The sequence below is a fragment of the Streptomyces sp. NPDC051315 genome (assembly GCF_044455165.1).
In the GTDB taxonomy this organism is placed as follows: Bacteria; Actinomycetota; Actinomycetes; order Streptomycetales; family Streptomycetaceae; genus Streptomyces.
Genome location: NZ_JBITEN010000010.1, coordinates 1 through 56,907 on the forward strand (window position 1 = coordinate 1; position 56,907 = coordinate 56,907).

General features: G+C 72.5%; 51 protein-coding genes, 2 rRNA genes and 2 pseudogenes (1 of these 55 only partly in view). 40 read left to right on the forward strand and 15 right to left on the reverse strand.

Annotated elements, in window-relative coordinates:
* The 4 genes from ACIBBD_RS19880 to ACIBBD_RS19895 all read left to right on the forward strand — a co-directional run.
* Positions 1-73 (forward strand): 23S ribosomal RNA (locus ACIBBD_RS19880); the annotation flags it as partial.
* Positions 74-174: 101 nt separating this feature from the next.
* Positions 175-291, forward strand: a 5S ribosomal RNA gene (rrf, locus tag ACIBBD_RS19885).
* A 75-nt stretch (positions 292-366) separates the two neighbouring features.
* A complete protein-coding gene (locus tag ACIBBD_RS19890) occupies positions 367-1,641 on the forward strand; it encodes a hypothetical protein (RefSeq protein WP_399421037.1) in 1,275 nt (424 codons plus the stop codon).
* On the forward strand, positions 1,533-2,276 hold the full coding sequence (locus ACIBBD_RS19895) for a tetratricopeptide repeat protein (protein ID WP_399421021.1): 744 nt from the start codon (positions 1,533-1,535) through the stop codon (positions 2,274-2,276). The genes ACIBBD_RS19890 and ACIBBD_RS19895 overlap by 109 nt, the downstream gene beginning before the upstream one ends.
* 68 nt (positions 2,277-2,344) lie before the next feature.
* Here ACIBBD_RS19895 and ACIBBD_RS19900 read toward each other — a convergent pair whose 3' ends face one another.
* Entirely contained in the window at positions 2,345-3,631 is a 1,287-nt protein-coding gene (locus ACIBBD_RS19900) for a DUF1015 domain-containing protein (protein ID WP_399420756.1), read from the reverse strand.
* Between the two features lie 72 nt (positions 3,632-3,703).
* Here ACIBBD_RS19900 and ACIBBD_RS19905 point away from each other — a divergent pair, with 72 nt between their 5' ends.
* From ACIBBD_RS19905 to ACIBBD_RS19920, 4 genes are all read left to right on the forward strand, one after another.
* Complete coding sequence (locus ACIBBD_RS19905; protein WP_399420757.1) at positions 3,704-4,732, forward strand: HAD hydrolase-like protein; 1,029 nt, start codon at positions 3,704-3,706, stop codon at positions 4,730-4,732.
* Between the two features lie 122 nt (positions 4,733-4,854).
* Complete coding sequence (locus ACIBBD_RS19910; protein WP_399420758.1) at positions 4,855-5,898, forward strand: FecCD family ABC transporter permease; 1,044 nt, start codon at positions 4,855-4,857, stop codon at positions 5,896-5,898.
* A gap of 89 nt (positions 5,899-5,987) precedes the next feature.
* Positions 5,988-7,007, forward strand: coding sequence for a FecCD family ABC transporter permease (locus ACIBBD_RS19915; protein WP_399421022.1), 1,020 nt, complete (start codon positions 5,988-5,990; stop codon positions 7,005-7,007).
* A gap of 37 nt (positions 7,008-7,044) precedes the next feature.
* A complete protein-coding gene (locus ACIBBD_RS19920; protein WP_399420759.1) occupies positions 7,045-7,932 on the forward strand; it encodes an ABC transporter ATP-binding protein in 888 nt (295 codons plus the stop codon).
* On the opposite strand, the gene ACIBBD_RS19925 is transcribed toward ACIBBD_RS19920, so the two are convergent.
* The gene (locus ACIBBD_RS19925) at positions 7,916-8,263 is read right to left on the reverse strand and encodes an SCP2 sterol-binding domain-containing protein (RefSeq protein WP_399420760.1); all 348 of its coding nucleotides are present in this window, start codon (positions 8,261-8,263) and stop codon (positions 7,916-7,918) included. The genes ACIBBD_RS19920 and ACIBBD_RS19925 overlap by 17 nt on opposite strands.
* 42 nt (positions 8,264-8,305) lie before the next feature.
* On the opposite strand from ACIBBD_RS19925, the gene ACIBBD_RS19930 reads away from it, so the two are divergent.
* The 5 genes from ACIBBD_RS19930 (at position 8,306) to ACIBBD_RS19950 (ending at position 14,193) form a co-directional block, all read left to right on the forward strand.
* Positions 8,306-8,581, forward strand: coding sequence for a hypothetical protein (locus ACIBBD_RS19930; RefSeq protein WP_399420762.1), 276 nt, complete (start codon positions 8,306-8,308; stop codon positions 8,579-8,581).
* Positions 8,582-8,588: 7 nt separating this feature from the next.
* Positions 8,589-9,404, forward strand: coding sequence for a TlyA family RNA methyltransferase (locus ACIBBD_RS19935; protein ID WP_399420763.1), 816 nt, complete (start codon positions 8,589-8,591; stop codon positions 9,402-9,404).
* Positions 9,401-10,306, forward strand: coding sequence for an NAD kinase (locus tag ACIBBD_RS19940; RefSeq protein ID WP_399420764.1), 906 nt, complete (start codon positions 9,401-9,403; stop codon positions 10,304-10,306). The genes ACIBBD_RS19935 and ACIBBD_RS19940 overlap by 4 nt, the downstream gene beginning before the upstream one ends.
* A 328-nt stretch (positions 10,307-10,634) precedes the next feature.
* The gene (gene recN / locus ACIBBD_RS19945; protein WP_399421023.1) at positions 10,635-12,353 is read left to right on the forward strand and encodes a DNA repair protein RecN; all 1,719 of its coding nucleotides are present in this window, start codon (positions 10,635-10,637) and stop codon (positions 12,351-12,353) included.
* Positions 12,354-13,071: 718 nt separating this feature from the next.
* Positions 13,072-14,193 carry a glycosyltransferase family 4 protein gene (locus tag ACIBBD_RS19950; RefSeq protein ID WP_399420765.1) on the forward strand — a complete coding sequence of 374 codons (1,122 nt, stop codon included), beginning with the start codon at positions 13,072-13,074 and terminating at the stop codon, positions 14,191-14,193.
* A gap of 111 nt (positions 14,194-14,304) precedes the next feature.
* Here ACIBBD_RS19950 and ACIBBD_RS19955 read toward each other — a convergent pair whose 3' ends face one another.
* Complete coding sequence (locus ACIBBD_RS19955) at positions 14,305-14,505, reverse strand: hypothetical protein (RefSeq protein WP_399420766.1); 201 nt, start codon at positions 14,503-14,505, stop codon at positions 14,305-14,307.
* A 99-nt stretch (positions 14,506-14,604) separates the two neighbouring features.
* Between ACIBBD_RS19955 and ACIBBD_RS19960 the strand changes: the two genes are divergently transcribed.
* Positions 14,605-15,000: an alcohol dehydrogenase catalytic domain-containing protein gene (locus ACIBBD_RS19960; protein WP_399420767.1), complete on the forward strand. Its 396-nt coding sequence runs from the start codon at positions 14,605-14,607 to the stop codon at positions 14,998-15,000.
* A gap of 329 nt (positions 15,001-15,329) precedes the next feature.
* Positions 15,330-15,692: a hypothetical protein gene (locus ACIBBD_RS19965; protein WP_399420768.1), complete on the forward strand. Its 363-nt coding sequence runs from the start codon at positions 15,330-15,332 to the stop codon at positions 15,690-15,692.
* A gap of 63 nt (positions 15,693-15,755) precedes the next feature.
* Here ACIBBD_RS19965 and ACIBBD_RS19970 read toward each other — a convergent pair whose 3' ends face one another.
* A complete protein-coding gene (locus ACIBBD_RS19970; RefSeq protein ID WP_399420769.1) occupies positions 15,756-17,399 on the reverse strand; it encodes a PucR family transcriptional regulator in 1,644 nt (547 codons plus the stop codon).
* A gap of 155 nt (positions 17,400-17,554) precedes the next feature.
* Between ACIBBD_RS19970 and ACIBBD_RS19975 the strand changes: the two genes are divergently transcribed.
* Both ACIBBD_RS19975 and ACIBBD_RS19980 read left to right on the forward strand, forming a co-directional pair.
* Complete coding sequence (locus ACIBBD_RS19975) at positions 17,555-18,184, forward strand: LLM class flavin-dependent oxidoreductase (RefSeq protein ID WP_399420770.1); 630 nt, start codon at positions 17,555-17,557, stop codon at positions 18,182-18,184.
* Between the two features lie 42 nt (positions 18,185-18,226).
* Positions 18,227-18,490: a hypothetical protein gene (locus ACIBBD_RS19980; protein WP_399420772.1), complete on the forward strand. Its 264-nt coding sequence runs from the start codon at positions 18,227-18,229 to the stop codon at positions 18,488-18,490.
* 105 nt (positions 18,491-18,595) lie between these two features.
* Here ACIBBD_RS19980 and ACIBBD_RS19985 read toward each other — a convergent pair whose 3' ends face one another.
* Complete coding sequence (locus tag ACIBBD_RS19985; RefSeq protein ID WP_399420773.1) at positions 18,596-19,978, reverse strand: FAD-binding protein; 1,383 nt, start codon at positions 19,976-19,978, stop codon at positions 18,596-18,598.
* 102 nt (positions 19,979-20,080) lie between these two features.
* Positions 20,081-21,883 carry a glycoside hydrolase family 15 protein gene (locus ACIBBD_RS19990; RefSeq protein ID WP_399421024.1) on the reverse strand — a complete coding sequence of 601 codons (1,803 nt, stop codon included), beginning with the start codon at positions 21,881-21,883 and terminating at the stop codon, positions 20,081-20,083.
* A gap of 528 nt (positions 21,884-22,411) precedes the next feature.
* On the opposite strand from ACIBBD_RS19990, the gene ACIBBD_RS19995 reads away from it, so the two are divergent.
* From ACIBBD_RS19995 to ACIBBD_RS20045, 11 genes are all read left to right on the forward strand, one after another.
* Positions 22,412-24,100 carry a CTP synthase gene (locus ACIBBD_RS19995; RefSeq protein ID WP_399420774.1) on the forward strand — a complete coding sequence of 563 codons (1,689 nt, stop codon included), beginning with the start codon at positions 22,412-22,414 and terminating at the stop codon, positions 24,098-24,100.
* A gap of 117 nt (positions 24,101-24,217) precedes the next feature.
* A complete protein-coding gene (locus ACIBBD_RS20000) occupies positions 24,218-24,844 on the forward strand; it encodes an NUDIX domain-containing protein (protein WP_399420775.1) in 627 nt (208 codons plus the stop codon).
* A 386-nt stretch (positions 24,845-25,230) separates the two neighbouring features.
* On the forward strand, positions 25,231-27,297 hold the full coding sequence (locus tag ACIBBD_RS20005; RefSeq protein ID WP_399420776.1) for a tetratricopeptide repeat protein: 2,067 nt from the start codon (positions 25,231-25,233) through the stop codon (positions 27,295-27,297).
* Positions 27,298-27,431: 134 nt separating this feature from the next.
* On the forward strand, positions 27,432-28,556 hold the full coding sequence (gene ald / locus ACIBBD_RS20010) for an alanine dehydrogenase (RefSeq protein WP_399420777.1): 1,125 nt from the start codon (positions 27,432-27,434) through the stop codon (positions 28,554-28,556).
* A gap of 425 nt (positions 28,557-28,981) precedes the next feature.
* Positions 28,982-30,118 (forward strand): ParA family protein, encoded by a 1,137-nt coding sequence (locus ACIBBD_RS20015; protein ID WP_399420778.1) that lies wholly within the window; start codon positions 28,982-28,984, stop codon positions 30,116-30,118.
* Positions 30,103-30,687, forward strand: coding sequence for a hypothetical protein (locus ACIBBD_RS20020; protein ID WP_399420779.1), 585 nt, complete (start codon positions 30,103-30,105; stop codon positions 30,685-30,687). Before ACIBBD_RS20015 ends, ACIBBD_RS20020 begins: the two co-directional genes overlap by 16 nt.
* 18 nt (positions 30,688-30,705) lie before the next feature.
* Positions 30,706-31,893 carry a segregation and condensation protein A gene (locus tag ACIBBD_RS20025; protein WP_399420780.1) on the forward strand — a complete coding sequence of 396 codons (1,188 nt, stop codon included), beginning with the start codon at positions 30,706-30,708 and terminating at the stop codon, positions 31,891-31,893.
* Positions 31,890-32,579 (forward strand): SMC-Scp complex subunit ScpB, encoded by a 690-nt coding sequence (gene scpB, locus ACIBBD_RS20030; RefSeq protein WP_399420781.1) that lies wholly within the window; start codon positions 31,890-31,892, stop codon positions 32,577-32,579. Before ACIBBD_RS20025 ends, scpB begins: the two co-directional genes overlap by 4 nt.
* Positions 32,579-33,646: a pseudouridine synthase gene (locus ACIBBD_RS20035; RefSeq protein WP_399420782.1), complete on the forward strand. Its 1,068-nt coding sequence runs from the start codon at positions 32,579-32,581 to the stop codon at positions 33,644-33,646. Before scpB ends, ACIBBD_RS20035 begins: the two co-directional genes overlap by 1 nt.
* A 62-nt stretch (positions 33,647-33,708) precedes the next feature.
* Positions 33,709-34,428: an NUDIX hydrolase gene (locus tag ACIBBD_RS20040; RefSeq protein WP_399420783.1), complete on the forward strand. Its 720-nt coding sequence runs from the start codon at positions 33,709-33,711 to the stop codon at positions 34,426-34,428.
* Positions 34,425-35,447: an ADP-ribosylglycohydrolase family protein gene (locus tag ACIBBD_RS20045; protein ID WP_399420784.1), complete on the forward strand. Its 1,023-nt coding sequence runs from the start codon at positions 34,425-34,427 to the stop codon at positions 35,445-35,447. The genes ACIBBD_RS20040 and ACIBBD_RS20045 overlap by 4 nt, the downstream gene beginning before the upstream one ends.
* On the opposite strand, the gene ACIBBD_RS20050 is transcribed toward ACIBBD_RS20045, so the two are convergent.
* Positions 35,448-35,864, reverse strand: coding sequence for a Rieske (2Fe-2S) protein (locus tag ACIBBD_RS20050; RefSeq protein WP_399421025.1), 417 nt, complete (start codon positions 35,862-35,864; stop codon positions 35,448-35,450).
* Positions 35,865-35,954: 90 nt separating this feature from the next.
* Positions 35,955-36,092 (reverse strand): annotated as a pseudogene (locus ACIBBD_RS20055) (DUF6529 family protein); the annotation flags it as partial.
* A gap of 138 nt (positions 36,093-36,230) precedes the next feature.
* On the opposite strand from ACIBBD_RS20055, the gene aroH reads away from it, so the two are divergent.
* From aroH to der, 5 genes are all read left to right on the forward strand, one after another.
* A complete protein-coding gene (gene aroH / locus ACIBBD_RS20060; RefSeq protein WP_399420785.1) occupies positions 36,231-36,593 on the forward strand; it encodes a chorismate mutase in 363 nt (120 codons plus the stop codon).
* Positions 36,590-37,675, forward strand: a complete 1,086-nt coding sequence (locus tag ACIBBD_RS20065) for a prephenate dehydrogenase (RefSeq protein ID WP_399420786.1) — start codon at positions 36,590-36,592, stop codon at positions 37,673-37,675. Before aroH ends, ACIBBD_RS20065 begins: the two co-directional genes overlap by 4 nt.
* 126 nt (positions 37,676-37,801) lie before the next feature.
* Entirely contained in the window at positions 37,802-38,488 is a 687-nt protein-coding gene (cmk, locus tag ACIBBD_RS20070) for a (d)CMP kinase (protein WP_399420787.1), read from the forward strand.
* Positions 38,485-39,198 carry a lysophospholipid acyltransferase family protein gene (locus tag ACIBBD_RS20075; RefSeq protein ID WP_399420788.1) on the forward strand — a complete coding sequence of 238 codons (714 nt, stop codon included), beginning with the start codon at positions 38,485-38,487 and terminating at the stop codon, positions 39,196-39,198. Before cmk ends, ACIBBD_RS20075 begins: the two co-directional genes overlap by 4 nt.
* 66 nt (positions 39,199-39,264) lie before the next feature.
* On the forward strand, positions 39,265-40,743 hold the full coding sequence (gene der, locus ACIBBD_RS20080; protein ID WP_399420789.1) for a ribosome biogenesis GTPase Der: 1,479 nt from the start codon (positions 39,265-39,267) through the stop codon (positions 40,741-40,743).
* A 68-nt stretch (positions 40,744-40,811) separates the two neighbouring features.
* On the opposite strand, the gene ACIBBD_RS20085 is transcribed toward der, so the two are convergent.
* On the reverse strand, positions 40,812-41,216 hold the full coding sequence (locus ACIBBD_RS20085) for a hypothetical protein (RefSeq protein ID WP_399420790.1): 405 nt from the start codon (positions 41,214-41,216) through the stop codon (positions 40,812-40,814).
* 134 nt (positions 41,217-41,350) lie between these two features.
* Positions 41,351-42,133, reverse strand: a complete 783-nt coding sequence (locus ACIBBD_RS20090) for a hypothetical protein (RefSeq protein ID WP_399420791.1) — start codon at positions 42,131-42,133, stop codon at positions 41,351-41,353.
* A gap of 519 nt (positions 42,134-42,652) precedes the next feature.
* Here ACIBBD_RS20090 and ACIBBD_RS20095 point away from each other — a divergent pair.
* Both ACIBBD_RS20095 and ACIBBD_RS20100 read left to right on the forward strand, forming a co-directional pair.
* Complete coding sequence (locus ACIBBD_RS20095) at positions 42,653-43,315, forward strand: transglycosylase family protein (protein WP_399420792.1); 663 nt, start codon at positions 42,653-42,655, stop codon at positions 43,313-43,315.
* Between the two features lie 235 nt (positions 43,316-43,550).
* Complete coding sequence (locus ACIBBD_RS20100; protein WP_399420793.1) at positions 43,551-44,594, forward strand: helix-turn-helix transcriptional regulator; 1,044 nt, start codon at positions 43,551-43,553, stop codon at positions 44,592-44,594.
* Here the strand turns inward: ACIBBD_RS20100 and ctaD are convergent.
* Positions 44,485-46,164: pseudogene (ctaD, locus tag ACIBBD_RS20105) on the reverse strand (cytochrome c oxidase subunit I); the annotation flags it as partial. The gene ACIBBD_RS20100 and the pseudogene ctaD overlap by 110 nt on opposite strands.
* 439 nt (positions 46,165-46,603) lie before the next feature.
* Between ctaD and ACIBBD_RS20110 the strand changes: the two are divergent.
* Positions 46,604-46,819, forward strand: a complete 216-nt coding sequence (locus ACIBBD_RS20110) for an I78 family peptidase inhibitor (RefSeq protein WP_399420794.1) — start codon at positions 46,604-46,606, stop codon at positions 46,817-46,819.
* 94 nt (positions 46,820-46,913) lie between these two features.
* On the opposite strand, the gene ACIBBD_RS20115 is transcribed toward ACIBBD_RS20110, so the two are convergent.
* Together ACIBBD_RS20115 and ACIBBD_RS20120 are read right to left on the reverse strand one after the other, a co-directional pair.
* Entirely contained in the window at positions 46,914-47,915 is a 1,002-nt protein-coding gene (locus ACIBBD_RS20115) for a phosphatase PAP2 family protein (protein WP_399420795.1), read from the reverse strand.
* A gap of 238 nt (positions 47,916-48,153) precedes the next feature.
* The gene (locus ACIBBD_RS20120; RefSeq protein WP_399420796.1) at positions 48,154-49,410 is read right to left on the reverse strand and encodes a mannosyltransferase family protein; all 1,257 of its coding nucleotides are present in this window, start codon (positions 49,408-49,410) and stop codon (positions 48,154-48,156) included.
* A 261-nt stretch (positions 49,411-49,671) separates the two neighbouring features.
* On the opposite strand from ACIBBD_RS20120, the gene ACIBBD_RS20125 reads away from it, so the two are divergent.
* Both ACIBBD_RS20125 and ACIBBD_RS20130 read left to right on the forward strand, forming a co-directional pair.
* Positions 49,672-51,273, forward strand: a complete 1,602-nt coding sequence (locus ACIBBD_RS20125) for an MFS transporter (protein ID WP_399420797.1) — start codon at positions 49,672-49,674, stop codon at positions 51,271-51,273.
* A gap of 141 nt (positions 51,274-51,414) precedes the next feature.
* Positions 51,415-52,587, forward strand: a complete 1,173-nt coding sequence (locus ACIBBD_RS20130; RefSeq protein ID WP_399420798.1) for an acyl-CoA dehydrogenase family protein — start codon at positions 51,415-51,417, stop codon at positions 52,585-52,587.
* Positions 52,588-52,635: 48 nt separating this feature from the next.
* Here the strand turns inward: ACIBBD_RS20130 and sepF are convergent, their stop codons facing one another.
* The gene (sepF, locus tag ACIBBD_RS20135; protein ID WP_391646511.1) at positions 52,636-53,073 is read right to left on the reverse strand and encodes a cell division protein SepF; all 438 of its coding nucleotides are present in this window, start codon (positions 53,071-53,073) and stop codon (positions 52,636-52,638) included.
* Between the two features lie 314 nt (positions 53,074-53,387).
* Here sepF and ACIBBD_RS20140 point away from each other — a divergent pair, with 314 nt between their 5' ends.
* A complete protein-coding gene (locus ACIBBD_RS20140) occupies positions 53,388-54,563 on the forward strand; it encodes a DUF5685 family protein (RefSeq protein ID WP_399420799.1) in 1,176 nt (391 codons plus the stop codon).
* Positions 54,564-54,789: 226 nt separating this feature from the next.
* Here the strand turns inward: ACIBBD_RS20140 and ACIBBD_RS20145 are convergent, their stop codons facing one another.
* A complete protein-coding gene (locus ACIBBD_RS20145) occupies positions 54,790-55,746 on the reverse strand; it encodes an ABC transporter substrate-binding protein (protein ID WP_399420800.1) in 957 nt (318 codons plus the stop codon).
* A gap of 423 nt (positions 55,747-56,169) precedes the next feature.
* On the opposite strand from ACIBBD_RS20145, the gene ACIBBD_RS20150 reads away from it, so the two are divergent.
* Positions 56,170-56,907: the 5' portion of an amino acid ABC transporter permease gene (locus ACIBBD_RS20150; RefSeq protein WP_399420801.1), read on the forward strand. Its footprint extends 120 nt past the window's final position; only the first 738 of its 858 coding nucleotides appear in the window; the start codon lies at positions 56,170-56,172; its stop codon lies beyond the right edge, outside the window.

Below are 56,907 nucleotides of genomic sequence, written 5' to 3' on the forward strand. Positions count from 1 at the left end.
GTTGATAGGCCGGATCTGGAAGCACGGTAACGTGTGGAGGTGACCGGTACTAATAGGCCGAGGGCTTGTCCTCAGTTGCTCGCGTCCACTGTGTTAGTTCTGAGGCAACGACCGTTGCCGGCTAGAGCTTGAAACAAGTAAAAAGTGTGCTTGTTCGCTCGAAACCATTAGGGTTTCGGTGGTTATAGCGTGAGGGAAACGCCCGGTTACATTTCGAACCCGGAAGCTAAGCCTTACAGCGCCGATGGTACTGCAGGGGGGACCCTGTGGGAGAGTAGGACGCCGCCGAACAATCTTTGGAAGGACCCCTGGTCACCAGCGTTCAGCTGGGACCAGGGGTCCTTTTGTTTTTCCATAGCGCGCCGGGTGGGTACCCGGCTGCGCGAGAATGACTTGCGGTACCGAAGACAGGAGTCACCATGTCCACCAACTCTCCCGACGACCGACCGGAGCGCGACCAGCGGCGACGGGACAGTGGGGACCGCGGCGACCGCGGTCATTTCCGCGGGGACCGTGGCGAGCGGGGCGACCGTGGTGGGTTCCGTCGTGACAACGACCGTGGTGGCTCCGGCGGTTACGGTCGGCGTGACGACCGCCGTGATGACCGTGACCGCGGGGACCGTGGCGGTGACCGGGGCGGCTTCCGCCGGGACGACCGCCGGGACGATCGGCGGGGCGACGACCGTGGGGACCGCGGTGGCTTCCGTCGGGAGGACCGTCGGGACGACCACCGTGGGGGCTACGGTGATCGCGATCGTGGGAGCTACGGCCGGCGCGACGACCGCCGCGAAGGCGATCGGGGTTCGCGTCCGGCGTTCCAGAAGGACGACCGGGACCGCGGCTTCCGGCGTGACGACCGGGGTGACCGGCCCGGGTTCCGGCGTGACGACCGCGGTGACCGGCCCGGGTTCCGGCGTGACGACCGGGGTGACCGGCCCGGGTTCCGGCGTGACGACCGGGGTGACCGGCCCGGGTTCCGGCGTGACGAGCGCAGTGACCGGGGTGACCGGCCCGACTTCCGGCGCGACGACGACCGTGGCGGTCATGGTCGGCGCGACGACCACCGTGGTGGGTTCGCCCGGCGCGACGACCGCCGCGACGACCGTGGGGATCGCGGTGACCGGGGCGGGTTCCGTCGGGACGACCGCCGTGATGACCGGCGTGATGATCGCCGTGACGACCACCGCGGTGGCTCCGGAGGTTACGGCCGGCGTGACGACCGCCGCGACGACCGTGGGGATCGCGGTGACCGGGGCGGGTTCCGTCGGGACGAGCGGCGCGATGACCGGCGCGACGACCGTCGGGGCGACGACCGCGGGGACCGTGGAGGGTTCCGTCGGGACGACAGCCGGGGTGGTGAGCGCGGTGGGTACCGCGGGCGCGACGACCGCGGTGGGCGCGGGCCGCGTCGTGACGACCGTGGCGGTCGGCCCGGTGGTTTCCGGGGCCGGGACGGGCGGGACGACCGGCGTGGCGGCGGACGGTTCCGTGACGAGCGGGATCGTGACCGGGACCGCGAGCCGATCAAGCGGCTGCCGATCCCGGAGGACGTCACCGGCGAGGAGATCGACAAGGACGTACGGCAGGAACTGCAGAGTCTGCCGAAGACGCTCGCCGAGGACGTCGCCAAGAACCTGGTGATGGTCGCCCGGCTCATCGACGAGGACCCCGAGGGGGCCTACGGGTACTCCAGGGTGGCTCTGCGGCTGGCGTCCAGGGTCGCCGCCGTGCGGGAGGCGGCCGGGTTCGCCGCGTACGCCAACCAGAAGTACAGCGAGGCGCTGGCCGAGTTCCGGGCCGCGCGGCGGATGACGGGGAGTGCGGACCTGTGGCCCGTCATGGCCGACTGCGAGCGCGGGCTCGGGCGGCCGGAGAAGGCGCTGGACATGGCCGGGGCCCCCGAGGTGCACAAGCTCGACAAGGCCGGACAGGTGGAGATGCGGCTCGTCGCGGCCGGGGCCCGGCGTGACATGGGGCAGCTGGACGCGGCCATCGTGACGCTGCAGAGCCCCGAGCTGGCCTCCAACGCCGTACAGCCGTGGACCGCGCGGCTGCGGTACGCGTACGCCGACGCGCTGCTGGCCGCGGGGCGGGAGAGCGAGGCGCGGGAGTGGTTCGCGAAGGCCGTGGAGGCCGACCGGGACGGCAGCACGGACGCCTCGGACCGGCTGGCGGAGCTGGACGGCGTGGAGTTCACGGACGCGCTGGACGAGGACGCCGTCGAGGGCGGGCCGGCTGAGGACAAGGCCCAGGACAAGGCCGACGGGCAGGACTGACCTACGTCGGTGAAAGGGGCGGGACGACCGGTGGCACCGGTCGTCCCGCCCCTTTCGTGTGTCCGGGGTCAGATGTCCAGGGCGCGCAGGACCAGGCCCGAGGCGGGTTTCGGGCCGAAGGACGTCGACTTGCGGGGCATCGTGACGCCCTGGCGGGCGAGGTCGCGGACGACCTCCTCGCGGACCGGGTGCAGCAGGACCGCCGTACCGCCGTCGCGTTGGGCCTTCTCGACCGTGGCGGCCGTGTCGTGGATGTAGGCGATGCGGGTGGGGTCGTCCTCCGGGATGTGCCACACGTGGTCGAGGAGGGTGGCGTGCAGGACCGTCGCGTCCAGGGTGCGCCAGGCGTGCGGGCGGTCGGTGGGGACCGTGCGGGCGAGGAGGGCCGGGTCCGGGCGGTCGAGGAGGTGGAAGGCACCGTCGCCGGCCAGGAGGAAGGCGTTGCCCGCGCAGGCGGCGTCGGCCAGGGCGTCGAGTGCCTCCGGCAGCGGTGTCTCCAGGCGGCGGACGCGGAACAGGCCCTCGACGGCAGCCAGGGCCTCCGCGACCGGCAGGCCGTGCAGGAGGCGGTGGATGGCGCGGACGCGCAGCGGGTAGCGGGCGGTGTCGACGAGGAGGACCAGACCGTGGTCCCAGGGGCTGGGAGAAGGGTGCTCCGCGCGTAGACGGCGGTAGGTCGCCCAGCGGTGGTGGCCGTCGGCGATCAGGGCCTGGTGGTGGGAGAGCTCGGCCTGGACGCGGGCCACCTCGGCCGGGTCGGTGACCGACCAGAGGCGGTGGCTGAAGCCGTCCTCCGTGGTCGTGGAGAGGAGCGGGGTCCGCTCGGCGGTGCGTTCCACGACCTCGGCCGCCGTGCCGTTGCCCCGGTAGGTGAGGAGGAGGGGTTCGAGGTTGGCGTACGTGGCGCGCATCAGGGCGGCCCGGTCGGCGACGATGTGCGGCATGACGTCCTCGTGGGGCAGGACGACGCCGACCGAGGGCTCGGAGACGCGCAGGGTGCCGATGACGCCGCGCTGGAGGATGCCGTCGGCGTGGTGGTGCTGCTCGTAGACGTACAGGGCCGGTTCGGGGTCGGCGGTCAGGACGCCCTCGGAGAGCCAGTGGCGGAGGGTGGCCGCGGCCTGTTCGTTGCGGGCGCCGGGCGTGGTGGCCTGGGGGAGAATCAGGCGGACGATGTTGTGCGGGTCCGCGTCCTGGAGCTGGTGCAGGCCGTCGGGGCGGACCACGACGTCGTACGGCGGGGAGGTGACGGCCGCGAGGCTGCCGACCCGGTCGGGGTCGTAGCGCAGGCCTCGGAACGGGGTGAGTTCCAGGCCTCGGGGCGCCGTTGCTTCCGAGTGACCCGCTGTGTTCATCCCGGCATCGTACGTGTGTCGGTGGCATGCGGGATGATCGGGGGAAAGCGAGCGAACGAGGAGCGATGCGGAATGAGCCGGAGCGTCAGGAGGAGGCCCGAGAGCAGTGGGCAGGCCCTGAGCGAGGCGTACGACACGGCGCTGCTCGACCTGGACGGGGTGGTGTACGCGGGCGGGAGCGCGATCGTGCACGCCGTCGAGTCGCTGGCCACCGCGCGGGCGGGCGGGATGCATCTCGCGTACGTCACCAACAACGCGCTGCGGACCCCGGACGTGGTGGCCGCGCACCTGACGGAGCTGGGGATACCGACGGGGGCCGATGACGTCATCACCTCGGCGCAGGCGGTGGCACGGTTGATCAGTGAGCAGGTGCCGGCGGGGGCGCGGGTGCTGGTCATCGGCGGGGAGGGGCTGCGGGTCGCGCTGCGCGAGCGCGGGCTCGAGCCCGTCGAGTCGGCGGACGACGATCCGGCGGCCGTCGCGCAGGGGTACGGCGGGCCCGACCTGCCGTGGGGGCGGTTCGCGGAGGCGTCGTACGCCGTCGCGCGCGGGGTGCCGTGGTTCGCGTCCAACACGGACCTGACCATTCCCAGCGGTCGGGGGATCGCGCCGGGCAACGGGGCCGCGGTGGAGGTGGTGCGGATCGCGACCGGGGCCGAGCCGCAGGTCGCGGGCAAGCCGCTGCCTCCCATGCACCGGGAGACGATCCTGCGCACGGGTGCCGAGCGGCCGCTGGTGGTGGGGGACCGGCTGGACACCGACATCGAGGGGGCGTACCACGGGGAGGTCGACTCGCTGCTGGTCCTCACCGGGGTGACCGACGGCGCCCAACTCCTCGCCGCGCCGCCGCAGCACCGGCCGACGTACGTCGACCGGGATCTGCGGGGTCTGCTCACCGGGCAGCCCGAGGTCACGGCTGAGGGGGACGGCTTCCGGTGCGGGGGCTGGACGGTGACGGCGGGTGCCGAGCGGCTGGAGCTGGAGGGGGACGGTGACGCGCTGGACGGGCTGCGGGCGTTGTGCGCGGCCGCGTGGACGGCGGCGGGGGAGGGCTCGTGCGGGCTGGACGGGGGGAAGGCGTTGGCACGGCTGGGGTTGTGAGGGGCCGTCGCACCGAGGGGCGGGGCCGTCGCACCGAGGTGCGGCCGGTGTGATCCTGTGAACCCGGCGAAGGCCGTGACCAGGGATCGAGGGAAAATGCCAGGGTAGGCTAACCTAACTGCGTGTTGGTCGACAGTGTTCCCGAACAGCGCGCGGAGACAGCCCCCGCGCCCCCAACCCGCCGGGCGATACGTTCCGTTGGGCTGCTCGTCGCCGTAGTGCTCCTGCTGGTGGTGGCGGTGGCGAGTATCGCCATCGGTGCCAAGGAGCTGTCCCTCGCACAGGTCTGGCACGGTCTGTTCGAGGACACGGGGACCTACGGTGACGTCGTCGTGGGAGAGCGGCTGTCGCGGACCGTGCTCGGGCTGCTCGTCGGTGCCGCGCTGGGACTGGCCGGAGCCGTGCTCCAGGCCCTCACGCGCAACCCGCTGGCCGACCCCGGTCTGCTCGGCATCAACGCCGGTGCCTCGGCCGCGGTCGTCACCGCCGTCACCTACCTCGGCGTCAGCAGCCTGACCGGGTACGTGTGGTTCGCCTTCTTCGGCGCGGCCGCGGTCGGCGCGCTGGTCTGGTTCCTCGGCGGCAGCCGGGGGGCCACGCCCGTGCGGCTCGCGCTCGCCGGCACCGCGATCGCCGCCGCGCTCTTCGGCTACGTCCAGGCCGTCATGATCCTCGACCAGGCGGCGCTCGCCAAGATGCGCTTCTGGACGGTCGGTTCGCTGACCTCCGCGACCAATGACACCATCTGGCAGGTGCTGCCCTTCATGGCGGTCGGCACGCTGCTCTCGTTCGGCCTCGCCCGGCCGTTGAACGCCATGGCGATGGGTGACGACACCGCCAAGGCGCTCGGCGCGCACCTCAACCGCACCCGGGCGCTGGCCATGCTGGCCGCCACCGTGCTGTGCGGTGCCGCGACCGCCGCCTGCGGGCCGATCGTGTTCGTCGGGCTGATGGTCCCGCACGTCGTGCGCTCCTTCACCGGACCCGACCTGCGCTGGATCATGCCGTACGCGGCGATCCTGTCGCCGGTGCTGCTGCTCGGCTCCGACGTCATCGGCCGGGTCGTCGCCCGGCCCTCCGAGGTCCAGGTCGGGATCATCACCGCGATCATCGGCGGCCCGGTCTTCATCTTTCTCGTACGACGGCGGAGGACGGCCCAGCTGTGAAGACCGCATCCCACACCGCACCGGAGCAGGCCGCTCGGCAGCGGCCGGCCGCGCCGTCGGGCGCCCGTACCCCCGGCGCTCCCCGTGCCGTGCGCACGCCCGGCGGGCTCTCCCTCCGGCTGGACGTGCGTGCCCTGGTCGTCGTCGTGCTGCTGGTGGTCGCCGCGCTCGCCGCGAGCGTGGTGCTGATCGGCACCGGGGACTTCGCGATCCCGGCCGGCGACGTGCTGAAGACGCTCGCGGGCAACGGCACCGAGGGCCAGGAGTTCATCGTCAACGAGCTGCGGATGCCGCGCGTCCTCGTGGGGCTGCTCGTCGGTGCCGCGCTGGGGCTCGGCGGCGCCGTGTTCCAGGCCGTCTCCCGCAATCCGCTGGGCAGCCCGGACGTGCTCGGACTCGGGCAGGGGGCGACGGCCGGCGCGCTCGTGGTGATCGTGCTGATGTCCGGGTCCGCCAACCAGGTCGCCGTCGGGGCGCTCGTGGGCGGTCTGGTGACCGGTGCCGCCATCTACCTGCTCGCCTGGAAGCGCGGAGTGCACGGCTATCGGCTGGTGCTGGTCGGCATCGGCGTCTCGGCCATCGCGACCGCGGTCAACGGCTATCTGATCACCAAGGCCGACCTCGTCGACGCGGCCCGCGCGGTCGTGTGGATGACCGGCTCGCTCGACGGCCGGGACTGGAAGCAGGTCTGGCCGCTGCTCGTCCTGTGCTGCGTCCTCGTCCCGCTCGTCCTCGCCAACGCGCGCGGGCTGCGGATGATGGAGATGGGCGACGACGTCTCCAACGCCCTCGGGGTGCGCGTGGAGCGCGTACGGCTGCTGCTGATGGTCGCCGCCGTCCTGCTCACCGCGGCCGCCACCGCCGCCGCGGGCCCCGTCGCCTTCGTGGCGCTCACCGCGCCCCAGCTCGCCCGGCGCCTGACCCGCTCGCCCGGGCCGAACCTCGTGCCCGCCCTGTGCATGGGCGCCGCCCTCCTGGTCACCGCGGACTGGGCCGCGCAACGGCTCTTCGGCGACGGACAGCTGCCGGTGGGCGTGGTGACCGGCGTGCTCGGCGGTGTCTACCTGCTGTGGCTGCTGGTCACCGAGCGCAAGGCGGGCCGGATATGAGGCCGGGCCGCGAGCCGGGCCGACGACGGGGCCGGATATGAGCGCCACCACCCGTGTCAGCCACGGGCTGAACAACCAAAGGAGCACCGTGAACCGCCTGTCCGCCGAGAACGTCACCCTCGCCTACGACCAGCGGGTCATCGCCGAACAGCTGTCGGTGGAGATCCCCGACCACTCCTTCACCGTGATCGTCGGCCCCAACGCCTGCGGCAAGTCGACCCTGCTGCGGGCGCTGTCGCGGATGCTGAAGCCGAGCGAGGGCCGGGTGCTGCTCGACGGGCAGGTCATCCAGTCGATGCCGGCGAAGAAGGTCGCACGGACGCTCGGCCTGCTCCCGCAGTCGTCCATCGCGCCCGACGGCATCACCGTCGCCGACCTGGTGGGCCGTGGCCGGTACCCGCACCAGGGCATCCTGCGCCAGTGGTCGACGGAGGACGAGCGGGTCGTGCGGGAGTCGATGGCGCAGACCGGTGTCGCCGAACTCGCCGACCGGTACGTCGACGAGCTGTCCGGTGGTCAGCGCCAGCGCGTGTGGATCGCGATGGCGCTCGCCCAGCAGACCCCGCTGCTGCTGCTCGACGAGCCGACCACCTACCTCGACATCCAGCACCAGATCGACGTCCTCGACCTGTGCGCCGAGCTGCACGAGGAGCAGGGCCGCACCCTGGTCGCCGTGCTGCACGACCTCAACCACGCCGCCCGGTACGCCACCCACCTCATCGCGCTGAAGGCCGGCGAGGTCATCGCGCAGGGCGCGCCGAACGACGTCGTCACGGCCGGGCTGGTCGAGGAGGTCTTCGGGCTGCGCTGCCAGGTCATCGACGACCCGGAGACGGGTACGCCGCTGGTGGTGCCGGCGGCGCGGAAGGCGCGGGCGGGGGACAGGGTCGAGGACCGGAAGGTCGTGGCTACAGAAGCTTCCTGAGCCGGAACAGGTCGCGCAGGCTCGCCTCCAGCGTCACCTGGCCGGAGCCCCACGCCCTCGCGAAGTTCAGCTCGCCGTCGACCAGGGCGACCAGGTCGTCGCCGGACATGGCGAGGCGGATCTGGGCCTTCTCCGGCGGCGGTCCCTGCAGGGTGTCGTCGACCTCGAGTCGGCCGCCGGTGAGGCGGCCGACGAAGGTGACGTCCAGGTCGGTGACGCGGCAGCTCACCGAGCGGTCCATGGCCGCGGCGTCGCGGACGTCGTCCTCGGCGCCCCGCAGGGTGTCCGAGAGCTTCTCCAGTGCGGCGCGGCACTCCTCGATCGTGGCCATCGCGCTCGACGGTACCCCAGCTGTTCGCGGTAGCGTCGGGGCATGAGCGACACAGTGCCGGAGAGCGACGGCCCGCAGGAGGCCGGACCCGGGGACGACCCCGCCGCCCCCGCGCCCCTGGACGTCCCCCGCACCCCCACCGGCGACGCCGAGGTGGACGCCCGTCTGGAGCGGCTGGCCGACGCCGACCACCTCCCCACGGACGGCCACATCGAGGTGTACGAGGATGTACACCGGGGGCTGCGCGACGCGCTCACCGCGCTCGACGCCCGCCCGGGACCTCCGGCGCCCCCCTCGCCGTACGGAAGCAGGAGCTGAACCCAACGTGGCAGGAGTCGCACGTCGTCGTCTGGACGCGGAGCTGGTGCGCCGGAAGCTCGCGCGGTCGCGTGAGCACGCCAGCCAGCTGATCGCCGCGGGGCGGGTCACCGTCGGCAGGAACGTCGCGACCAAGCCGGCCACACAGGTGGAGACCGCGGCGGCCATCGTCGTCGCGGCCGACGACAGCGATCCCGAGTACGTGTCGCGGGGCGGGCACAAGCTGGCCGGCGCGCTGGAGGTGTTCGTGCCGCAGGGGCTCGTCGTCGCGGGGCGGCGGGCGCTGGACGCCGGCGCGTCCACCGGGGGCTTCACCGACGTACTGCTGCGGGCGGGGGCCGCGCACGTGGTCGCCGTGGACGTCGGATACGGACAACTCGCCTGGTCTCTGCAGAGCGATGAACGCGTCACCGTCAAGGACCGTACGAACGTACGCGAGTTGACGCTCGAAGCGATCGATGGGGAGCCAGTGGATCTTGTCGTGGGGGACTTGTCCTTCATCCCGCTCGGGCTGGTGCTGCCGGCTCTGGCGCGGTGCACCGAGCCGGACGCGGACCTGGTGATGATGGTCAAGCCGCAGTTCGAGGTGGGTAAGGAGCGGCTGGGCAGCGGGGGCGTCGTACGCAGCCCTCAGCTGCGGGCCGAGGCGGTGCGGGGCGTGGCGGAGAAGGCGTGGGACCTCGGACTCGGCGTGAAGGGTGTCACCGCCAGTCCGCTGCCCGGGCCGTCGGGCAACGTCGAGTACTTTCTGTGGCTCCGGGCCGGGGCGCCTGCTCCGGACCCGGCCGATGTCGATCGTGCAGTGGCGGAGGGGCCGCGTTGACACAGAACCGAGCTCGTACTGTTTTCCTGCTGGCCCACACGGGCCGGCCCGCCGCGATCCGCAGCGCGGAGCTGGTCGTGAAGGGGCTGCTGCGCGAGGGCATCGGCGTGCGCGTCCTGGAGTACGAGGCGGCCGACCTTCCCCTGCCGGACGAGGTGGAGCTGGTCGCCGAGGCCACCCCGCAGTGCCTGGAGGGCTGCGAGCTGCTCATCGTCCTCGGCGGTGACGGCACGCTGCTGCGCGGCGCCGAGTTCGCGCGGGCGTCCGGGGTGCCGATGCTCGGCGTCAACCTCGGCAGCGTGGGGTTCCTCGCGGAGGCCGAGCGGGACGACCTCGACAAGGTCGTCGACCGGGTGGTGACGAGGGCGTACGAGGTCGAGGAGCGGATGACCGTCGATGTCGTCGTGCACCGCAACGGGGACATCGTGCACACGGACTGGGCGCTGAACGAGGCGGCGGTGCAGAAGGCCGGCGCGGAGAAGCTGCTCGAGGTCGTGCTGGAGATCGACGGGCGGCCGGTCACGGGGTTCGGGTGCGACGGGATCGTGCTGTCCACGCCGACCGGGTCGACGGCGTACGCGTTCTCGGCGGGCGGGCCCGTGGTGTGGCCCGAGGTCGAGGCGTTGCTGATGGTGCCGATCAGTGCGCACGCGCTGTTCGCGAAGCCGTTGGTGACCTCGCCCGATTCGGTGCTCGCCGTCGAGTTGCTGCCCCACATTCCGCCCGGGGTCCTGTGGTGCGACGGGCGGCGGACCTTCGAGCTGCCCCCGGGGGCTCGGGTGGAGGTGCGGCGGGGGGCCGTGCCGGTGCGGCTCGCCCGGCTGCATCACGCGTCGTTCACGGACCGGCTGGTGGCGAAGTTCGCGTTGCCCGTCTCGGGGTGGCGGGGTACGCGGCACTGAACGGGGCGGTCGGCGCTGGGCGGGGCGGCGGGGGGCGCCCGGGGCCGGGGGGGGGGGGGGGGGCCGGGCCCCCCCCCCGGGGCGGGGGCGCCCCCCCCCCCCCCACCCCCCCCCCCGGGGGGCGGGGGGGGGGGGGGGGGGGGGGGGGGGGGGGCGCCCCGGGGGGGGGGGGGGGGGGGGGGTGTGGGGGGGGGGGGGGGGGGGGGGGGGGGGGGGGGGGGGCGCCCGGCGCCGGGCGGGGGTGAGGGGCACGTCCACCCGCGCGGGTGACAGGGCGCCTCGCACTTCCCCTCCCCGACCTCGTAAGGTCGTGTCCGTGTTGGAGGAGATGCGGATACGGTCGCTCGGAGTCATCGACGACGCGGTGGTCGAGCTGTCGCCCGGCTTCACCGCCGTCACGGGTGAGACGGGCGCGGGCAAGACCATGGTGGTCACCAGCCTCGGGCTGCTGCTGGGCGGGCGCGCCGACGCCGCGCTCGTGCGGATCGGTGCCGACAAGGCGGTCGTGGAGGGTCGGATCGCCGTGCCCGCGGACGCCTCGGTGGTCGTACGGGCCGAGGAGGCCGGGGCGGAGCTCGACGACGGGGCGTTGCTGATCAGCCGTACCGTTTCGGCCGAGGGGCGGTCGCGGGCCCACGTCGGCGGGCGCAGTGTGCCGGTGGGGCTGCTGGCCGACCTGGCCGACGAACTCGTCGCCGTGCACGGGCAGACCGACCAGCAGGGGCTGCTGAAGCTGTCCCGGCAGCGGCAGGCGCTCGACCGGTACGCGGGCGACGCGGTCGCCGTACCGCTCGCCAAGTACACGGAGGCCTACCGGCGGCTGAGGGCCGTGTCCGTGGAGCTCGACGAGATCACCACGCGCGCGCGTGAGCGGGCCCAGGAGGCCGACATGCTGCGCTACGGCCTCGACGAGATCGCGGCCGTGGAGCCGCGCGCCGGGGAGGACGTGGAGCTGGCGGAGGAGGCGGAGCGGCTCGGGCACGCGGAGGCCCTGTCCTCGGCCGCCACGGCCGCCCACGCGGCCCTCGCGGGCAATCCGGAGGACCCCGAGGGCATCGACGCCGCCACGCTCGTCGCGGGCGCCCAGCGGGCCCTGGAGGCCGTGCGGTCGCACGATCCGGCGCTGGCCGCGCTCGCGGACCGGATCGGGGAGATCGCGATCCTGCTGGGCGACGCCGCGGGGGAGCTGGCGGGGTACGCCGACGACCTGGACGCCGATCCGCTGCGGCTGGCGGCCGTGGAGGAGCGGCGGGCCGCGCTCACCGCGCTGACCCGGAAGTACGGGGAGGACGTCGGCGCCGTCCTGGCCTGGGCCGAGCGGGGCGCCGCGCGGCTCACCGAGCTGGACGGTGACGACGAGCGGATCGACGAGCTGACCGCCGAGCGGGACGCGCTGCGGACCGAACTGGGCGGGCTGGCGCAGGCCCTGACCGACGCGCGGACGGAGGCCGCCGACCGGTTCGCCGCCGCCGTGACCGCCGAGCTGGCCTCGCTGGCCATGCCGCACGCGCGCGTGTCGTTCGAGATCCGGCAGACGGAGGACCCGGAGGGCGTGGAGGTCGGCGGGCGCACGGTCGCCTACGGGCCGTCCGGCGTCGACGAGGTCGAACTGTTGCTCGCCCCGCACCCGGGGGCGCCGCCGCGGCCCATCGCCAAGGGCGCGTCCGGCGGTGAGCTCTCGCGCGTGATGCTCGCGGTCGAGGTGGTGTTCGCGGGGACGGATCCCGTGCCGACGTACCTGTTCGACGAGGTCGACGCGGGTGTGGGCGGCAAGGCCGCGGTCGAGATCGGGCGGCGGCTGGCGCGGCTCGCGAAGACCGCGCAGGTCGTCGTCGTCACGCACCTTCCGCAGGTCGCCGCCTTCGCCGACCGGCAGCTGCTGGTCGAGAAGACGAACGACGGGTCGGTGACCCGTTCCGGCGTGAAGGTCCTCGAGGGCGAGGAGCGCATTCGGGAGCTGTCCCGGATGCTCGCCGGGCAGGAGGACTCGGAGACCGCCCGGGCGCACGCGGAGGAGCTGCTGGCGACGGCGCGGGCGGACGCCTAGGGCCTTCCGGCGGATCGAAAGGTCGCGGGAGACCGGCGGGAACCCGTCGGCGCGGCTTCCTTCCGGGGCGGTGCCGGTTCCCTTCCCGGGAGGCGGTGCCGGTTTCCCTCCGGGGATCCGTCGCGGTCGGTCTCCTTCCGCGGGTTCCGCCGGTGCCGGTGAGCGGTGTGTCCGGCTGCTCGGGAGGTGTGGGGGAGGGGCGGTGGCCCGCGTGTGGCCTGTCCCCCCTCGGGGCGTGGGCGCGGGGCGCCTGCTCGCCCGTGCGGCTTCCCGCTTCCCGGAGGTCGACGGTCGCCGGGGCCGTCCCGCCGGACGATCTCGGTGGGCGCGCGCCGGTCGGAGACACGGGGGCGCACGCGCTGGGCGCGCTGCTCGGTGTGGCGATCGTGGTGGGCGACCGGCGGGCGGGACCGCTCGCGCTTGCCGCCGCCGTGGTGCGCCCGGCGGTGTACGCGGAGAGGGTGAGCGCGTGCCTCGATGGCCGGCGGTCCGGCCGGTCTGACCGCAATCGAACGGATCCCTGCCTTCCTTCACTCGTGTGGGTGACCTAGGGGGCCGTGTTGCCGGAACCCCGGGTGCTCGACGGCACGGAACACCCGTACGTGCTGGCATCCTTGGCCTAGTACGTGGAGGAGCGCGAGCGGTCCACCCCTCCGCCCGTTCCCCTTCTGTACGTTCCATCGTGACCGTCCGACGCCGAACCAGGAGCCCCGGCCACGTGAGCAGCCACTCACCGCACGGCCAGTCGCCGCTGCGCACCGTGCAGGTGCTGGGCGGCGGCAACGCCGGCAGCAGCGCGCATGTGCGCTCCCTGGCCGCGGGGCTCGTCGCACGGGGCGTGCGGGTGACGGTGTGCGCCCCCGCCGAGGCCGCTCACACCTACGACTTCGCGGGCGCCGGTGCCGAACACGTGCCCGTCCCGCGCAGCAGCGACCCCGCGTCCGTGGCGGCGCTGCGGGCGGCCTGCACGGACGCCGACCTCGTCCACGCGCACGGGCTGCACGCCTCCTTCCGGGCCGTGCTCGCGCTCAGCGGGCGGCGCACGCCGCTCGTCGTCACCTGGCACAACCGGGCGTACGCCGAGGGCGCCCGCGCCCATCTGCTGCGCCTGCTGGAGCGGCGGGTCGCGAAGGCGGCCGCCGTCGTGCTCGGTACGACGTCCGAACTGGTGGACCGGGCCCGCCGGACGGGGGCGCGCGACGCCCGGCTCGCCGCCGTGGCGCTGCCCGGAACCCGGCCCGCCGAGGAGGACCCCGAACGGCCGCGCCCCAAGGTGCGGGCCGAACTCGGCGCGATCTGCCGCCCGTTGCTGATGGCCGTCGGCTCCCTGGAGCGCCACCGCGGCTACGACGTCCTGCTGGACGCCGCGCGCGCGTGGCGCCGACTGGACCCCGTGCCGCTGGTCGTGGTCGCGGGGGAGGGGCCGCTGCGGGCGGAACTGCAGCGCCGTATCGAGGACGAGGAGCTGCCCGTCCGGCTCATCGGGCGGCGGGACGACGTGAGCGAACTGCTGGCCGCCGCCGACCTCGCCCTGCTGACCGGTGGTGAGGAGTCGCGGTCCGTCCTTGCGCAGGAGGCCCTCCACGCGCGCGTGCCGCTCGTGGCCGCGCTGGCCGGCGGTGTCCGCGAACTCGTCGGCGACGCGGCCGAGCTCGTCCCGCACGGCGACGCGGACGCCCTCTCCGGCGCCGTCGTCCGGCTGCTCGGCGACCCGGGACGGTGCGAGCGGCTCCGGGACCTCGGCACCCGGCAGGCGGCCACCTGGCCGAGCGAGGACGAGACCGTCGCCCAGGTCCTCAGCGTCTACGACGAACTGACGCAGCCCCGGCCGATGATCTGAGCCGGCCTCACCGCGCGGTGGCGCGCGCCGGGTGGAGGGCGTCGAGCAGGCCCGGGAACGCCTCGCCCATCTCCTCGCGGCGCAGCGAGGTGCCCACGTAGGACCGCCGGATCAGGCCCCCCACGCGCAGCACCTTGGAGTGGTGCGTGGCGGTCGACCTGCTGACCGTCGCTCGAATCCGCCGCAGGCGATGTCCCGTCCGGCGGCGTCCAACTGCGTGACGATACTGCGGCGTACCGGGTCGACGAGGGCCTCCAGCACCTGCTGGAGGTCGAACTGCGACACCTCGGGGTGTGGGGGCGTGCGTCCCATGGGCCGCATCGTAGGTCCACAGCCATCGAAGTACGATCGTGATGGAAGTATGATGGCGGTCGAAGTATTGGGGGGCGCGGTACGGGAGGGGGAGGGCGTATGGCCAGGACGGTGCGGTTCCCCGAGGTGGGCGGACCCGGGGTGTTACGGCTGGAGGACGTCCCGGTGGGGGAACCGGGGCCGGGCGAGGTGCGGATCCGGGTGGACGCCGTCGGGGTCAACCGGGCCGAGGCACTGTTCCGGTCCGACCGGCACATCGAGCCGGTCAGGCAACTGCCCGCCCGGCTGGGCAACCAGGCGGCGGGCGTCGTCGAGGCCGTCGGCCCGGACGTCGCCGGGTTCACGGCGGGGCAGGCGGTCAGCGTCCTGCCGGTCACCTCGCCCAACAGCTACGGCGTGTACGCCGAGCGCGCGATCGTCCCGGCGGCCGCGCTCGTGCCCCGGCCGCGGACCGCCGACGCCGTCTCCGGCGCCGCGTGTGGATGCCGTGCCTGAGGCCTACGGCGGGATGGTCGAGGTGGGCGGGCTGCGGCCCGGGGACGTCGCGGTCGTCGACGCGGCGTCCAGCAGCGTCGGTCCGGCCGCGATCCACACGGCCCTGCGGGTCGGTGCCACCCCGCTCGCGGTCACCCGGACCCGTGCCAAGCGGCAGCGTCCGCTGGACCAGGGGGCCGCTGGACCAGGGGGGCGCCGACGTGCTCGTCTCCGACGAGGAGGACGTGACGGCCCGGGTGCTGGAGCTGTCGTGCGGGCGCACCAACACATGGAATCCGGCCGGCAGTTCGAGAAAACAGTCGTCAGCGTCGCACACTAGGGGGAATCACATGCCGTCCGTACTCGTGGTCGGTTACGAACCGGCCGCCGCGACCGGTCTCATCCCGGGCGTCGACCCGGACGCCATCCGCGCCGGCGTCGACGAGCAACTGGCCCGATTCGCCGAGCGGGGCATCGACGCCGCCCTGGCGACGGTCGTCGCCGACGGGACGGCCGAGCCCGCTCTCGTCGCCGCACTGACCGAGCGCCCGTGGGACGTGGTGGTCGTCGGCGCCGGAATCCGCAAGACGGACGCCCTGGTGCCCCTGTTCGAGCAAGCCCTGGCCCTGATCCACCGTCACGCGCCGCAGGCCGCCGTCGCCTTCAACACCTTCCCGGGGGACACGGTCGAGGCGGCACTGCGCCGGCTCTGAGGCGGGCTGCCGGCCGCGGGAACAGCGGCACACGGCATCGGCTCCGCCGGCCGGCCGGACGGCTCAGGGCACCAGACGCCGTGCCCGCAGGGCCAGGCTCAGGGCCAGGACCGTCTGCGGGTCGTCGAGGTCCGTGCCCAGCAACTCGCCGATGCGGGCGAGGCGGTTGTACAGGGTCTGACGGTTGAGGTGGAGTTCGCGGGCCGTCTCCGCCTTGCGCCCCGCGTGGGCCAGGTAGGTCTCCAGGGTGGGCAGCAGGGGCGGCCTGGAGCGGTGGTCGTGGTCGCGGACCGGGCCGATCGCGCGGTCCACGAAGGCCGCCAGGTCGGGATGGTCGCGCAGGCGCCACAGCAGCAGGTCGATGTCGAGGCGGCGGGCGTCGTACCAGGGCCGGTCCGACAGACCCTGGGCGGCGGTCGCCGTCTCCGCCGCGTGCCTGAGGCCCGCGGAGGCCGCCGCCCAGCCGCCCGCGACCCCGACGACCACGACCGGCGGCCGGGCCCCCGGCCGTTGCATACCGGCCCGTTCCACCCCGGCCCGCAGCGCCGCCGCCACCCGGTCCGCCACCGCCGACCGCTCCGACTCCGCGCGCAGGCCCAGCAGCACCGGCACCCGGCCCTCCACCGGCCGTACCCCCAGCAGCACCGGCACCCCCACCGACGCCAGCTCCTCCGCCACCGCGCGGGCGAGCACCGCCCAGCCCCCGCCCGGGGAGAGCGCGTCGCCCAGCCGCATCACGACGGGCAGCAGCGGACTGTCGCCGGGCCGGAACCCCAGGACGCGCGCCTGCGCGGGAGCGTCCTCCGCGGCGATACGCCCCTCGGCGAGGTCGGTCAGGAAGTCGCCCCGCCCGCGGGCCGCCAACTCCTCCTCCTGCCGTGCCTGCATCAGCACCACGGCCAGGATGCCGGCCGCCCGTTCGGCCGCCATGCGGTGCACCGGGGCGAGCGGGGCCCGGACCGGCAGCAGCACGAGCCGGGCGCGCACCGCACCCGCCCCCGGCCCGCCCCCGGGCACGTCCACCAGGACCGAACCGGCGGGCGGCGGCGCGTCCTTGTGCGGCCCCCGCAGCCCCTCCCACACCTGGAGCGGATCCGCCCCCTCGGGCCCGGCACCGGCCGCGTACAGCAGCCGGCCGTCGGTCGTCTCCAGGAAGACCGGGTTGCCGCCGAAGTCCGCGAGGATGCCCAGGACCTGAGGGATCCCGCCCCCGCCGAGCAGGGCCTCCGTGCAGCGGCGGTGCACTTCCTCCGCCCGCTGGAGCAGCGCGTAGTGGCCGTTGACGATCTCGGTGTGGATCTCCTCGGTGACCGTCACGAACGGCACCTCGCGGTGCAGCTGGACCAGGGGCAGGCCGGTCGTCCGCGCCGTCTCCACCAGGGCCGCGGGCAGGCGCGTGAAGCGCGGGCCCAGTTCGATCACCAGCGCCGCGATGCCCCGCTCGGCCAGGGTGCGCACGAACGCCCGCTGCTCGGCCGGGCGGGTGCCGAGGCCGTAGCCCGTGGTCAGCAGCAGCTCGCCGCCCTTGAGCAGGGAGGCGATGTTCGGGACCTCGCCCGCGTGCACCCAGCGCACCGTGCGGCCCAGCCGGTCCGCGCCCGCGAGGATCTCGGGCAGCCCGCTGCGCAGGCCGGGCAGCTCCAGCGCGCGCTGGACGGTGATGCCCGCGCCCCGGCTGTCGAATCGGTGGTCCGTACGGCTGTCCATGCAGCGGACGCTACCTGCGCGGACGTTCGGGCGACATCTCGCGGCGCCGTCACGCAGACGATCCCCGGGCCTCCTCCGCCGACGCGTCACCGCCGCACCGGGTTGGAGCGGGGACCACCGGGTAGCGGCGGGCCATGGAGATGAGTGTGGTCGCCGTGGCACGTGAGGACGACAGCCCGGTCGACGAGGCGCTGCGGGTCGCGGCGCTCGCAGACCGGCTCGGCTGCCGGGAGGTGTGGGCGGGTGAAGGGCCGACCTGGGACTCCTTCGTCCTGGCCGCGGGGATCGCGCGGGTCACCGAGCGGGCGGCGCTGACGGCCGGTCCCGTACCGGTGTCGGTGCGCGATCCGCTGACCATCGCCCGGGGTGCCGCGTCGGTCGCGGCCGTCACCGGGCGGCCGGTCGGCGTCGCCCTGGGCACGTCCGGCAAGCGCGTGGTGGAGGGGGTGCACGGGCGGTCCCGGGCCCGGCCCGCCACCGTCCTGACGGAGACGGCGCGGGCCGTGCGGGACCTGCTGCACGGCGCGCCCGGTGAGCCGATCGTGCCCGGCAGCACCTTCCGGCGCCGCCTGCCGCCGCCGGGCGGCCCGCTCACCGTCGCCGCGTTCGGGGACCGTGCGATCGCCGCGGCCGCCGCGCACGCCGACCGCATGCTGCTCGACCTGGTCTCCCCGGCGCAGGTGCGCGAACTGCGCGCCAAGCTGCTGGCGGCGGCCGACGCGGTGGGCCGTACGCCGCCCACGCTCGCCGCCTGGCTGCCGGCCGCCGTCGACCCCGATCCCTAGTCGCTCCACCAGATACTCGGCAGCATCGCGGGATACCTGACCGTGCCCGGGTACGCCGACGTGTTCCGCGAGGCCGGGTTCGGCGAGGCCGTCGACCTGGCCGCGTCCGGCGCCGACCGTGCGACGCTGGTCCGCGCCCTGCCCGCCGAGGCGGCGGCCATGGTCGGCCTGGTCGGCGACGCCGGCACCGTACGCGCCCGCGTCTACGCCTACACCGAGGCGGGCCTCGACGAGATCGCTCTCGTTCCGGCGACGGCGGGCGATCCGGCGGGTGAGCGGACACTGAGGGCACTCCGGCCGGCCTGACGGCGGGCGGGGGCGACCTCGCTTTCGGGTCGGCTCGATGGCGTGCGCGGGGGCGACCTCGTCCCTCGGGTCGGCTCGATGGCGTGCGCGGGGACGACCTGACTCTCAGGTCGGCTTGATGTTGTGGTTGAAGCGGAAGACGTTGTCGGGGTCGTAGCGCCGTTTCAGCTCGCCGAGCCGTCGGGTGTTCCCGGCGCCCACGCCGGCCACGACCCGCTCGGCGCCCTCGTCGCCGATGAAGTTGAGGTACACGTCTCCGGTCCTCCACGGGCGGGCGTCGGCGCGGACGTCCCGGACCCACCGCACGCACCGCTCGTCGTCCGCCGGGTCCTCCCAGATCCCGAACGGGTGCACCACCCACGGGGCGTCCCGGAACGGCACCGGATACGCGTGCGGCCCGGCGGCGATCGCGCCGCCCTGCGGGAACAGGACGTGCTGCGTGCCGGTCGGCACCGGCATGGACCCCGCGCGGGCGCAGAAGACGTCCAGGAAGTCGTCGGGCGTACCCGTCAGGTACTCCGCCGACCAGTAGTTCCGCATCCCGGGCGGAAAATCGATCATGCACTGCACGTCCGCGTACGGCATCGCCCCGACGATCTCCGCCTCGTGCGGCAGCGCCAGCAGCGGTTCGGCCAGCTTGCGCAGGTCCCCCTCGGCACCGGCGTACGTCAGGAGCACACCGCACAGCAGCGTGCCGACCAGGTGCGGCGGGACGAACGGCTCGGGCGGGCCGGTGAGGTAGAGGACGGCGCCGCCCGCCTCGTCGGGGCCGGCGGTGATCACGTCGCGGTAGGTGCGGGTGGTCTCGGGGCCGGCCTCCGGGAGGTACAGCAGCAGGGCGACGGAGAACTCCGGCAGCTCGTACAGCTTCAGGGTGAGCGCGGTGGCCACGCCGAAGTTGCCGCCGCCTCCGTGCAGCGCCCAGAACAGGTCGGGATTCTCGTCGGCGTTCGCGTGGACCCGTTCGCCGTCCGCGGTGACCAGCTCGACGCCGAGCAGGTTGTCGACCGCCAGCCCGCACCAGCGGTCCAGCCAGCCGGTGCCACCGCCGAGGACGAAGCCGCCGACGCCGGTGGTGGAGGTCCGCCCGCCGGTCGTGGCGAGACCGTAGGGCTCGGTGGCGCGGTCCAGGTCGCCCATCGTGGCGCCGCCCGCGATCCGTACCGCCTCGGCCGCGGGATCGACGGTGACCGCGCGCATGTGCCGCAGGTCGACGACCAGGCCGTTGTCGTTCACCGCCATGCCCGCCACGCTGTGTCCGCCGCCGCGCACCGCGATCTTGAGGTCCAGGTCCCGGCCGAACCGCACGGCCCGTACGACGTCGTCCTCGTCCACGCACTGCGCGATCACCGCCGGACGGCGGTCGACCATCGCGTTGAACACCGCCCGGGCCTCGTCGTAGCCCGGATCCCCCGGGGCGAACACGTCGCCGACCAGATCCTCGCGCAGCGCGGTCAGCGCCGCGCCCGCCTTCGACGGGGAGGCCATGGGGCGCCCCCTTCCGTGCAGGGGCTGATGGCTCCCAGCCTAGGCGGGCGCCGGGTCCCGGTCCTGTCGTCGGGTCCGTCCCGGTCTCATCCCGGTCCTGGGTCAGCCGCCGTAGGCGCCCGACGCCGTCAGGCGCAGGGCCGTGTCGATCAGCGGGACGTGGCTGAAGGCCTGGGGGAAGTTGCCGACCTGGCGCTGCAGGCGCGGGTCCCACTCCTCGGCGAGGAGACCGAGGTCGTTGCGCAGGGACAGCAGCTTCTCGAAGAGCTTGCGGGCCTCGTCCACGCGGCCGATCATCGCGAGGTCGTCCGCCATCCAGAACGAGCAGGCCAGGAAGGCGCCCTCGTCTCCGGGGAGGCCGTCGACGCCCTCGTGGTCGCCCTGTGTCGGATAGCGCAGGATGAAGCCGTCCGGCGTGGACAGCTCCCGCTGGATCGCCTCGATCGTGCCGATCACGCGCTTGTCGTCCGGGGGCAGGAAGCCCATCTGCGGGATCAGCAGCAGGGACGCGTCCAGCTCCTTCGAGCCGTAGGACTGCGTGAAGGTGTTGCGCTCCTTGTCGTAGCCCTTCTCGCACACGTCCCGGTGGATGTCGTCGCGCAGCTCGCGCCACTTCTCCAGCGGGCCGTCCGCGTCACCGGACTCGATCAGCTTGATCGTGCGGTCGACGGCGACCCAGGCCATGACCTTGGAATGCACGAAGTGGCGGCGCGGACCGCGCACCTCCCAGATGCCCTCGTCCGGCTCGTCCCAGTGGTCCTCCAGGTAGCGGATCAGCTTCAGCTGGAGCAGGGAGGCGTAGTCGTTGCGGGCCAGGCCGGTCATGTGGCCCAGGTGCAGGGCCTCGGTGACCTCGCCGTACACGTCCAGCTGCAGCTGGTGGGCGGCGCCGTTGCCGACCCGGACCGGAGCGGAGTTCTCGTAGCCGGGCAGCCAGTCCAGCTCCGCCTCGCCGAGCTCGCGCTCGCCGGCGATGCCGTACATGATCTGCAGGTTCTCCGGGTCGCCGGCGACCGCGCGCAGCAGCCACTCGCGCCAGGCGCGGGCCTCCTCGCGGTAGCCGGTGCGCAGCAGCGAGGACAGGGTGATGGCCGCGTCACGCAGCCAGGTGTAGCGGTAGTCCCAGTTGCGGACGCCGCCGATGTCCTCGGGGAGGGAGGTGGTGGGGGCCGCGACGATCCCGCCGGTGGGGGCGTAGGTCAGCGCCTTCAGCGTGATCAGCGAGCGGATCACGGCCTCGCGGTAGGGGCCGTGGTACGTACAGTGCTCGACCCACTCCCGCCAGAACTCCTCCGTCGCCTCCAGCGACTGCTCCGGCTCCGGCAGGGGCGGCGGCTCCTTGTGCGAGGGCTGCCAGGAGATGGTGAAGGCGATCCGGTCCCCGGGGGCGACCGTGAAGTCGGCGTACGTCGTCAGCGACTTTCCGTAGGTCTCGCAGTCGGTGTCGAACCACACCGAGTCCGGACCCGCGACGGCGACCGTGCGCCCCTCGTGCTTGTGCACCCACGGCACGACCCGGCCGTAGGAGAACCGCATCCGCAGGGCCGAGCGCATGGGGACGCGGCCGGAGACGCCCTCGACGATGCGGATCAGCTGCGGGGCGCCGTCACGCGGCGGCATGAAGTCGGTCACCCGGACCGTGCCGCGCGGGGTGTCCCACTCGGACTCCAGGATCAGCGAGTCGCCGCGGTAGGAGCGCCGGGCCGCGGTGGGCGGCTGCTGGTCGGATGCGTAGGCGGGCCCGAGCCGCCAGAAGCCGTGTTCCTCGGTGCCCAGCAGACCGGCGAAGATCGCGTGCGAGTCGAAGCGGGGCAGGCAGAGCCAGTCCACCGTGCCGTCACGGCAGACCAGCGCCGCTGTCTGCATGTCTCCGATGAGTGCGTAGTCTTCGATGCGCCCGGCCACGTGCAACTCCAGTCGAACGGCCACGTCACCCCACAAGGGGGCTGTCGCTAGTGCGGTCAAGGGGTCGTTGTAATGCGTCGTTGAGCGGTGAAGCAAAGCAGTCGCTCAGCCGTATTGGCAAAACGCCAATTCTTGCTCAACGAACTGACGAGCTCTCGTTGTTCCGGTGGATACGGGCGGGGGTGTTGCCGTGGTGTCCGGCCGGGCTCGACAGTGAGTGTCCGAGCAGGATACGACGCACGTAGATGATCTGTGTGCCGCTCCGGGCAACGCGGGCGGGCCGAACGGGTGAGCACCGGGTGAGAAGTCCGCGCGGAGGCACGGACCCGTGTCGGCGCGTGTGCGGAGCGTGGCCGGAAGCCATCTCCCCGAGGCGCTGATACCCTGGTAGCCCGTGGACCGGTGGGCTCGAAACCCCCGAACCGCAGCGACGCCTCCCCCGGAAACCGCCGGCCCAAACCGCTGGTGAGAGCCTCCGGGAGCCGCACCGCACCCCCAGACCGCGACCACGGGAGCCCCCTCTTGGCCATGCCGCCCGCTGCTTTCCGAAACAGCACAGCCACGACGACCAAGCACATCTTCGTCACCGGGGGTGTCGCCTCCTCTCTCGGCAAGGGGCTGACCGCCTCCAGCCTCGGCATGCTGCTCAAGGCGCGGGGCCTGCGCGTCGTGATGCAGAAGCTCGACCCTTACCTCAATGTCGACCCTGGCACGATGAACCCCTTCCAGCACGGTGAGGTGTTCGTCACCAACGACGGCGCCGAGACCGACCTGGACATCGGCCACTACGAGCGCTTCCTCGACCGCGACCTGGACGGCTCCGCCAACGTCACCACCGGTCAGATCTACTCGACCGTGATCGCCAAGGAACGCCGCGGCGAGTACCTGGGCGACACCGTGCAGGTCATCCCGCACATCACCAACGAGATCAAGCACCGCATCCGCCGCATGGCGACGGACGAGGTCGACGTCGTGATCACCGAGGTCGGCGGCACGGTCGGCGACATCGAGTCGCTGCCGTTCCTGGAGACGGTCCGCCAGGTCCGTCACGAGGTCGGCCGGGACAACGTCTTCGTGGTCCATATCTCTCTTCTTCCCTATATCGGCCCCTCCGGCGAGCTCAAGACCAAGCCGACCCAGCACAGTGTCGCCGCCCTGCGCAACATCGGTATCCAGCCGGACGCGATCGTGCTGCGCTGCGACCGTGAGGTCCCCACCGCCATCAAGCGCAAGATCTCGCTGATGTGCGACGTCGACGAGGCGGCGGTGGTGGCCTGTCCCGACGCCCGCTCGATCTACGACATCCCGAAGACCGTGCACGGCGAGGGCCTGGACGCCTACGTCGTCCGCAAGCTGGACCTGCCGTTCCGTGACGTGGACTGGACGACCTGGGACGACCTGCTCGACCGCGTCCACAACCCCGACCACGAGATCACCCTCGCCCTGGTCGGCAAGTACATCGACCTGCCCGACGCCTACCTCTCGGTCACCGAGGCCCTGCGTGCGGGCGGCTTCGCCAACCGGGCCCGCGTGAAGATCAAGTGGGTCACCTCCGACGACTGCAAGACCCCGGCCGGCGCCAAGGCCCAGCTCGCCGACGTCGACGGCATCTGCATCCCCGGCGGCTTCGGCGACCGCGGTGTGCTCGGCAAGGTCGGCGCCATCCGCTACGCCCGCGAGAACAAGATCCCGCTGCTCGGTCTCTGCCTGGGCCTGCAGTGCATCGTGATCGAGGCGGCCCGCAACCTCGCCGACATCTCGGACGCCAACTCCACCGAGTTCGACCCGGCCACCGCCCACCCGGTCATCTCCACCATGGCCGAGCAGCTCGACATCGTCGCCGGCGAGGGCGACATGGGCGGAACGATGCGTCTGGGCATGTACCCGGCCAAGCTGGCCGAGGGCTCCATCGTGCGCGAGGTGTACGACGGCAAGGAGTACATCGAGGAGCGGCACCGTCACCGCTACGAGGTGAACAACGCCTACCGCGCGGAGCTGGAGAAGAAGGCGGGCATCCTGTTCTCCGGCACCTCGCCGGACGGCAAGCTCGTGGAGTACGTCGAGTACCCGCGTGACGTCCACCCCTACCTGGTCGCCACGCAGGCCCATCCCGAGCTGCGCTCGCGGCCGACGCGTCCGCACCCGCTGTTCGCCGGCCTCGTCAAGGCGTCCGTCGAGCGTCAGCGGGCCCAGGGCGCGCGGGAGAATTCGAAGTAACACACCAGTTGTACGGTGGCCGGGGTGCATACCTTCAAAGGTGGGCACCCCGGTTTTGTTTTCGGCCGGTCTCCGGTGCGCGCGGCCGGTCGCTCTCGTACGTGTGGAAGGAAAGGCATGACGATCAAGGACACCCCCGAGGCGTGGGAGATCCGGGCGACGGAGACCCCCTTCGTGGGCAACAAGACCTCCGTCCGCACCGACGAGGTGGTCATGCCCGACGGCTCGGTGGTCCGCCGCGACTACCAGGTCCACCCGGGCTCGGTGGCCGTCCTCGCCCTCGACGCGGAGGACCGCGTCCTGCTCATCAAGCAGTACCGCCACCCCGTCCGGCAGAAGCTGTGGGAGATCCCGGCCGGTCTGCTCGACGTGCCCGGCGAGAACCCGCTGCACGCCGCCCAGCGTGAGCTGTACGAGGAGGCGCACGTCAAGGCGGAGGACTGGCGGGTCCTCACCGACGTGTACACGACGCCCGGCGGCTGTGACGAGGCCGTACGGATCTTCCTGGCCCGTGGTCTGTCGGAGGCCGACGGGCAGCGGTTCGAGGTGGAGGACGAGGAGGCCGACATGGAGCACGCGCGCGTGCCCGTCGCCGAGCTGGTCCGCGGTGTGCTCGCGGGCGACGTGCACAACAACTGCCTCGTCGTGGGTGTCCTGTCCCTGGTCGCCGCGCGCAGCGGGGACGGCCTGGACGCGCTGCGGCCGGCGCAGGCCCCGTGGCCGGCGCGTCCGTTCGAGGCGTGATCGCGCCGGGGCGGCGGGACCGGCTCACGGTGGCGTGATCGCGGCGTCATCGCGACGAGCGGGGTGGCGCGATGGCGACGGGGGCGCGACGAGCGTGGGGTCGTGATCGCGAACGGGGGCGCGCGCGACGAGGGCGCGGGTGTGATGCCGGTGAGGGGGCGGGCGTGATCGCGGCGGGCTCGGGCATGAGCGCGGTGCGGTCGCGATCATGGCGAGGACGCGGTCATGGGACACATCACCGTCTGGTGTGACGATCGCCTGATCCGATCGGGCGACGTCACCGCCGTGCTCCTCCGGGAACGTCGCAGAGCGTGAACTAGGCTCGGGAAACGCCCGATCCGGAGTCCCGGCGGGCTTGCGCGTGCGGTGGGACGGGAGTGTGGCCCGTGACGGATCAGGCAGTGGACACAGACGGCGTGCAGCTGTCGGGACACGCTGCGACGGAGGGCCATTTCCTGGGGCGCGCCCGGGAGTTGAAGGAGCTGCGCGCCGACATCGAGCGCGCGGGACTGGACACGCTGTCCGGGAAGAAGGCACCCCGCGCGCGCGTGCTGCTCATCGCCGGCCGGCCCGGCTCCGGGCGCACCGCGCTCGCCGAGGAGTTCGTCCGGCGGGTCGCCGGCCGTTACCACGACGGCGTGCTGCGCGCCCGCCTCGGTGAGCCGGACGGCACCCCCGTGCCGGTCGAGCGCGTCGCCCGCGAACTGCTCGCCGCCCTGTCCCTGCCCATCCCGCCGGGCGCCTCCGAGGACGAGCTGTCGGCCACCCTGCGCGAGGCCCTCGCCGAGCGGCGCGCGCTGCTCCTGCTCGACGACGCGGCCGGCGCCGAACAGGTCGACGCGCTGCTCCCGGACACCCCGGAGTGCCTGGTCGTCGCCGTCTCCGCGGGCCCCCTCACCGGCATCTCGGACGTGCGCCCCTGCACGCTGGGCGGCCTGGACACCAAGTCCGCCCTCGACCTGCTCACCCGCTGCACCGGCTCGGTCCGCATCACCGTCGACCCGCGTGCCGCCGAGGGTCTGGTCGAAGCGTGCCAGGGCCACCCCACCGCGTTGATCCTCGCGGGCGGCTGGCTGGCGGCCCGCCCCCAGGCGGCCGTCGCCGACCTCGCCAAACAGCTGCACGCGGAGGGCGACGAGGGGACGCCCCTCAGCCGCGTCTTCCGACTGACGCACGCCTCGCTGCCCTCGGCCGCCGCGCGCATACTGCGACTGCTCTGCCTCGCCCCGGCCGGCCTCGTGGACCCGCACACCGCCTCCGCGCTCGCCGGCTGCTCGGTCGACGCCGCCCGCACCACCCTGGACGACTTCGTCGCCCTCGGCCTGCTGCGGGCCGTGGACTCCCCGCTGCCCCAGTACCAGGTCCCGGGCTGCCTGTACCCCCTGCTGCGCGCCGCCGCCGAGACCCACGAGCGTCCGGCCGAGCTCCAGCTGGCCCGCGCCCGCATGCTGGAGCGGACGGTACGGCTGCTGCAGTCCTGCCGGGCGATCACCGAGACGGACAACCCGCAGGCCCGCGAGAAGCTCCAGGGCATGCCGCGGGCCCTGCGTTTCCCCAGCCCGCACGCGGCCGCCGAATGGCTGCGCGTCCGCCGGCCCGCCCTGCTCGCCTCGGCCCGTCTCGCGGTCGCCGACGGAGAGCTGGACACTCTGGCGAGGCGGCTGATGTCCCAGCTGGTCAGGGCGATGGTCGCGCACTTCGGCACCCAGGGGGCCGCCCCCGACCTGTACGGCGTCCACCAGCTGGTCCTGGACGTGGCCGAGCGGCGGAACCTGCCCCGGGAGAAGGCCGCCGCCCTGCTGAACCTGGCCGACGTGGACGCCCGGACCGGGCGGACCGCGGAGGCGCTGGTGCGGTACCGGGCCGCGCTGGACGCCGGACGTGAGGCGAACGACCCGTATGCGACCGGCCGCGCGATGGAATCCGTAGGCGGGGCGCACCTGGAGCTGGGGGACTACGAGCGGGCCGCCGACTGGTTCGGCCGCGCCCTGGCCCAGCGGCTGGCCCGCGACGAGCGCGCGGACGCCGCCCGGCTGTACGGCCGTATCGCCACCGCGCACACCTACGCGGGCCGCTACGGCGAGGCGCAGCGGGGCTGGCGGGCCGCGGCGGCCGGGCACCGCAAGAACGGCGATGTCGGCGCCTACGCGCGGGCGTTGAGCGAGCTGGCGCGCGTCCAGGAGTACGCGGGCCGGCCCGAGGAGTCGCTGCGCACCTGCCGGGAGGCGGTGGAGTGGGCGCGGCGCGCGCAGGACGCGCGGCTGCAGGCCGCGCTGCAGCTGCGACTGGCCGGCACCCTGGAGCATCTCGGCGACCCGGCGGCCGCCCGCCTGCACCGGGGCGCGGCCGAGCGCATCCTGGGAGAAGAGCTCCCGGACGGCGATTCAGAGCCAGAACAGCTGGAACATGGCGCTAACGCCTGCGAAATCCGTAGTACATCCGCTGAAGATTGATGCATTGAAAGGCTAGACAGCGGGAACACCTTCATTAGACTGGCTCTGCCGCACGTTCTCCTGCGGTGTATCCCGGTGTGCCCGTTGCATCCGGGTATCTCTTGCTATGCCCCACACCCTCTGAGCCAAGGACCGTGATCGACGTGAAGGTCGGCATCCCCCGCGAGGTCAAGAACAACGAGTTCCGGGTGGCCATCACCCCCGCCGGTGTGCACGAGCTGGTGCGCCACGGCCACCAGGTCGTCATCGAGCAGGGCGCCGGTGTCGGCTCGTCGATCCCGGACGACGAGTACGTGGCCGCCGGTGCGCAGATCCTCCAGACCGCCGACGAGGTGTGGGCCACCGCCGACCTGCTGCTGAAGGTCAAGGAGCCCATCGCCGAGGAGTACCACCGCCTCCGCAAGGACCAGACGCTCTTCACCTACCTGCACCTGGCCGCGTCCAAGGAGTGCACGGACGCCCTCCTGGAGTCCGGCACCACGGCGATCGCCTACGAGACCGTCGAGCTGCCGAACCGCGCGCTGCCGCTGCTCGCCCCGATGTCCGAGGTCGCGGGCCGGCTCGCCCCGCAGGTCGGCGCCTACCACCTGATGCGCGCCAACGGCGGCCGTGGTGTGCTGCCCGGCGGTGTCCCGGGCGTGCTGGCCGGCCGGGCCGTCGTCATCGGCGGTGGTGTCTCCGGCTGGAACGCCGCCCAGATCGCCATCGGCATGGGCTTCCACGTGACCCTGCTCGACCGTGACATCAACAAGCTCAAGGAGGCCGACCGGATCTTCGGTACGAAGATCCAGACGGTCGTCTCCAACGCCTTCGAGCTGGAGAAGGCCTGCCTCGAGGCCGACCTCGTCATCGGCGCCGTCCTCATCCCGGGCGCCAAGGCCCCGAAGCTGGTCACCAACGAGCTGGTCTCCCGGATGAAGCCGGGAAGTGTCCTTGTCGACATCGCGATCGACCAGGGTGGCTGCTTCGAGGACTCCCGCCCGACCACCCACGCCGAGCCGGCCTTCAAGGTCCACGAGTCGGTCTTCTACTGCGTCGCCAACATGCCCGGCGCGGTCCCCAACACCTCCACCTACGCGCTCACCAACGCGACGCTGCCCTACATCGTCGAGCTGGCCGACAAGGGCTGGGCGGAGGCGCTGCGCCGGGATCCCGCGCTGGCCAAGGGTCTCAACACCCACGACGGCAAGGTCGTTTACAAGGAGGTCGCCGAGGCGCACGGCCTGGAGCACGTGGAGCTCGCCTCGCTGCTCGGCTGAGCCCCCTCGAACGCCCCCGGCCTGCTGGGTCGCCAAGTCATCTTCGGGTAAAAGGCGATTCGTCAACACAGGTCGTCAACCGCGCACTTCCGGCCGGACCTTGCCCGACAAGGTCCGGCCGGATGTGTGTATGGTCACTTTGCGACTCTCGGTCAACTCGCCTCGAACGTAACCCTTCGACCGATTCGCACACCGGTGAAACCTGCCGTGCGACGGCCGTACGCCCTTGACAGCCGGATGTTTCATTGCCGACACATCGGGCCGGGTCCGGCGGATTGTGTTGCTGCGGACGCCCGACACGCCATAGAGTCGCCAACCGTCGGCATGGTGCCACGCTGACCTTGTCTAGAAGTTTCCTGGTCACCAAGGAGGTAAGACGACTTGTGAATGAGTCGACATTTTCTCCCGGGGGTGGTCAACCAGGAATGCCTACGCGGGGCCCGGGCCCCACGGGGCTCGAGGCTGTCGGCTCCGTCGCTGTCCGAACCTTCGCAGCCCATCAGAGCCAGAGAAGCCCCCACACGGCTCAGCCAGCACCCCAGAGCATGGATGGCCATCACGTGAACGCCATGGCCGGCGACGGAAGTGGCGCGCCCCACAACCACTTCGCCGACTACGACGAACTGCCCGACGGGCACTTCTACGACCCCGACGCCGAGTACGAGCCCGACCCCGAGTACGCGGCCACGCTCGCGCCCGACGCTGCCCGCCAGCGCCGGGAGCGCATCGGCCCGACCGGTCGCCCGCTGCCGTACTTCCCGATCCCGGGACCGCTGACCAACCACGGTCCCGCGACGATCATCGCGATGTGCAACCAGAAGGGCGGCGTCGGCAAGACCACGTCGACCATCAACCTGGGTGCCGCGCTGGCGGAGTACGGACGCCGGGTGCTGCTCGTGGACTTCGACCCGCAGGGCGCGCTGTCGGTCGGTCTCGGCGTCAATCCGATGGAGCTGGACCTCACCGTCTACAACCTGCTCATGGAGCGGGGCATGTCCGCGGACGAGGTGCTCCTGAAGACGGCGGTCCCCAACATGGACCTGCTGCCCAGCAACATCGACCTGTCCGCCGCCGAGGTCCAGCTGGTGAGCGAGGTCGCGCGCGAGTCGACCCTCCAGCGGGCGCTCAAGCCGCTGATGGACGACTACGACTACATCGTCATCGACTGCCAGCCCTCGCTGGGTCTGCTCACGGTCAACGCCCTGACGGCCGCGCACAAGGTGATCGTCCCGCTGGAGTGCGAGTTCTTCGCCCTGCGCGGTGTGGCGCTGCTGACCGAGACCATCGAGAAGGTCCAGGAGCGGCTCAACCCGGAGCTGGAGCTCGACGGGATCCTCGCGACCATGTACGACTCGCGCACCGTGCACAGCCGTGAGGTGCTCGCGCGTGTCGTCGAGGCGTTCGACGACCACGTCTACCACACGGTCATCGGGCGCACGGTCCGCTTCCCGGAGACCACGGTCGCCGGTGAGCCGATCACCACGTACGCCTCCAACTCCGTCGGCGCCGCCGCCTACCGCCAGCTCGCCAGGGAGGTGCTCGCCCGGTGTCACGCCGAGTGAGTCTGCCGGGGGCCGACGAACTCTTCCGAACCACAGGGGGAACGGCGCTGCAGCCGTCCGCACCCCGGCGCCAGTCCAACGGCGAGGCCCGGGTACCCGCTCCGGCGGGGGAGAGCGACGGGGTGGCGGCCGCTTCCGCCGAGGACGCGCCGCAGGCCGTTCCCGCACAGCGCGGCGACGGCGAGGGCGCCGAGCACGTGGCGGCCGACGCCGGGCAGGCCGACGCGGGGGAGTCCCGTAGCCGGGCCGCCGCCGCGGAGCGCGCCGCACGGCGTCAGGGGCCGCAGGAAGGTTCTGCCGCGCCCGCTTCCGCCGCCCAGCCGCGCAAGCGCGGGCGGGCGGCGGCGCGCCGGCCCAGCGGCCGGGAGCGGCACGACGAGAAGATCACGGTGTACGTGTCCGCCGAGGAGCTGATGGACCTCGAGCACGCCCGTCTGGTGCTGCGGGGCGAACACGGGCTCGCCGTCGACCGGGGCCGTATCGTCCGCGAGGCGGTCGCCGTCGTCCTCGCCGACCTGGAGACCCGCGGGGACGCCAGCATCCTCGTTCGACGGCTGCGCGGGCGGTAGCGGTAGCCTGCGGGGGCCATGACCTCGAACGACGTTCCCGCATCTGCCTCCGGCGGCGCAGCCGGTCGGAGGCGTGCGCTGGGGAGGGGCCCGGGGGTTCCACCGGTGCCTGTTCCTCCGCCGGTCCCCGTTCCTCAGTCGGCCGAGCCGGAGAACCAGCCGGTGGCCGAGGTCGAAGTCGAGTCCGAGGTCGAGTCCGAGGTCGGATCCAAGGCCGAAGCCGAGTCCGAGGTCGGATCCCAGGTCGCGGTCGAGTCCCGGCCTCAGGCCGGTGGGCCGTCGGGCCCACCCGTTCCTCCGGCAGTTCCTGGGGAGACCCCCGGCGGAACGCCTGCCCCCCACCACGGCGGCCGGCCCGAGCGCGAGCCGCAAGCCGCGGAACCCCAGGGATCCCGCGACGGTGTCTTCAAGGTCCGGCTGGCCAACTTCGAGGGCCCCTTCGATCTGCTCCTGCAGCTGATCTCCAAGCACAAGCTGGACGTCACCGAGGTCGCGCTGTCCAGGGTGACCGACGAGTTCATGGCCCACATCCGGGCGATGGGCCCCGACTGGGACCTGGACCAGACGACCGAGTTCCTGGTGGTGGCCGCGACGCTGCTCGATCTGAAGGCGGCCCGGCTGCTGCCCGCCGCGGAGGTCGAGGACGAGGCGGACCTGGCCCTGCTGGAGGCCCGGGACCTGCTGTTCGCGCGACTGCTGCAGTACCGCGCGTACAAACAGGTCGCCGACATCTTCCAGGGCAAGCTGGAAGAGGAGGCCCGCCGCTACCCCCGTACCGTCGGCCTCGAACCGCACCACGCCGAACTGCTGCCCGAGGTGGTCATCAGCATCGGCGCCGAAGGGTTCGCGCAGCTCGCCGTCAAGGCGATGCAGCCGAAGCCCGAGCCGCAGGTGTACGTCGACCACATCCACGCGCCGCTGGTCAGCGTGCGGGAGCAGGCCGGCATCGTCGTCGCGCGGCTGCGCGAGCTCGGGGAGGCCAGCTTCCGCACGCTCGTCGCGGACACCGACGACACCCTCACCGTCGTGGCCCGGTTCCTGGCCCTGCTGGAGCTGTACCGGGAGAAGGCCGTCGCCCTCGACCAGGAGACCGCGCTCGGTGAGCTGCTCGTGCGCTGGACGGGCGGGGACGGGGACGAGACGCCGAGGGTGACCGACGAGTTCGACCGGCCGCCCGAGGAGGCCGAGGAGGAGAGGAAGCCGTGAGCGAGGAGAGCACCGAGGTCCCGTCGCCGTCGCGCGCCGTCGCCGACCTGGACCTCAAGCCGGCCCTGGAGGCCGTCCTGATGGTGGTGGACGAGCCCGCGACCGAGGAGCACCTCGCGAAGATCGTGGAGCGCCCGCGCCGGCAGGTCGCGGACGCGCTGCGGGAACTGGCCGACGAGTACACCGTGCAGGGGCGCGGCTTCGAGCTGCGGTTCGTGGCGGGCGGCTGGCGGTTCTACACCCGGGCCGAGTACGCCCCGGCCGTCGAACGCTTCGTCCTGGACGGACAGCAGGCCCGGCTCACCCAGGCGGCGCTGGAGACCCTGGCGGTCGTCGCCTACCGGCAGCCGGTCAGCCGCAGCCGGGTCTCCGCGGTGCGCGGGGTGAACTGCGACGGCGTGATGCGCACCCTCCTGCAACGCGGTCTGGTCGAGGAGGCGGGCACGGAACCCGAAACAGGTGCGATCCTGTACAGGACGACGAACCACTTCCTGGAGCGGATGGGCCTGCGCGGTCTGGACGAGCTCCCGGAGCTCGCGCCCTTCCTCCCGGAGGCGGAGGCGATCGAGGCCGAGACCCAGGAAGGCGTACCGTCGTTCGACCCGGACGCCCCGGACACGGAGGCCCCGGCCACGGACGACGGTCCCAGGACGAACACGCCTATTAGGACAACGACGGAACTTTGATGCGAAGCAGCGGCAGCGGTAGCGGCAAGAGCGGCGGGCGCGGTAACTACCGCGGCGCCGGCAACAACAGGGACGAGAAGCAGGGCCAGGGCCGCCCTCGCAAGCCCCGCCCCGAGGAGCGCCGCTACGACGTGGGCCCCGGCGCCTCCCCGGACGGACCGAAGTCGGGGCGCGGCGGCGCGGCCCGCGGCGGATCCAAGGGCGGCCCGAAGAAGCCCCAGCAGGGCGGCCGTACGGCCCCCGCGCGCTCGCGTGAGTACGAGACGCGGACCGAGGAGCGCAACCGCGAGCGGTACGCGGGCAAGAAGGAGATCAAGCTGCCGAAGACCTTCCCGGGCGCCGAGCAGGAGGGCGAGCGGCTGCAGAAGGTCCTCGCGCGCGCGGGCTACGGCTCCCGGCGCGCCTGCGAGGAGCTGATCGAGCAGGCGCGGGTCGAGGTCAACGGCGAGATCGTCCTGGAGCAGGGCAAGCGGGTCGACCCGGAGAAGGACGAGGTCAAGGTCGACGGCCTGACGGTCGCGACGCAGTCGTACCAGTTCTTCTCGCTCAACAAGCCCGCCGGTGTCGTGTCGACCATGGAGGACCCCGAGGGGCGGCAGTGCCTCGGTGACTACGTCACCAACCGCGAGACCCGGCTCTTCCACGTCGGCCGGCTCGACACCGAGACCGAGGGCGTCATCCTGCTCACCAACCACGGCGAGCTGGCGCACCGGCTGACCCACCCCAAGTACGGCGTGAAGAAGACCTACCTCGCGCACATCGTGGGCCCGATCCCGCGCGACCTGGGCAAGAAGCTCAAGGACGGCATCCAGCTGGAGGACGGGTACGCGCGCGCGGACCACTTCCGGGTCGTCGAGCAGACCGGCAAGAACTACCTCGTCGAGGTGACCCTGCACGAGGGCCGGAAGCACATCGTGCGCCGCATGCTCGCGGAAGCCGGCTTCCCGGTCGACAAGCTGGTGCGGACCGCCTTCGGCCCGATCACCCTGGGTGACCAGAAGTCGGGCTGGCTGCGGCGGCTGTCGAACACCGAGGTCGGCATGCTGATGAAGGAAGTCGACCTCTAAGGGTTGTGACGTCCCGGCACCCCCTTTTATAGTCGTGGTGACTATTAAAGGGGGTGCTGGTCATGCGGGGCTACGACAAGTACGCCCACGAACCCTTCGCCGTCACCGTCGACCTCGCGGTCCTCACCCTGCGCGAAGGCGCGCTGCACGTCCTGCTCGTCGAGCGCGGGCAGGAGCCGTACGCCGGCCGGTGGGCGCTGCCCGGGGGGTTCGTCCTGCCCGACGAGTCCGCGGAGACCGCCGCCCGGCGTGAACTCGCCGAGGAGACCGGCCTGGAGGACGTCTCCGGACTGCACCTGGAACAGCTGCGCACCTACAGCGAACCCGGCCGCGACCCCCGGATGCGGGTCGTCTCCGTCGCCTTCGCCGCGCTGCTGCCCGACGCGCCCGAGCCGCACGGCGGCGGCGACGCGGCCCAGGCGCGCTGGCTGCCGTACGACCACGCGGGGCCGCTCGCCTTCGACCACGACCGCATCCTCGCCGACGCCCACGACCGGGTCGGCGCCAAGCTCGAGTACTCCTGCCTCGCCACGGCGTTCTGCCCGCCCGAGTTCACCCTCGGCGAGCTCCAGCAGGTCTACGAGACGGTGTGGGGCACGGCCCTGGACCGGCCCAACTTCCGTCGCAAGGTGCTCGCCACACCGGGCTTCGTCGAGCCCGTACCCGGCGCCGCGCGGCTGACCGGCGGCCGCGGCAAACCGGCCGCCCTCTACCGCGCGGGCACCGCCACCACCCTCCGCCCACCGCTGCTGCGACCGCCCCGGGAAGGACGTTCCGCATGACCACCACCACCGTCAGGAAACGCGCCGCCACCGGAGCCCTGGTGGGCCTCGCGCTGGGGGACGCGCTCGGGTTCCCCACCGAGTTCAACGACGTGCCGTCGATCCTCGCCAAGTGCGGGCCCTGGCGGGAGATGCCGCTGCCGCGCCCCGCCTTCGTCTCCGACGACACCCAGATGACGCTGGCGGTGGGCCGCGCCCTGCGCACCGCCATGGACCGGGGACTGCTCGTGCCGAGCCGGCTGGAGCGGCCGCTGCGCGAGGAGTTCGTCGACTGGTACCGGTCACCCGAGAACAACCGCGCCCCCGGCCGCACCTGCCTGACCGCCTGCAACCTGCTCAAGGACGACGGGCGCCGCTGGCAGGACGCCAGCCAGATCGGCTCCAAGGGGTGCGGCGCCAACATGCGCGTCGCCCCCCTCGGCCTCGCGCCCGGCCTCAGCGACGAGCAGCGCGCCGGTGCCGCCCAGCTCCAGGCCGCCCTCACCCACGGCCACCCCACCGCGCTCGCCGCCTCCGACCTCACCGCCCACGCCGTACGGCTGCTCGCGCAGGGTGCCGAGCCGAACGGACTGGTCGGGCTGCTGCGCTCGTACGCCCTGGAACACCGCAGCCGGTACCACGAGCGCTGGCTGGGCGACCTGTGGACACGTTCTCAGGACCCGACCCCCGAGCACTTCATCGCGCGCGGCTGGGACGACTGCCTGGGCGTCCTGGAGCGCCTCGAGGCGGCCCTGCGCGCCCCCTCGCCCGAGACCGACCCCTGCCTGGCCACCGGGGAGGGCTGGATCGCCGAGGAGGCCCTGGCGACCGGACTGCTGTGCTTCCTGCTCTTCCCCGACGAGCCGCTCACCGCCCTGCGCCGGGCCGCCTGCTCGTCCGGCGACTCCGACTCCATCGCCTGCCTGGCGGGCGCCTTCGCGGGCGCCCACGCCGGGTCCGACGCCTGGCCGACGGAGTGGGCGGACCGGATCGAGTACAGCGGGGAGCTGGTGACGCTCGGGGCGCTCTGGGACCTGTGATCACGCCAGTCTGATGACGTCGCCCTCCACCGTGACCTGCTCCTCGGGCAGCGGCCTGGTCGCCGGGCCGCCGGTCACCGAGCCGTCGGCGATACGGAAGCTGCTCCGGTGGCAGGGGCAGTTGATGGTGCCGTCGGCGACGCCGGCGACCGTGCAGCCCTGGTGGGTGCAGACCGCGGAGAACGCCTTGAAGTCGCCCTTCGTCGGCTGGGTGACCACGACCTTCTCGTCCTTGAAGATCTTGCCGCCGCCGACGGGAATGTCCGCCGTCCGTGCCAGTTCCCGGCCGGGGGAGGCCGCCGGGGACGCCGACTCGGCCGAGGTGCCGCCGTTGTCGTCGCCCTCACCGCAGCCGACGGCGAGCGCCGTCGCCCCCGTTGCGAGGAGAACCGTCCGGCGCGAGGCGGGGTGGGTCATGTCGTCACTCCCAAGTGCGGAAGAGCCAGGGGCGGAGGCCGGCCGGACGATCATGAACACGGCGAGGACGAGCCCGCCGGTGACCGGCAGCGGCCGGGAGGGAAGTCGCTCCGAACGGAGCAGAAGCATCTTGACACCGAAGGCACCGAAGAAGAAGCAACCCGGGAGAGAGTCCCGCACCCCGTGCGTGTCGCACGTCCGGCGGCGGGGGAGCGCGCGGTGCCGCATCCGGAGTGAGGAGGCGCACGGCGGCGTTCTCCGCGCACGGCGCCGTCTCAGCGGACGGTCGCCGCGCACCGGCCCGGCCCGGGCTGACTACGCTTGGCGAGCGAAGAGCCGATACGTACGGGAGCAAGGAGCGGTGCCGTGGCGGTACGAGCGGTCCGGGGGGCCGTCCAGCTGGAGAAGGACGAGGCCGGACACATGGACGAGCGGGTCGGAGCCCTGCTCACCGCCATCATGGAGCGGAACTCCCTCAGCGCCGACGACCTGATCAGCATCTGGTTCACGGCGACGCCCGACCTGCACAGCGACTTCCCGGCGGCCGCCGCCCGCAAGCTCGGCATCGTCGACGTCCCGCTGATCTGCGCCCAGGAACTCGACATCCGCGGCGCCATGCCGCGGGTCGTGCGCGTCCTCGCGCACATCGAGTCCGACAAGCCCCGCGCCGACATCAACCACGTCTACCTCGGCGCCGCCGCCGCCCTGCGCAAGGACATCGCCCAGTGAGGACCGCGCTCGTCATCGGCACCGGGCTCATCGGCACCTCCGCCGCCCTGGCACTGGCCCAGCGGGGCGTGATCGTCCACCTGGAGGACCACGACCCCGAACAGGCCCGTACGGCGGCCGCGCTCGGCGCCGGCACCGACGAGCCCCCGGCCGGCCCGGTCGACGTCGCCATCGTCGCCGCCCCGCCGGCCCACGTGGCCGCCGTGCTCGCCGACGCCATGCGCCGGGGCGTGGCCCGCGGCTACCTCGACGTGGCCAGCGTCAAGGGCGGACCGCGCCGCGAGCTGGAGGCGCTCGGCCTGGACCTGTCGGCGTATCTCGGCACGCACCCCATGTCGGGCCGTGAGAAGTCCGGCCCGCTGGCCGCCACCGGCGACCTCTTCGAGGGCCGCCCCTGGGTGCTCACGCCGACCCGCGACACCGACACCGAGGTGCTGAACCTGGCGCTGGAGTTGGTCTCGCACTGCCGGGCCGTGCCGGTCGTGATGGACGCCGACGCCCACGACCGGGCGGTGGCGCTGGTCTCCCACATGCCCCACCTGGTCTCCAGCATGGTCGCCGCCCGCCTGGAGCACGCCGAGGAGGCCGCCGTACGGCTGTGCGGGCAGGGCATCCGGGACGTGACCCGGATCGCCGCCTCGGACCCGCGGATGTGGATCGACATCCTGTCCGCGAACCCGGGGCCGGTCGCCGACCTGCTCACCGACGTCGCCGCCGACCTGGAGGAGACCGTCCAGGCCCTGCGGGCCCTGCAGTCCTCCGACGAGGACAAGCGCCGCGCGGGCACCGACGGCATCGAGGACGTCCTGCGCCGCGGCAACGCCGGGCAGGTGCGGGTCCCCGGCAAGCACGGGTCCGCTCCGCGGGCCTACGAGGTCGTGGCGGTGCTCATCGACGACCAGCCCGGACAGCTGGCCCGTATCTTCGCCGACGCGGGGATGGCCGGGGTCAACATCGAGGACGTGCGGATCGAGCACGCGACGGGGCAGCAGGCGGGGCTCGTTCAGCTGATGGTCGAGCCGAAGAGCGCGGGGGTGCTGGCCTCTGCGCTGCGGGAGCGTGGGTGGGCGATCCGGCAGTAGGCGCACGACGCCGGTGCGGCAGGCGGGCTGCCGTGCGGCCGGACGAGTGACCCGCACCCAGTAACCTTGTGCGGGGCACAGTGTCGCCCCGAAGCCCACCACCTCGCACCAGGAAGGTGTCCCCCCGTGGAAAACGGCGCCGCCCAGCCCGTGATTGTCGCCATCGACGGTCCCTCCGGCACGGGCAAGTCGAGCACGTCCAAGGCCGTGGCCGCGCAGCTCGGCCTGAGCTACCTGGACACCGGGGCGCAGTACCGGGCGATCACGTGGTGGATGGTGACCAACGGGATCGACATCGAGGACCCCACGGCGATCGCCGCCGTCGCGGGCAAGCCGGAGATCGTCTCCGGCACCGACCCGGCGAACCCGACGATCACGGTGGACGGCACCGACGTGTCCGGCCCGATCCGCACCCAGGACGTCACCTCCAAGGTCAGCGCGGTCAGCGCGGTGCCGGAGGTGCGGACCCGGATCACGGAACTCCAGCGGTCGCTGGCGGCCTGCGCCGAGAAGGGGATCGTCGTCGAGGGCCGGGACATCGGGACGACCGTGCTGCCGGACGCCGACCTGAAGATCTTCCTCACCGCCTCCCCGGAGGCCCGTGCCGCCCGCCGCAGCGGGGAGCTGAAGGGCGCGGACGTCCACGCCACCCGTGAGGCACTGGTCAGGCGGGACGCGGCCGACTCCTCCCGCAAGACCTCCCCGCTCGCCAAGGCGGACGACGCCGTCGAGGTGGACACCACCGAGCTGACCCTGGCCCAGGTCATCGAGTGCGTCGTCACCCTCGTCGAGGAGAAGCGGGCCGCGAAGTGAGCGAACTGCCCTCCGAGAGGGGCGCCGAAGTCGGGCGGCGCATCGGCGTCGGGCTGATGTACGGGCTGTGGAGGCCGCGGGTGCTGGGCGCCTGGAAGGTGCCGGCGAGCGGCCCCGTGATCTTCGCCGTCAACCACTCCCACAACATCGACGGACCGATGGTCATGGGCGTGGCCCCCCGGCCGACACACTTCCTGATCAAGAAGGAGGCGTTCGTCGGCCCCCTCGACCCCTTCCTGACCGGCATCGGCCAGCTGAAGGTGGACCGCGAGACCACCGACCGCACCGCGATCACCCGGGCGCTGGGCGTGCTGGAGAACGGCGGTGTCCTCGGGATCTTCCCGGAGGGCACCCGCGGCGAGGGCGACTTCGCCTCCCTGCGTGCCGGGCTCGCCTACTTCGCGGTGCGCAGCGGCGCGCCGATCGTCCCCGTCGCCGTCCTGGGAAGTTCCGAGCGGCGCGGACGGTTGACGAAGGCGCTGCCGCCGTTGCGTTCCCGCGTCGACGTCGTCTTCGGCGACCCCTTCGAGGCGGGCGACGGCAGCGGACGGCGTACGCGCAAGGCGCTGGACGAGGCGACCGAGCGCATCCAGAAGCAGCTGGCCGCACACCTGGACCATGCCAGACGGCTCACCGGCCGGCCGGCGGACGCGGGACAGCCGGACGGAAAACGCCGGGCGGCCGACCGGTCGCCGGGCGACACTGAGTAGTGGATCAGCCCGGCGACAACGGGTGCTCCACCGACCACCACGAATGAACGACGAGGTACGGACTTCATGAACGACCACATCCAGCCCGACGGCTCGGACGGGTTCGAGCACGATCACGGGGCGCTCGGCGACGCCGAGTACGCGGAGTTCATGGAGCTCGCCGCGGAAGAGGGCTTCGACCTCGAGGACGTGGAGGGCGCCATCGAGGCGGCCGGTCACGGTCCGCTGCCCGTGCTCGCCGTCGTGGGGCGGCCCAATGTCGGCAAGTCGACCCTGGTGAACCGGATCATCGGACGCCGTGAGGCCGTCGTCGAGGACAAGCCCGGTGTCACCCGCGACCGCGTCACGTACGAGGCCGAATGGGCGGGCCGCCGCTTCAAGGTCGTCGACACCGGCGGCTGGGAGCAGGACGTCCTCGGCATCGACGCCTCCGTCGCCGCGCAGGCCGAGTACGCGATCGAGGCCGCCGACGCCGTCGTCTTCGTCGTCGACGCCAAGGTCGGCGCCACCGACACCGACGAGGCGGTCGTACGGCTGCTGCGCAAGGCCGGCAAGCCCGTCGTGCTGTGCGCCAACAAGGTCGACGGTCCCAGCGGCGAGGCCGACGCGTCCTACCTGTGGAACCTGGGCCTGGGCGAGCCGCACCCGGTCTCCGCGCTGCACGGCCGGGGCACCGGCGACATGCTGGACGCCGTCCTGGAGGCGCTCCCGGAGGCGCCCGAGCAGACCTTCGGCACGGCGGTCGGCGGCCCGCGCCGCATCGCGCTCATCGGCCGCCCGAACGTCGGCAAGTCCTCGCTGCTGAACAAGGTGGCCGGCGAGGAGCGCGTCGTCGTCAACGAGCTGGCCGGCACCACCCGCGACCCGGTCGACGAGCTGATCGAACTGGGCGGCGTCACCTGGAAGTTCGTCGACACGGCCGGTATCCGCAAGCGGGTGCACCTCCAGCAGGGCGCGGACTACTACGCCTCGCTGCGCACCGCGGCCGCCGTCGAGAAGGCCGAGGTGGCGGTCATCCTGATCGACGCCTCCGAGAACATCTCGGTCCAGGACCAGCGGATCGTCACCATGGCCGTCGAGGCGGGCCGCGCGATCGTCCTCGCCTTCAACAAGTGGGACACCCTCGACGAGGAGCGCCGCTACTACCTGGAGCGGGAGATCGAGACCGAGCTCGGCCAGGTGTCGTGGGCGCCCCGGGTGAACGTCTCGGCGCGTACCGGTCGGCACATGGAGAAGCTGGTCCCGGCGATCGAGACGGCTCTGGCCGGCTGGGAGACCCGCGTCCCCACGGGCCGCCTGAACGCCTTCCTCGGTGAGCTGGTGTCCGCCCATCCGCACCCCATCCGGGGCGGCAAGCAGCCGCGCATCCTCTTCGGCACCCAGGCCGGCACCAAGCCGCCGCGGTTCGTGCTGTTCGCCTCCGGCTTCATCGAGGCGGGCTACCGGCGCTTCGTCGAGCGCCGACTGCGCGAGGAGTTCGGCTTCGAGGGCACCCCGATCCACATCTCCGTGCGGGTGCGCGAGAAGCGCGGCAAGAAGAAGTGACGCAACGGCCGGAGGGCGGCACCCGTCGACGGGTGCCGCCCTCCGGCCGTGTCACGCACCGTCCCCGCTCAGTAGCCTCTTCGCGGGGCCGGCGGCAGCGCCGCCGGGATGTGGTGCATCCCCGTGTGCTCGTGCTGCCGGGCCGCCTGTCCGAGCGGCCCCACCCGCTGCCACTGCGACTGCTGTCCGAGCCCGCTGCGCGCACTCTGCGCCCCCGCGCTGTAGGCGCTGTAGTTGCTGCTGAACGAGCTGCTGAACGACCCCGTACCGTGCGGGATGTTCCCGAAGGCGGTGAACTCCAGCGCGTCCTCCCCGCTGCGGTCCCCGGGCAGCGTACGGAACGACTTGACGTACTCGGCGTAGAGCGCGTCGTAGATCGGCGTGGCCGATGGACCGCCCTGGGGGTCCGGAGCCGGTCGCGCGGACGGGATCGACTGGTAGGCCTGGCGGCGGGGAACGTCGTAGGTGTGCACGTATGTCCAAACGACGCGGCAGTGGAAGGGATGCGGCTGGACGGCCGACCTCCGGGGGCGTGGGGAACTGCGCGACCGACCACGAACGACCTGCCGGCGCCGGACGGTCCGCGGTTCCCGCCCCGTTCGCGGACTCAGGTCCCGGCGAGAGGCAGGGCCGCGCCGACGAGCTTGCCGTTGGCCGCCGCCTTGTCCAGCGCGTCCCGCAGCAGGTCCTCCCGCGGCTGACGCCCGATCGACCCGACCGGCGCCGCGAACATCAGGACCTGCTGGTGCTTGTTGGCGGCGGCCCGCCAGCCCTCCGTCACCTGGAGCGGCTGGTGCGCCTGCCACCAGGCGACCGGCTGACCGCCGGTGGGCGAGGGCTGCAGCACCGCGTGCAGCTGCCCCATGGCCAGCAGCACGGACCAGCCGTGCTGCACCGGCGGCACCTCGGACAGCTCGGTCAGCGGCATGAAGCCCTGCTCGATGAGGAGCGGCAGGAAGTCGTCGCCGACGCCCATCGTGCCGGGGCGCACGATGGGTGCGGTCGGCTCGACGACCAGGGCCGGGTGCAACTCCCCGGCGATCAGCACGAGTCCGCTGGTGACGCCGAGCACGGCCTGCTCGGGCACGACCTTCTCGGGGTCCAGGTCCACGGTGTCCCCGCTGATGGAGCGGACGGCGCCCTGCAGCTGTTCCTCGGTGACCTGGACGACCTGCGACGGCAGGCAGGTGGCGTGGGCGAAGGCGAGGACGGCGGTCTCCTCCCCGATGAACAGGACGGTGCTGGTGCGCTCGTGCTCGGAGTCGCCCGGGGTGCGGCAGGACGTGCAGTCGTAACTGCCCTGGGCGTTCTCTCCGGCGAGCAGCCGGTCGGCTTCTTCGTCGCCGATCTCGGCGCGTACCTCGTCGCTGACGTCGAGCATGCGCGGCACGGGTGACTCCCTCGGGATGCGGTGCGTTGACGGGCCGGGTGACTGCCCGGCTCATGAAGAAGACAACGGGCGATCTGTGGCAGGGGTCACGCTGCCGGGCGAAGGGAATGGAAGTGCCTGTCGCAGATGGTCACGATGCGTGCCGAATCGGGCACTCACTGTCAAGTAACGGGAAAGTCACGGACGTTGGGCGAGTGAAGTGGGCCACAGAGTGATCGAGCTGTTGGTCGACATATACGGAAATCTTGGTGCGAAGTAGGCGTTCAATGCCTGACTTTACCCGGGGTAACCGCCAACTGACCTGCGGCGACGCCGAGTTGCTTGATGACGGCTCGTCAGCGTCCGTACATTCCTCCGCCGTGTGCAACGAGCACCGCTCGGGTACGTCCGCCGGCCGCGCAGAGCCAGACAGCGCGCAGCACGACCGCCGACGGACGGGGCGGAGCGCGACGACCGCGCCCCCGCGCGGACGGTCGCGCCCCGGTCAGGGGGAGCCCGGGTCCGTAGAGAGGGATCTACATGTCCGAATGTGCCGACAACACCCGCGTCAACGCCCGCGCCGGCACGGCGCGTACGACGGCGGTCCTCGCCGGGGCGGCGCTCCTCGCCCCCCTCGGACTGCTGGCCGCCACCGGCAACGCCGCGGCGGCGGACGGCGGGGTGTGGGACCGCATCGCCCAGTGCGAGAGCGGCGGCAACTGGCACATCAACACCGGCAACGGCTACTACGGCGGACTGCAGTTCTCCGCGTCCACCTGGCGCGCCTACGGCGGCACCGCGTACGCGCCCACCGCCGACCGGGCCACCCGGGCACAGCAGATCGCCGTGGCCACCAAGGTCCAGCGGGGCCAGGGGTGGGGCGCGTGGCCCACCTGCTCGGCGCGTGCCGGAGCCTCCGGCAGCGCACCCGACGCCCCCTCGGCCTCCACCACGTCGCGCTCGACCCCCTCGGGTTCGTCCGCGAACGGCTCGTCGCAGTCGTCGGCGCAGGCGGCCGAGCGCTCCACGGGGCACAGCGCCCGCGGCAGCTCCGGCGGGGACTACACCGTCCGCGAGGGCGACACGCTCAGCACCATCGCCGCCCGGCAGGGCACCAGCTGGCAGCGGCTCTACGCCGCCAACAAGGCCGTCATCGGCGGGAACCCCGACCTGATCGTGCCGGGTCTGCGCCTGAACTTCTGAGCCGCCCCGCGTTCACGGCCCCGCCCGGTGTGCCCGCCGGGCGGGGCCGCCTGCCGTGGGGAGCGCGGGGCGCGGTGGGTGACCGGGGCGACCGGGCCGGCGCCGCGGTGGCAGGACGGCGGGGGAACGGGTGCCCCGCGATCGGGCGGCGGGGACGGGCGCCCCGCGATCGGACGGTTCGCGCACGCTGCGAGGTGGCGGGGCTCGCCCGCGCGCCATGGGACAGACTGCGACCATGCTGGAGACCTCCGCCCGACTGCTGCGTCTGCTCTCCCTCCTCCAGGCCCACCGCGAGTGGTCCGGCGCCGAACTCGCCGAACGGCTCGGGGTCACCGCGCGCACGGTCCGCCGGGACGTCGACCGGCTGCGCGAGCTCGGCTACCCCGTCGACGCCAGCCCCGGCACGGGCGGCGGTTACCGACTCGGCGCGGGGGCCGAACTGCCGCCGCTGCTCCTCGACGACGACGAGGCGGTCGCCGTCGCCGTGGGACTGCGCACGGCCGCCGGGCAGGGCATCGAGGGCATCGATGAGGCCTCCGTCCGGGCCCTGGCCAAGCTGGAGCAGGTGCTGCCGCACCGGCTGCGCCGCCGGGTCGGCACCCTGAACGCCTTCACCGTGCCGATGCTGCGCGGCCCGCAGCCGTCCGCCGTCGACCCTGCCGTCCTGACCGAACTGGCCCACCTCTGCCGGGACACCGAGCGCCTGCGCTTCGACTACCGCGGCCACGGCGACGGGGAGCCCACCCGCCGCACCGTCGAACCCCACCGCCTGGTGTGCACCGAACGCCGCTGGTACCTGGTCGCCTGGGACCTCGACCGCGCCGACTGGCGCACGTTCCGCGTGGACCGCATCACGCCGAAGCCACCGCACGGCCCCCGCTTCACCCCGCGCACCCCGCCCGCCGACGACCTGGCCGCGTACGTCTCCCGGGGCGTCTCCACGCGCGCGTACGCCTCCCGGGCGGTCGTCCGGCTGCTCGTGCCCCTCGCGGAGGCCGCCGAGCGGATCTCGCCCTCGGCCGGGACGCTGGAGGCCGACGGGCCGGACGCCTGCGTCCTGCGCACCGGGGCCGCGAACCTCGACGTGATGGTGGTCCACGTGCTGATGACGGGGTTCGCGTTCGAGGTGCTGGAGCCCGCCGAGCTGATCGAGGCGATCAGGGCCGCCCGCGATCGGCTTGATGCTTCTCTGGCTCGGGCTGCGGGATCTGGGCCGCGTACTCCGGATAGCGCAGGTCGAACGCCGGGGCCTCCGAGCGGATCCGGGGGAGCGTGGTGAAGTTGTGCCGGGGCGGCGGGCAGGAGGTCGCCCACTCCAGGGAGCGGCCGAAGCCCCAGGGGTCGTCGACCTCGACCTTCTCGCCGTACCGGGCGGTCTTCCAGACGTTGTAGAGGAACGGCAGCGTCGACAGGCCGAGCAGGAACGCGCCGATCGTGGAGACGGTGTTCAGCGCGGTGAAGCCGTCCGCGGCCAGATAGTCCGGGTAGCGGCGCGGCATGCCCTCCGCGCCCAGCCAGTGCTGCACCAGGAACGTGGTGTGGAAGCCGACGAACAGCGTCCAGAACTGGATCTTGCCGAGCCGTTCGTCGAGCAGCTTGCCGGTGAACTTCGGCCACCAGAAGAAGAACCCGGCGAAGATCGCGAAGACCACGGTGCCGAAGACGACGTAGTGGAAGTGGGCCACCACGAAGTACGAGTCGGTGACGTGGAAGTCCAGCGGCGGCGAGGCCAGGATCACCCCGGTCAGACCGCCGAACAGGAACGTCACCAGGAAGCCCACCGCCCACAGCATGGGCGTCTCGAAGGACACCGAGCCCTTCAGCATGGTGCCGGTCCAGTTGAAGAACTTCACGCCCGTCGGCACCGCGATCAGGAACGACATGAAGGAGAAGAACGGCAGCAGCACCGCGCCGGTCGCGAACATGTGGTGCGCCCACACCACCACGGAGAGACCGGTGATCGCCATCGTCGCGCCGACCAGCGTGAGGTAGCCGAAGATCGGCTTGCGGCTGAAGACCGGGATGATCTCCGTGATGATCCCGAAGAAGGGCAGCGCGATGATGTACACCTCGGGATGCCCGAAGAACCAGAACAGGTGCTGCCACAGCAGCGCCCCGCCGTTGGCCGCGTGGAAGACCTGTGAGCCGAACCGCCGGTCCGCCTCGAGGACCAGCAGCGCCGCGGCGAGCACCGGGAACGCCATCAGGATCAGGATCGACGTGAACAGGGTGTTCCAGGTGAAGATCGGCATCCGGAACATCGTCATCCCGGGCGCGCGCATCCCGATGATGGTGGTGACGAAGTTGACCGCGCCGAGGATCGTGCCGAAGCCGGCCAGCGCCAGGCCCATGATCCACAGGTCCGCGCCGATGCCGGGGGAGCGTTCCAGGCTGTTCAGCGGCGCGTAGGCGAACCAGCCGAAGGCGGCCGGGCCGCTCGGCACCAGCAGCGAACCCAGCACGATCAGACCGCCGAAGAGGAACAGCCAGTACGACAACATGTTCAACCGCGGGAAGGCGACGTCGGGGGCGCCGATCTGCAACGGCATCAGCTCGTTGGCGAAGCCCGCGAAGGCCGGGGTCGCGAACAGCAGCAGCATGATCGTGCCGTGCATCGTGAACAGCTGGTTGAACTGCTCGTTGGTCACGATCTGCAGCCCCGGCCGGGCCAGCTCGGCGCGCATGATCAGCGCCATGACCCCGCCCACCAGGAAGAACGCGAACGACGTGATCAGGTAGAGGTGTCCGATCTTCTTGTGGTCGGTGGTGGTCAGCCAGTCGACGACCACCCGGCCGCCCCGCCTGGTCCGAACGGTGCGCGCCGTCGCCGGTACGGTCTCCGTCCCCATCGCTCGCCCCTTCGCTCGTCGCGCCCCGGGCCCGCCGCCGCCCGCGCCGCACGGGTGCCCGCGAGCTCCCGCCATGATGCTCGCCCGCCGCGCGCACCGACAGGGGGCGTGCGGAGAAGGTGTGGGGAAGCCGTGTATTTCCTATGATCGGCCGACCCCTGTGAAGCTGTGCGGAATGGGCGGGGAACTGGTCCCGGGACGGTTCTCCGGGAACTTTCCGCCGGGTTATTCGAGGTGCCGGGGTGACACGCGGGAATTACGTTCGAAAGCGCGCGGAAGGCGTAGGAAACCGCTCGTACGTGTGATGCCCGGGACGGCGGCGACTGAAGTCACGGCGACCGAAACGGGTGTCGTGATCCTGTGACAGAAGTGTGACCGGAGTGATCCACATCTCCGGTCCGGGGTTCCCGGGGCGGCCCCCTCGGCCTAGCGTGGCGGTATGGCACCGATTCCCACTCCGCCAGCGGAGCCCCAGGACAGTCCGGACGGATACGTCGGCCTCGAGGCGGCGCGCGCCGAGCGGCTCGCCCGGGAACGGGGGTGGTCGACGGTGCGCTCCCTGGCGCCCGGGACGATCATCACCATGGAGTACCGCGTGGGCCGGCTGAACCTCGAGGTGCGCGACGGCCGCGTCGCCCGCGCCTGGAAGGGCTGAGCGCCGCCCATGACGAAGGCCCCGGCTCCTGGACCAGGAACCGGGGCCTTCGCGTGCGGGGCCGGGCTGCGTACCGAGGGTCCCCACGGGCCGGTCAGCCGCCGCTGAGGGGGCGGGCCGGAGAGGTGGTGGTACCGCGCGGCCGGTCGGGGTGCGGTGGGCGGCGGCTCCCGACGGGCGTGACCGGGGTGCGCTCCGAGCGGGACGTGTGCGGGCCGGGGGCGAGGTAGACCGGCGCCCTCGGGGCGTGGGGCGCGGCGGCCTCGTCCGGGACCGCGGCGCGCGGCTTGAGCGGAACGGCCACCGTGACAGGGGCGGGTGCGGGCGCCGAACCGGCACGGCCGGCGCGCCAGCGGTCGCGCAGGTCGAAGATCCAGGCCTCGGCACGGGCGATCAGCGGCTCGAACCAGGGCAGCGCCAGCAGGATGAGCAGGCCGGCGGCCCAGCCGAGGACCACATCGCTCAGCCAGTGCGTACCGAGGTAGACGGTGGCCAGGCCGACGCCGAGCGAGGTGACCGCGGAGAGGGCCGACAGCCAGCGGCGGGCTCTCGGGGTGGAGGCCAGATAGGCCAGGATTCCCCAGGTCACGACCGCGTTGGCGGTGTGGCCGCTGGGAAATATATCGCCGCCCAGACCCATCTCGTTCGATCCGATGGTGGTGGCGTAGTGCGGACCGAGGCGGCCCATGCCGATCTTCGCGGCGCCGACGGTGACGTTCAGCAGCAGCAGGGAGACGCCGAGGGCGAGCAGCGGACGCAGGGTGTGCTGCCGCCAGGATCTCCAGCCCAGCCAGGCGGCGACCATCACGGCGGTGGGGCCGCGCTGGCCGAGGACCACGTAGTAGTCGACGAACCAGTGGATCTCGGACCACTGCTGGTACGGCCGGAAGAACATGACCTGCCAGTCGAGACGGACCAGCCACGAGGTGATCACCACGAGCCACACGATCGCCAGGTAGAAGGCCAGGGTCGAGGCGAACAGCGCGACCCGGTGCCTGCTCGTCTTCGGCACATCGATGTGGGCCGGTCGTTCCGGCTCACGGTCGAGCCTGGCGAACACCCGGTCCAGACGGGTGAGGTTTTGTTCGGTACGCACCCAATCGACGTTACAGCGAGTGAGCTCAGTTCCCGGCCGATTCCACGGGTTTGTGATGACGATGTGATGTGGGATTGCTCTCAGAACGGCGTTTATTCCTCCGGATTCAGTAATCCGCCGTGCCCCGTCCCTTCAATTCCTTTGATCATTCTGGGGGGCGGTTTTAGGCATCTTATGAATGAGTTCACCGAATGCTGGGTCCTCATTCCCGGGTCGCTCACCGGTAGTACGCAGCCGGTCATGGGGGACCGGAGCCGTTCAGCCACCAGGCGCCGTACACGGCCGACGCCACCGCGACCCCCGCCACCACCAGCGCGGATCGCGGCGTCCGCAGCCGCGCGAGGCCCAGGGCGAGGGGGAGCAGGAGCGGGAACGCGGGGAGCAGCAGGCGCGGTTTCGAGCCGAAATAGCTCGACGCGCAGAGGGCGAGCGCGAGGACCACACCCCCGTACACCAGCAGCGGAAGCGGTTGGCGCTGCCGTACGCAGACGAGATACAGCCAGACCAGCAGGGCGACGCCGAGGGTGAGTCCGACGCCGGCGAAGGCCGACGGGATTGACGTGAACTTGTCGATGATGAAGCGGGCGAAGGCCTGGCCGCCGTCGAAACCGTTGCGCCAGCCGGCCTGGACGTCGAGGTAGCCGAGGGGGCCCTTGCCGGTGTGGTGGCCGACCCAGAGGACGTAGCCGGCGGTGCCGAGTGGCGCGAGGAGGAGTCCGAGGGCGCGCGTTGTGACGTATGCGCCTTCTGGTGCGCGTTCACGCTGGTAAGGGGCGTCGAGCGAGGGCTGGGGGGCGTGTGCGGCCGTCCGCGCGCCCTCGCCGGGCTCCACGCTTCGGTCCCGCCGCCCGCTCCGGTCCCGCAGGAACGCCGACACCCCCGCCACCCACACCGCCGCCACCACGGCGAGCCCCACCGGCCGGGTCAGACCGGCCAGCGACGCCAGCGCGCCCGCCGTCACCCACCGGCCGGTGAGCACCGCGTACAGCGACCAGGCGGCCAGCGCGGTGAACAGCGACTCGCTGTACGCCATCGACTGCACGACGCCGACCGGCAGCACCGCCCACAGCAGCACGGCGCACACCCCGGCCCGGCGCCCGTACACATGGTCGGCGACGGCGAAGATCCCCCACGCCGCGGCGAGCGAGGCGCACAGGGAGACCACGAAACCGGCGTCGGCGTACGACAACGGGGTCATCGAGTGCAGCAGGCGCTCCAGCCACGGCAGCAGTGGGAAGAAGGCGAGGTTGGAGTGCACGTCCCCGTTGGGCAGACGCACCTCGTAGCCGTATCCCAGCTCGGCGACCCGTGCGTACCACAGGGCGTCCCAGCGTGCCGTGAGCAGTGTGTACGCGCTCTTGTCGCGCGCCGCGCTCCACAGAGCGAGGGCGAGCAGGCCCAGGGCGCGGACGGCCGCGTACCCCACGAGGGCGGGGGCGGCCCGGCGCAGGGCCGCGGGGACGACGGGCGCCCCGCGCGTTTCAAGATCGGTCACGGGCCCGATTATCGGCCGGACGTGGAGCGGGAGTGCGCGCCGGGGCGTACGGGCCGGTGGGGAGAGTGGTGTACGCCACACGGGTTCCCCCCGGACGGTGAGAGGTCCGCCACGTGGCCGAGCCACGAACTCGCGTACGCTGCGTGTCACTCGCCGTTCGTCTGCGCGGGCCGGGGACCACCGCTCCTCTCCGGCCGAGTCGCGGGGACTCCCCACCCCGTGAGCCCGCCGAACCCCGAGGAACACCTGGGAGGTACGTACATGTCCGGGACGACCACGGCTGCCGTCGGGCTGCGCCGTCGGGCGGCCGGGGCCGGTGCCAACCGCTGGATCGTGCTGGTGGTGCTGTGTGTCAGCCTGCTGCTGGTCGCCGTCGACGCGACCGTGCTGCACGTGGCGGTGCCCGCCGTCACCGAGGACCTCCGGCCCGGCGCGATCGAACTGCTCTGGATCGTCGACACCTACCCGCTCGTCTGTGCCTCGCTGCTGATCCTCTTCGGCACGCTCGGTGACCGGGTGGGCCGCAGAAGGGTGCTGCTCCTCGGCTACGCGCTGTTCGGCGTCGCCTCCGCGATGGCGGCGTTCGCCGGGAGCGCCGAGGTGCTCATCGTCGCGCGGGCGCTGCTCGGCGTGGGCGGCGCGATGATCATGCCGGCGACGCTCTCGATCCTGCGGCAGGTCTTTCCCGAGCGGCGGGAGCGGGCGCTGGCGATAGGCATCTGGAGTGCGGTGGCCGCGGTCGGCGCGGCGGTGGGGCCGCTGCTCGGAGGCTTCCTCCTCGAGCACTTCTGGTGGGGCGCGGTCTTCCTCGTCAACATTCCGCTGATGCTGGTCAGCCTGCCGGTGGGGCGGCTGCTGCTGCCGGAGTCGCGCGGTGCGGGGGACGGGCCGTGGGACGTCGTGGGCGCGCTGACGGCCGCGGCCGGGCTGTTCGGTGTCGTGCTCGGCGTGAAGCGACTGGGCGGCGGTGAGGTGGACGCGGTCACCCTGGTACCGCTGGCCGCGGGTGCCGCGCTGATCGTGGTGTTCGTACGGCGCCAGCGACGGCGTACGCATCCCCTGGTGGACCTGCGCATGTTCGCCCGGCCGGCGTTCAGTACGTCGGTGGGCTGCATCGTGCTGGCGATGCTGGCGCTGGTGGGTCTCGAACTGATCGCGGCGCAGTACCTGCAGCTGGTGTTGGGGCTGTCGCCGTTGGAGACGGGGTTGCGGCTGCTGCCGCTGACCTTCGCGGCGATGGCGGCGGGCCTGGCCGGGGCGCGGCTGCTGCGGCGGTTCGGACCGCGGCGGATGGTGTGCGGGGGGTTCTGCCTCACGGCGGCCGCGGTGGTGACGCTCACCGCGATGGGCGGATCGGACAACGCGGCGCTGCTGCTGTTCGGTTTCGTGCTGCTCGGCTTCGGCCTGGAGACGACGCTGTTCGGGGCGTACGAGTCGATGCTGAGCGAGGCTCCGCCGGAGCAGGCCGGCGGGGCGGCCGCGATCGGGGAGACGTCGTACCAGCTGGGGGCCGGCATCGGGATCGCCCTGCTGGGCAGCGTGATGAACGCGGCGTACGCGCCCGGACTGTCGTCGGTGCCCGGGGTGCCGGCGGCGGCGTCGGCCGCGGCGGGGCATTCGCTGGGGGAGGCGTACGAGGTCGCCGGGCGGCTCGGGGGCGCGGCGGGGATCGCCCTGCGGCGGACGGCCCGGGACTGTTTCGTGCACGGGCTCCATGTCACGTTGCTGGTGAGTGCGGGCTTGCTGTTGCTGGGGGCGGTGATGGCGTTGCGGCTGCCGCGGGTCATGCAGTGCGAGGCCGAGTCTCCCGCGGTGGAGCTGCCCGGGCCGAGAGGGGTCACGGAGTCCCGTGTCTCCGTGTGACGCGCGACTGCGCCACCGAGGCTCACCCGTGCGCCCCCTGGTGGGACGGTGTCTGGACGTGCGGGACGCCGCGTCGTAACGTCGGCGGCGGAATCGTGACTAGCGGTGCTAGTTTTGAGTCGCCTGCCGGAGGATCTCGCCATGCTCCCGTTCGACCCCGCCGACCCACTCGGCATCGACGACCTGCTGGGGCCGGAGGACCTGGCCGTCAGGGAGACCGTGCGGGCGTGGGCCGCGGACCGCGTCCTGCCCCATGTCGCCGAGTGGTACGAGAAGGGCGAACTGCCCGGGATCCGGGAGCTGGCACGGGAGCTCGGGAGCATCGGGGCGCTCGGGATGTCGCTGGAGGGGTACGGGTGCGCCGGCGCCGGCGCCGTGCAGTACGGGCTCGCGTGTCTGGAACTGGAGGCCGCCGACTCGGGGATCCGGTCCCTCGTCTCCGTGCAGGGGTCCCTCGCCATGTACGCCGTCCACCGGTTCGGCTCGGAGGAGCAGAAGCAGGCGTGGCTGCCGCGGATGGCCGCCGGCGAGGTCATCGGATGCTTCGGGCTGACGGAGCCCGATCACGGATCCGACCCCGCCTCCCTGCGGACGTACGCCAAGCGGGACGGCTCCGACTGGGTCCTCAACGGGCGGAAGATGTGGATCACCAACGGGTCCGTGGCCGGGGTCGCCGTGGTGTGGGCGCAGACCGACGGCGGGATCCGGGGGTTCGTCGTGCCCACCGACGTCCCCGGGTTCTCGGCGCCCGAGATCAAGCACAAGTGGTCCCTGCGGGCCAGCGTCACCAGCGAGCTCGTGCTCGACGACGTGCGGTTGCCCGCCGACGCCGTGCTGCCCGAGGTCGTCGGGCTCAAGGGCCCGCTCAGCTGTCTGTCCCACGCCCGGTACGGGATCGTGTGGGGGGCCATGGGCGCGGCCCGGACCTGCTTCGAGGCGGCCGTGGAGTACGCGAAGACGCGAGAGCAGTTCGGGCGGCCGATCGGGGGGTTCCAGCTCACCCAGGCCAAGCTCGCCGACATGGCGGTCGAACTGCACAAGGGGATTCTGCTCGCCCATCACCTGGGGCGGCGCATGGACGCCGGCCGCCTGCGTCCCGAGCAGGTCAGCTTCGGCAAGCTCAACAACGTACGGGAGGCCATCGACATCTGTCGTACGGCGCGGACGATCCTGGGGGCCAACGGGATCTCCCTGGAGTACCCCGTCATGCGGCACGCGACCAACCTCGAGTCGGTGCTCACCTACGAGGGCACCGTCGAGATGCACCAGCTCGTGCTGGGCAAGGCGCTCACCGGACTCGACGCCTTCCGCTGACCCCGGGGCACGGCCCCTGAGGGGGCAGGGCCGGTGAGCGGCCCTGCCTCAGCTCTGGTTGAAGAAGCCGTCCGTGCGGTGGGCGGCCGGGTCGCCGTTCACGATCTCCGTGTTGGCGGGGGTCAGCAGGAACACGCGGGTCGACACACGCTCGATGGAACCGCGCAGTCCGAAGATCAGGCCGGCCGCGAAGTCGACGACGCGCTTGGCGTCGGCGGCCTCCATGGCCGTGAGGTTCATGATGACCGGGACGCCCTCGCGGAACAGCTCGCCGATCGCCCGCGCGTCCCGGAAGCTGTCCGGGGTCACCGTGCCGATCCGACGGCCCTTCTCCTCGGCCGTGTCGGCGGCGACCTTCACCCTCGGGTCGGTGACCCAGGCGTCTCCGGAGTCGGTCCCCTCGGAATAGTCGTCGTCGTAGTAACGCTCGTCATCGTTGTCGTCGACGAGGCCAAGCCAGGCACTCGCCTTGCGTACCGATCCCATGGACGCCTCCTCTCACAGCGGTCTTTCTTGCTTTCCGCATTCCCCATGGTCGTCCATGATGCGGATGTCGCGCCAAGTGGATAGACGCCGTGCGGGGGGTTTGTGACGGTACTGGTGCACAGCCGATCCGTCGAGAGTCCGTATGCCCCAAGGGTCCTGTCCTACGCGGCTGCTGACTGTGAGTGAAATATGATTCTTCCTGGCGTACGGGTGACGGCCGGAGCGTACGGGTGAACAGGGCGAGCCGTTCCCGCACGGCCTTCCGTCGATACGATGCGGCAGCTCAACGTCGTACGGATCAGCGGGGGATCGTCGTGTTCGGAATCGTCAGGCCCTGTCGTCACCGGCTCGGTGAGGGACTCAGAGCCCAGTGGATGGCGCATTTGTGCGGGCTGTGCCTCGCGCTGCGGCGGGACCACGGGCAGTTCGCGCGGATCGTGACCAACTACGACGGCCTGCTGATATCGGTGCTGACGGAGGCTCAGGCCGCCGAGCGCGGCAGTGGAGGCCGGCGTACGGCCGGGCCCTGTCCGTTGCGGGGGATGCGGAGCGCGTCCGTCGCGCAGGGTGAGGGGGCGCGGCTCGCGGCCGCCGTCTCGCTCGTGCTGGCCTCCGCCAAGGTGCGCGACCATGTCGCCGACGGGGACGGCTGGCTGGCCCGGCGGCCGGTGGCCCTGGCCGCGCGCCGGGTCGCCACCAGCTGGGGTGCCGCGGGGGCCCGTACCGGATCGGCCGTCGGCTTCGACACCGCCGTGCTCGTCGACGCCGTGGACCGGCAGGTCGGCATCGAGGCGCTCGCCGGGCCGGGCACGCCGGTCCTGGCGGTCACCGAGCCGACCGAGACCGCGACCGCCGCGGCCTTCGCGCACACCGCGATCCTGGCCGGACGGCCGGGCAACGCCGAGCCGCTCGCCGAGGCCGGGCGCCTCTTCGGACGGCTCGCCCATCTGCTGGACGCCGTGGAGGACAGGGAGGCCGACGCCGCGTCGGGCGCGTGGAACCCGCTCACCGCGACCGGGACGTCCCTGCGGGAGGCCCGGCGGCTGGCCGACGACGCCGTGCACGGCATCCGGCTCGCGTTGCGCGAGGCCGAGTTCAGCGACGCGAAGCTGGCCCACGTGCTGCTGGTGCACGAGGTGCGCGCCTCCGTCGACCGTGCCTTCGGCACCACCTCGTGCGGGCATCCGGGGCAGCGGTTCGGCCCGCCGCCCGGCAACCCGTACGCGCCGTCCGGTCCCGGCGGCCCGCACCTGCCGCCGGAGCCGCCGCACCGCGACCGGCGCGGCCTCCTCGCGGGATGCCTCGTCTGGACGGGACTCGCCTGTACGTGCCAGATGTGCTGCGGCGAGTACGAGGACCCGTGGACGCGGGAGCGCAAGGAAGGCCTCTGCCAGCGGTGCGACGACTGCTCGGACTGCTGCGAGTGCTGTGACTGCTGCCCGTGCTGCGGCGACGGCTGCTGTTGCGACGGCTGCGGGTGTGATTGCTAGGCCCTGTCGTCACATTCCCGTCTGCCCCGCGACGCCATGCACGCACTCTCGCCGCACCGGGCCCAGACCCGAGTACATCCAGTACGAGGGTCAGGGCCCGGCACACCGAGAGCACGCACCTGACGCCGCAGGGCCGCCCTTCGGGCGACGACGGGAATGTGACGGCAGGGCCTAGGGCCGCGACCGCGGCGGGATCCGCGAGACCCTCCCCGGGGCCCTCCGGGCGTCAGTCCTCGTGCTCCGGTGGGGAGATCTGCGACTTCTCGATCGCCGAGCCCGTCGTGCCCCACTTCTCGAGGATCCTGGCGTAGGTGCCGTCGGCGATGAGCCGGTCGACGGCCGCCTGGAAGGCGGGGGCGAGCTTCGTGCCCTTCTTGAAGGCGAAGCCGACGTCGAGACGGTGGAACTCGTTGAGGAACTTCACGCCGTCCTGGTGGGCGACGGCGTAGCGCAGGCCGTTGATGGTGGACATCACGACGTCGGCGCGGCCCTGCTGGAGCGAGGACCAGAGCGCGCCCTGCTCGCTGTACGTCTGCACCGTGTACGCCTTCTCGCCGGCGTCGGTGCAGACGTGCTCGTTGTCCTCCAGCGTGGCCTCGAAGGTGGTGCCGGCGCTGGTGGCGACGTTCAGGCCGCACAGCTGCTTCAGGTCGGTGACCTCGGAGAGCTCGCTGTCGGCGCGGGCGGCGAAGCCCTGGCCGTCGTTGATGTAGGTGACGAAGTCGATCGTCTTCAGGCGCTCGGTGGTGACACCGAAGTTGCTGACGCCGACGTCGTACTTGCCGCTGTCCAGGGCGGGCAGGATCGCCTCGAAACCGGCCTGTTCCGTCCTGAGGTCGAGACCGAGCACCCTGGCGACGGCCCGGGTGAAGTCGATGTCCTGTCCGGCCAGGGTCCTGCCGTCGTCGAGGAGGCTGGTGCCGGGCGGGGTGCCGCCGACACTGACGGCGACGGTCAGCCCGGTCACGCCGGAGGGCAGCAGCGCGGCGGCGGCCGGGTCCTTCCCGACCGTCGAGACGACGTCCTGCGTGGGGATCGCGTCGGACTCCGCCGCCGCCCGCGCGGTACCGCCGGCCGCGGTGTCGTCCGCGCCGGAGCCGCACGCCGTGAGGAACAGGGTCACCGACGTGATCAGGGCAAAGGGGTAGTAAACGCGCTTGCGGGAGCGCGGGGGCGTACGCATCGTGTGCGGTCTCCAAGACAGCGGAAAGGTGTGAGGAAGCGCTGGGTGAGGGGAGAGGGCGCGTGTGAAGGCAGTGCGTGCGAAGGCAGAGCTGGGGAAAGGGAGAACGCGAGGAAGCGCCCCGTGATCAGGGCACGCAGGGGGTCAGCTCAACAGGAACAGGACCACACTCGACCGAAGTCGATGTGGGAGCGCGTGACCAGCCACTGCTGTGGATGCATGGGCCAAGTGGAACAGGCATCCGGTTGCGCGTCAACCGACTTGAGACGTACGGCTCACAGTGTGGACGGCCTTGACAGTGAGGGGAAACGCCGCCGTAGTCTCGGGGGACGGCCCTGCTGAGGGGCTCGGCCGTACCGCGCCGCGCGGCGCATCCCGTGTGAAGGCACCACCGCGACCCACTCGATGTCACGGAGCCTTCGCATGTCCTCCGACACCCTCGCCAAAGCCCCCGCCGCACCGGACGTACCGGAACACGCGGACGCCCTGCGGATCGTCCCGCACCGCCGCCTCGGACAGTGGACGGCCGCCGCCGTCGTCCTCCTCCTGCTGGCTCTCGCCGTCAACTCAGTGCTGCGCAACGAGGCGTTCCGGTGGGACGTCGTCGCCGACTACTTCACCTCCGCCGCCGTGCTGCGCGGTCTGTGGCTCACGCTGTGGCTGACGGCGGTGGTGATGGTGCTCGGCTTCGCCCTGGGCACGCTGCTCGCCGCGGCCCGGCTCTCCTCCAACCCCGTCCTTCGAGGCGTCAGTTGGGGGTACGTCTGGCTGTTCCGGTCGATCCCGATCCTGGTGCAGCTGCTGTTGTGGTTCAACATCGGGGCGCTGTACCCCCAGCTGTTCGGCGTGCGGACGGTGAACCTGCTGACCCCCGTCGCCGTCGCGATCGTCGGCCTCACCCTGCACGAGGCCGCGTACGCGGCCGAGGTGGTGCGCGGCGGCGTCCTGTCCGTCGACCGCGGTCAGATCGAGGCCGCACAGGCGCTCGGGCTGAGCCGGTGGCGCCGCTGGTGGCGGATCGTGCTGCCGCAGGCGATGCGCTCCATCGTGCCGCCGGCCGGCAACATGCTGATCGGCACCCTCAAGGGCACCTCCATCGTCAGCGTCATCGCCGTCCAGGACCTGCTGTTCTCGGTGCAGCTCGTCTACCACCGCACCTAC

Bases quoted from the DNA above. Each gene is read 5' to 3' on its own strand.
- ACIBBD_RS19955 (WP_399420766.1), bottom strand. From the start codon at position 14,505: ATGGGACGCACGCCCCCACACCCCGAGGTGTCGCAGTTCGACCTCCAG.
- ACIBBD_RS19930 (WP_399420762.1), top strand. From the start codon at position 8,306: ATGAGCGACACAGTGCCGGAGAGCGACGGCCCGCAGGAGGCCGGACCC.
- ACIBBD_RS19995 (WP_399420774.1), top strand. From the start codon at position 22,412: ATGCCGCCCGCTGCTTTCCGAAACAGCACAGCCACGACGACCAAGCAC.
- ACIBBD_RS20015 (WP_399420778.1), top strand. From the start codon at position 28,982: ATGCCTACGCGGGGCCCGGGCCCCACGGGGCTCGAGGCTGTCGGCTCC.
- ACIBBD_RS20035 (WP_399420782.1), top strand. From the start codon at position 32,579: ATGCGAAGCAGCGGCAGCGGTAGCGGCAAGAGCGGCGGGCGCGGTAAC.
- ACIBBD_RS19985 (WP_399420773.1), bottom strand. From the start codon at position 19,978: ATGGCCTCCCCGTCGAAGGCGGGCGCGGCGCTGACCGCGCTGCGCGAG.
- sepF (WP_391646511.1), bottom strand. From the start codon at position 53,073: ATGGGATCGGTACGCAAGGCGAGTGCCTGGCTTGGCCTCGTCGACGAC.
- ACIBBD_RS19960 (WP_399420767.1), top strand. From the start codon at position 14,605: ATGGCCAGGACGGTGCGGTTCCCCGAGGTGGGCGGACCCGGGGTGTTA.
- ACIBBD_RS19970 (WP_399420769.1), bottom strand. From the start codon at position 17,399: ATGGACAGCCGTACGGACCACCGATTCGACAGCCGGGGCGCGGGCATC.
- ACIBBD_RS20100 (WP_399420793.1), top strand. From the start codon at position 43,551: ATGCTGGAGACCTCCGCCCGACTGCTGCGTCTGCTCTCCCTCCTCCAG.
- recN (WP_399421023.1), top strand. From the start codon at position 10,635: ATGCGGATACGGTCGCTCGGAGTCATCGACGACGCGGTGGTCGAGCTG.
- ACIBBD_RS20110 (WP_399420794.1), top strand. From the start codon at position 46,604: ATGGCACCGATTCCCACTCCGCCAGCGGAGCCCCAGGACAGTCCGGAC.
- ACIBBD_RS19925 (WP_399420760.1), bottom strand. From the start codon at position 8,263: ATGGCCACGATCGAGGAGTGCCGCGCCGCACTGGAGAAGCTCTCGGAC.
- ACIBBD_RS20050 (WP_399421025.1), bottom strand. From the start codon at position 35,864: ATGACCCACCCCGCCTCGCGCCGGACGGTTCTCCTCGCAACGGGGGCG.
- der (WP_399420789.1), top strand. From the start codon at position 39,265: ATGAACGACCACATCCAGCCCGACGGCTCGGACGGGTTCGAGCACGAT.
- ACIBBD_RS20000 (WP_399420775.1), top strand. From the start codon at position 24,218: ATGACGATCAAGGACACCCCCGAGGCGTGGGAGATCCGGGCGACGGAG.
- ACIBBD_RS20040 (WP_399420783.1), top strand. From the start codon at position 33,709: ATGCGGGGCTACGACAAGTACGCCCACGAACCCTTCGCCGTCACCGTC.
- ACIBBD_RS20095 (WP_399420792.1), top strand. From the start codon at position 42,653: ATGTCCGAATGTGCCGACAACACCCGCGTCAACGCCCGCGCCGGCACG.
- ACIBBD_RS20145 (WP_399420800.1), bottom strand. From the start codon at position 55,746: ATGCGTACGCCCCCGCGCTCCCGCAAGCGCGTTTACTACCCCTTTGCC.
- ACIBBD_RS19900 (WP_399420756.1), bottom strand. From the start codon at position 3,631: ATGAACACAGCGGGTCACTCGGAAGCAACGGCGCCCCGAGGCCTGGAA.
- ACIBBD_RS20130 (WP_399420798.1), top strand. From the start codon at position 51,415: ATGCTCCCGTTCGACCCCGCCGACCCACTCGGCATCGACGACCTGCTG.
- ACIBBD_RS19920 (WP_399420759.1), top strand. From the start codon at position 7,045: ATGAGCGCCACCACCCGTGTCAGCCACGGGCTGAACAACCAAAGGAGC.
- ACIBBD_RS20045 (WP_399420784.1), top strand. From the start codon at position 34,425: ATGACCACCACCACCGTCAGGAAACGCGCCGCCACCGGAGCCCTGGTG.
- ACIBBD_RS19905 (WP_399420757.1), top strand. From the start codon at position 3,704: ATGAGCCGGAGCGTCAGGAGGAGGCCCGAGAGCAGTGGGCAGGCCCTG.
- ACIBBD_RS20125 (WP_399420797.1), top strand. From the start codon at position 49,672: ATGTCCGGGACGACCACGGCTGCCGTCGGGCTGCGCCGTCGGGCGGCC.
- ACIBBD_RS20025 (WP_399420780.1), top strand. From the start codon at position 30,706: ATGACCTCGAACGACGTTCCCGCATCTGCCTCCGGCGGCGCAGCCGGT.
- ACIBBD_RS19965 (WP_399420768.1), top strand. From the start codon at position 15,330: ATGCCGTCCGTACTCGTGGTCGGTTACGAACCGGCCGCCGCGACCGGT.